The 50,180-nt window shown below is 71.6% G+C and carries 32 protein-coding genes, 1 tRNA gene and 3 CRISPR repeat arrays; of the genes, 9 read left to right on the top strand and 24 right to left on the bottom strand.

Translation table 11 applies throughout. The features are described 5' to 3' along the window. Positions 1-113 precede the first annotated feature (113 nt). The 4 genes from casB to KBX50_RS27505 all read right to left on the bottom strand — a co-directional run bounded on the left by casB (position 114) and on the right by KBX50_RS27505 (position 7,581). On the bottom strand, positions 114-788 hold the full coding sequence (casB, locus tag KBX50_RS27520) for a type I-E CRISPR-associated protein Cse2/CasB (protein ID WP_210940632.1): 675 nt from the start codon (positions 786-788) through the stop codon (positions 114-116). Beyond that, positions 785-2,446, bottom strand: a complete 1,662-nt coding sequence (gene casA, locus KBX50_RS27515; protein ID WP_210940630.1) for a type I-E CRISPR-associated protein Cse1/CasA — start codon at positions 2,444-2,446, stop codon at positions 785-787. The genes casB and casA overlap by 4 nt, the downstream gene beginning before the upstream one ends. Before the next feature lie 195 nt (positions 2,447-2,641). Next, entirely contained in the window at positions 2,642-5,485 is a 2,844-nt protein-coding gene (locus tag KBX50_RS27510; protein WP_210940627.1) for a CRISPR-associated endonuclease Cas3'', read from the bottom strand. Next, positions 5,482-7,581, bottom strand: coding sequence for a UvrD-helicase domain-containing protein (locus tag KBX50_RS27505; protein ID WP_210940625.1), 2,100 nt, complete (start codon positions 7,579-7,581; stop codon positions 5,482-5,484). The genes KBX50_RS27510 and KBX50_RS27505 overlap by 4 nt, the downstream gene beginning before the upstream one ends. Before the next feature lie 258 nt (positions 7,582-7,839). Between KBX50_RS27505 and KBX50_RS27500 the strand changes: the two genes are divergently transcribed. Beyond that, a complete protein-coding gene (locus KBX50_RS27500) occupies positions 7,840-9,135 on the top strand; it encodes a protein kinase (RefSeq protein ID WP_307871093.1) in 1,296 nt (431 codons plus the stop codon). On the opposite strand, the gene KBX50_RS27495 is transcribed toward KBX50_RS27500, so the two are convergent. After that, positions 9,071-9,769, bottom strand: coding sequence for a hypothetical protein (locus KBX50_RS27495; RefSeq protein ID WP_247674540.1), 699 nt, complete (start codon positions 9,767-9,769; stop codon positions 9,071-9,073). The genes KBX50_RS27500 and KBX50_RS27495 overlap by 65 nt on opposite strands. 56 nt (positions 9,770-9,825) lie before the next feature. After that, entirely contained in the window at positions 9,826-9,996 is a 171-nt protein-coding gene (locus KBX50_RS27490; RefSeq protein ID WP_210940623.1) for a hypothetical protein, read from the bottom strand. A 93-nt stretch (positions 9,997-10,089) separates the two neighbouring features. On the opposite strand from KBX50_RS27490, the gene KBX50_RS27485 reads away from it, so the two are divergent. Beyond that, on the top strand, positions 10,090-12,201 hold the full coding sequence (locus tag KBX50_RS27485) for an N-6 DNA methylase (RefSeq protein ID WP_210940621.1): 2,112 nt from the start codon (positions 10,090-10,092) through the stop codon (positions 12,199-12,201). Between the two features lie 224 nt (positions 12,202-12,425). Continuing rightward, a CRISPR array of direct repeats spans positions 12,426-13,736; the repeat unit is 28 nt; unit sequence CTGCTCCCCGCGCACGCGGGGGTGATCC. A 92-nt stretch (positions 13,737-13,828) separates the two neighbouring features. After that, positions 13,829-17,356: a hypothetical protein gene (locus KBX50_RS27480; protein ID WP_210940620.1), complete on the top strand. Its 3,528-nt coding sequence runs from the start codon at positions 13,829-13,831 to the stop codon at positions 17,354-17,356. Here KBX50_RS27480 and KBX50_RS27475 read toward each other — a convergent pair. The 15 genes from KBX50_RS27475 to KBX50_RS33445 form a co-directional block, all read right to left on the bottom strand. After that, entirely contained in the window at positions 17,353-17,649 is a 297-nt protein-coding gene (locus KBX50_RS27475) for an NIPSNAP family protein (RefSeq protein WP_210940618.1), read from the bottom strand. The genes KBX50_RS27480 and KBX50_RS27475 overlap by 4 nt on opposite strands. 230 nt (positions 17,650-17,879) lie before the next feature. After that, a CRISPR array of direct repeats spans positions 17,880-21,140; the repeat unit is 29 nt; unit sequence CTGCTCCCCGCGCACGCGGGGGTGATCCC. Between the two features lie 117 nt (positions 21,141-21,257). Continuing rightward, positions 21,258-22,436: a histidine decarboxylase gene (locus KBX50_RS27470; protein WP_210940616.1), complete on the bottom strand. Its 1,179-nt coding sequence runs from the start codon at positions 22,434-22,436 to the stop codon at positions 21,258-21,260. A gap of 191 nt (positions 22,437-22,627) precedes the next feature. Next, positions 22,628-23,167, bottom strand: a complete 540-nt coding sequence (locus KBX50_RS27465; RefSeq protein ID WP_210940614.1) for a MarR family winged helix-turn-helix transcriptional regulator — start codon at positions 23,165-23,167, stop codon at positions 22,628-22,630. Positions 23,168-23,359: 192 nt separating this feature from the next. Then, a complete protein-coding gene (locus KBX50_RS27460) occupies positions 23,360-24,439 on the bottom strand; it encodes a M23 family metallopeptidase (RefSeq protein ID WP_210940612.1) in 1,080 nt (359 codons plus the stop codon). Beyond that, positions 24,432-24,956, bottom strand: a complete 525-nt coding sequence (locus tag KBX50_RS27455) for a hypothetical protein (protein WP_210940610.1) — start codon at positions 24,954-24,956, stop codon at positions 24,432-24,434. Before KBX50_RS27455 ends, KBX50_RS27460 begins: the two co-directional genes overlap by 8 nt. Next, the gene (locus KBX50_RS27450; RefSeq protein WP_247674539.1) at positions 24,941-25,270 is read right to left on the bottom strand and encodes a hypothetical protein; all 330 of its coding nucleotides are present in this window, start codon (positions 25,268-25,270) and stop codon (positions 24,941-24,943) included. The genes KBX50_RS27455 and KBX50_RS27450 overlap by 16 nt, the downstream gene beginning before the upstream one ends. Then, positions 25,171-25,428 carry a hypothetical protein gene (locus KBX50_RS27445; protein ID WP_210940609.1) on the bottom strand — a complete coding sequence of 86 codons (258 nt, stop codon included), beginning with the start codon at positions 25,426-25,428 and terminating at the stop codon, positions 25,171-25,173. The genes KBX50_RS27450 and KBX50_RS27445 overlap by 100 nt, the downstream gene beginning before the upstream one ends. Continuing rightward, a complete protein-coding gene (locus tag KBX50_RS27440; protein WP_210940608.1) occupies positions 25,425-26,030 on the bottom strand; it encodes a hypothetical protein in 606 nt (201 codons plus the stop codon). The genes KBX50_RS27445 and KBX50_RS27440 overlap by 4 nt, the downstream gene beginning before the upstream one ends. Continuing rightward, entirely contained in the window at positions 26,030-27,880 is a 1,851-nt protein-coding gene (locus tag KBX50_RS27435) for a type IV secretory system conjugative DNA transfer family protein (RefSeq protein WP_247674538.1), read from the bottom strand. Before KBX50_RS27435 ends, KBX50_RS27440 begins: the two co-directional genes overlap by 1 nt. Next, a complete protein-coding gene (locus tag KBX50_RS27430; protein ID WP_307871092.1) occupies positions 27,880-29,433 on the bottom strand; it encodes a hypothetical protein in 1,554 nt (517 codons plus the stop codon). Before KBX50_RS27430 ends, KBX50_RS27435 begins: the two co-directional genes overlap by 1 nt. Then, a complete protein-coding gene (locus tag KBX50_RS27425) occupies positions 29,430-30,920 on the bottom strand; it encodes an SCO6880 family protein (RefSeq protein ID WP_210940607.1) in 1,491 nt (496 codons plus the stop codon). Before KBX50_RS27425 ends, KBX50_RS27430 begins: the two co-directional genes overlap by 4 nt. A 17-nt stretch (positions 30,921-30,937) precedes the next feature. After that, a complete protein-coding gene (locus KBX50_RS27420) occupies positions 30,938-32,692 on the bottom strand; it encodes a hypothetical protein (RefSeq protein ID WP_210940606.1) in 1,755 nt (584 codons plus the stop codon). Positions 32,693-32,841: 149 nt separating this feature from the next. Beyond that, positions 32,842-33,534, bottom strand: a complete 693-nt coding sequence (locus tag KBX50_RS27415; protein WP_210940605.1) for a hypothetical protein — start codon at positions 33,532-33,534, stop codon at positions 32,842-32,844. An 11-nt stretch (positions 33,535-33,545) separates the two neighbouring features. After that, positions 33,546-33,761, bottom strand: coding sequence for a hypothetical protein (locus KBX50_RS33050; protein WP_247674537.1), 216 nt, complete (start codon positions 33,759-33,761; stop codon positions 33,546-33,548). Positions 33,762-33,910: 149 nt separating this feature from the next. Continuing rightward, the gene (locus KBX50_RS33445) at positions 33,911-34,981 is read right to left on the bottom strand and encodes a hypothetical protein (protein WP_210940602.1); all 1,071 of its coding nucleotides are present in this window, start codon (positions 34,979-34,981) and stop codon (positions 33,911-33,913) included. A 328-nt stretch (positions 34,982-35,309) separates the two neighbouring features. Here KBX50_RS33445 and KBX50_RS27400 point away from each other — a divergent pair, with 328 nt between their 5' ends. Continuing rightward, positions 35,310-35,756: a hypothetical protein gene (locus tag KBX50_RS27400; protein WP_210940600.1), complete on the top strand. Its 447-nt coding sequence runs from the start codon at positions 35,310-35,312 to the stop codon at positions 35,754-35,756. A gap of 442 nt (positions 35,757-36,198) precedes the next feature. Continuing rightward, positions 36,199-37,629: direct repeats of the CRISPR family, unit length 29 nt; unit sequence CTGCTCCCCGCGCACGCGGGGGTGATCCC. 388 nt (positions 37,630-38,017) lie between these two features. Here KBX50_RS27400 and KBX50_RS27395 read toward each other — a convergent pair. The 3 genes from KBX50_RS27395 to KBX50_RS27385 all read right to left on the bottom strand — a co-directional run bounded on the left by KBX50_RS27395 (position 38,018) and on the right by KBX50_RS27385 (position 39,704). After that, complete coding sequence (locus KBX50_RS27395) at positions 38,018-39,031, bottom strand: tyrosine-type recombinase/integrase (RefSeq protein ID WP_307871091.1); 1,014 nt, start codon at positions 39,029-39,031, stop codon at positions 38,018-38,020. Then, positions 39,028-39,516 carry a hypothetical protein gene (locus KBX50_RS27390; protein ID WP_247674536.1) on the bottom strand — a complete coding sequence of 163 codons (489 nt, stop codon included), beginning with the start codon at positions 39,514-39,516 and terminating at the stop codon, positions 39,028-39,030. Before KBX50_RS27390 ends, KBX50_RS27395 begins: the two co-directional genes overlap by 4 nt. A gap of 104 nt (positions 39,517-39,620) precedes the next feature. Beyond that, a tRNA-Leu gene (locus KBX50_RS27385) sits at positions 39,621-39,704 on the bottom strand. Positions 39,705-39,919: 215 nt separating this feature from the next. Between KBX50_RS27385 and KBX50_RS33040 the strand changes: the two genes are divergently transcribed. From KBX50_RS33040 to KBX50_RS27355, 5 genes are all read left to right on the top strand, one after another. Next, positions 39,920-42,643 carry a tetratricopeptide repeat protein gene (locus KBX50_RS33040; protein WP_307871090.1) on the top strand — a complete coding sequence of 908 codons (2,724 nt, stop codon included), beginning with the start codon at positions 39,920-39,922 and terminating at the stop codon, positions 42,641-42,643. Between the two features lie 206 nt (positions 42,644-42,849). Continuing rightward, the gene (locus tag KBX50_RS27370; RefSeq protein WP_210940598.1) at positions 42,850-45,471 is read left to right on the top strand and encodes a fibronectin type III domain-containing protein; all 2,622 of its coding nucleotides are present in this window, start codon (positions 42,850-42,852) and stop codon (positions 45,469-45,471) included. Between the two features lie 25 nt (positions 45,472-45,496). Next, complete coding sequence (locus KBX50_RS27365; RefSeq protein WP_204002867.1) at positions 45,497-46,492, top strand: MoxR family ATPase; 996 nt, start codon at positions 45,497-45,499, stop codon at positions 46,490-46,492. Between the two features lie 15 nt (positions 46,493-46,507). Beyond that, positions 46,508-47,740: a DUF58 domain-containing protein gene (locus KBX50_RS27360; RefSeq protein ID WP_210940596.1), complete on the top strand. Its 1,233-nt coding sequence runs from the start codon at positions 46,508-46,510 to the stop codon at positions 47,738-47,740. Continuing rightward, complete coding sequence (locus KBX50_RS27355; RefSeq protein WP_307871089.1) at positions 47,734-50,055, top strand: transglutaminaseTgpA domain-containing protein; 2,322 nt, start codon at positions 47,734-47,736, stop codon at positions 50,053-50,055. Before KBX50_RS27360 ends, KBX50_RS27355 begins: the two co-directional genes overlap by 7 nt. Positions 50,056-50,180: the final 125 nt, after the last annotated feature.

The following is a 50,180-nucleotide window of genomic DNA, read 5'->3' as shown; positions in this document are numbered from 1 at the left end:
ACCCAGGCCCTCATCGCCCTGGCCCGCAGACTCGTCGACGTGCTCTGGGCACTGCTGCGCGACAACCGCGAATTCCACGACTCACCCCCGCTCACCGCGAGGGCTTGACACGATCATTGAGATTCCTCCTCGGAGTTGTCGGTGCTTGGAGCGTCAGCGTCGGTGCTGGGTCGGCTGCGGAAGAACTCCCGTCCCCAGATCGCCTGGATCTTCGGGCGGCGTTCGGGTTGCCGGAGGGTTTGGAGGTCGTCGGCGAGCAGGCCGTAGTCGAGTGGGATCTGGTGTTCCCGCAGCATCGTGATCAGGCTGCGCAGGTGGTAGATGCTCTCGGGGTAGGTGCTGGCGGTGCCGAGGGCGGCGAACCGCCGCCGTACCCCGTCCGGCCCGGCCGACCTGCGGACCAGGTCGGCCATGGCGTGGCCCAGCCCGCGTCCGTCGGCGTGCATGCGTTCCCGGCGGGACTGCTGGTGCAACGCGTACAGGGTCACCGCGTCGTGGGCGGCCTGTTCCGCGTCGGTCGGCTCGGTGTCGTCGGCCGGGCGGTGACCCAGCAGGTGCTCCGGCACCTGCACGTACCGCTCCAGGGTGAAGTCGAAGCCGGGGGTCCGGCCGATACCGCGCCGCAACCGCGCGAGTGCGCTGACCGCCTCGGGTTGCGGCACGGTGCTCAACGCCCGCGCCTGGAGGCGGCCGACGGTCCGGGCGACATGCTCGCCGAGGTCCCGGCGACGCCGGTACCGCACCTTGGGGGGTGGGCCCGCCGGATCGGCTTCCACTGCCGTGGTCATGCTGGCTGCTCCTGTCTCTGCTGCGGGGACTCGACCCCCATCGGCAACGCCTTGGCCAGACCGGTGCGGAACCACGCCTCGGCCTGCGAGCTGGAGTAGTGCACCTCTCGGCCGGCGCGGTCCTTACCGGTGCGGCCGACCCATGCCGTCGGGCCTGCCGCTTCCACCAGCCCGGCACCGAGCCGACTGATGGCCCGCCAGACCAGCCGCTGCCACTGGCCCCGCTCGGCTGCCGGGTCGCTGTCCGGACCCAGGCGCGCCAGCCAGTCGCGGAACTGCCGGTCCAGCAGGGCGTACGCGCGCTCAGCAGCGCGGTCGGCGGCGCCACCCTCGGTGTCCCGGCTCCCAGCGGCGCGGGCCAGGTTGTCGGCGAGGCGGCGCAGCACCGTCACCGCGGCCTCGGCGTCGCCGGCCGCGTCGACGGCTGTCGCGCGCAGCGCCGAGTCCGCCACCAGCAGCAGCACGTTCATCGTCAGCGCATCGCTGAACACCTCTTCGACAACCGACTGCTTGGCGCCGTAGGTGATGCTCACGGCACGGGTGCGGGTCTGGAAGTCGGTGCCGACGACGCCGGTGACGGTGAGCCGGGCCAGCCACTGCACCACCATCGGCGGGAGCCGCTGCGGCGGCTCACCACCCGGCGGTGGCGGCGCGGGAAGCAGGGTTTGCAGCCCGCGCCACAGGGCCCGGCCGTGGTCGTGCGGTCGGGGCAGGTAGATCGGGGTGCGTTTCTGGTCGCGTTCGCGGGGTGCACTGCGACCCCAGACGCTCATGGGTTCCAGCAGGTGCCGGTCCTGCCATTCGATCCGGTCACCGTTGGCGATCATGGCACCGGTGATACCGCCAGCATTACCGAACAACCGGATCCGGCGGGACTGCCAGGTGTAGAGGCTGAGCAACCCGTACGGGCCACGCGTTGTGGCGGACTCCTCGGCGGCGGTGTGCGGCTCGCGCTCCCACACCGGCACGTCCCGCTCGTCGGCCGACTGCCAACCGGGAGCGACCGGCACCAGGTTCAACAGCAGGGTCTCCCGCAGGTTCGCGCCCTCCAGGTGGACACCGCCCAGCCAGCCGAGGGACCCCGCGCCAATCGGATAGCCGCGTCCGCCCTGGACACGTGAGTCTCCGACCGCTCCGGTCTTGATGCCGGAGCTGTCGTACGCCTGGCAGTGCACCACCCAGCGGGCCGCCTCCGCCGGGCTGATCAACTCCATGCCCAGTCCTGCGCGGGTGGTCAGGAACGGCATCCCGTTCGGTACGTCCGCGATCAGCCGCTCCAGGCCGTACGTGTTCTCCTTCGCCGCCCGCAGGTCGGCCACCTGGTAGAACGGCTGCTGCGGATGCAGCAGGTCGAACCTGTCTCGGAAAGCGTCGAGATACTCGACGATGTCGGCGGTCGGTAGTTGACGGCCCCGCCACAGCGCGCGCCAGGCGGCCTCCCCCGGCGGACCGTCCGTGGCGCGATGCAGAACCGCCAGTGCGAGGCGCAGGATCGCGAAGCTCTGCGTGGGCAACTCGCAGGCGATCATGCGCAGGTCGCCTGCCTGCTCGAACAGGCCGCGCAGGGACACCTCGCGGCGGGTCCCGGCGACGTCCAGCACCGGAATCCACGCCTGGTCAACCAGCGAGAACCCCTGCCGCTCCAGCGAACTCGTCAACGTTGGCCACCTCCTTCGTCGCCTAATCTAACCAGGAACAGTGTGACGCTCAATATGGACGGGCTTGCTTTCCGCCCGAGCATCGCTATAGCCTTTCGCCACCGCCGTCCGGGACGGCGTTGCAGTCCCTCCGGTGGAGGGGTGATCCGCAGGATCAGTGGGACGCAGCATCGCTCCCCGCGTATGCGGGGCTTCCTATTCGTTCCGGAAGACACGGAGACCCTCGTGAGGCTCGTAGTAAAGATCGAAAGGGCCAATTCGCCCGTGACCCTCGCCGTCGATATCGAGGACGAGCTCGCCAGCGAGCCACGGGTTGTCCTGCCAGGCTCTGACGTCGACCCGACCCTCGATCTCGGCGATCACCCCATCGATGACGTCAGCGGACGTCATCGAACGGGGCAAGGGCAGGGTGCACCGAACTATGGAACGAGCCAGAGTCCAACCTGGGGAGGAGGCAATCGGCACCCGTACTCCGCCCCCGTGGATCCATGGGGGGAGTACTAGACCGTCCGGGGTGCGTACCAGGAGTAGGACTTCGAGGGTTTCGGCGTCGGTGTCGCGGACGTGGCCCTGCGCCACGCGTTCGTCGGCGTCGCCGACGCCGCCGGAAAGCCAGCCGATCAGGGGTACGCCCGGTTCGGCGACGGCGGCCAGGCGGAAGCTGTCGGCCTTCGACTCCTTGGTGGCGATCTCGTCGCGTTGTCTGGCCTCCGCGTCGACCATGGCGGGCTGCCAGGACTCGGGGCCGACCGGCGTGTCGCTGTAGGCGGTCTGGGTGATCGGTGAGATGTCGCGCGGCAGCCGTACCGGTTCGCCGTCCAGGTAGGGCAGGAGCACGGCGGCGCTGCGCAGCAGGGTGGCCGGCTGGTAGACGCGTCGTGATCCGCTGACCGGCTGGGGTGGTTCGACACTCCAGTCGGCGCCGGTGATCCAGCAGGTCGCCTCGGTGAGCCGGGCGGGTCGGTCGGCGCGGGGGTGGCGGTGCAGCCTGCCGACGCGTTGCAGCACCAGGTCGACCGGGGCGAGGTCGGTGACGAGCAGGTCGAAGTCGATGTCGAGGGACTGCTCGGCGACCTGGCTGGCCACCACGACGTGCCGGTGGGGGCGGTTGCCGGTGCTGCCCGGTGGGCCGAAGGTGTCGCGCAGCCAGCGGTCCTTGGCGGCCCGGTCGACGGCCATGAAGCGGGAGTGCGCCACCGACACGGGTGTGTCCGGCCCGAGGGCCGTCCGGAGCGCGGCAGCGGTCTCCTGGACCCGGGCCACGGTGTTGCGGACGACGAGGGCACAGCCGCCGTCGGTGAGCCGGTCGCGGAGCAGGTCCACAAGTGCGGGCAGATCGTCGGGTAGCCGCCGCAGCGTCACGTCGATGCCCCGTCCGGAGTCGCCGCAGCTGATGGCGGTGGCGCCGCGCTTGTCGGTGGAGACGGTCACCAGGGGGTACCGCAGATCGGTACGCAGCGGCGCGTACGGGTCGATGCGTGGTGCGCCCCGGTCGCGCCAGGTCAGCCGCGGCGGTGGGCCAAGGCGGCCGTCGTCGTACGCCTTCATCAGTTCGGTCCGCCGGTGTGCCGGCAGCGTCGCCGAGAGGACCACCACGGGCACGCCGTACGCGCCGAGCCATTCCAACGCCCGGTCGAGGAACCGGCCCATGTAGACGTCGTAGGCGTGCGCCTCGTCGATGACGACGACCTTGCCGGCGAGGCCGAGGTGGCGCAGCACGAGGTGCTTGCTGCGCAGCGCGGCGAACAGCAGTTGGTCGACGGTGCCGACGACGAAGCTGGACAGCATCGTCCGCTTAGCTCCGGCCAGCCAGCGGTGCACACCGATGTCGGCGCCTCCGGCGTCCTCGCCGATGCTGCTGGGCAGCGACGTCGTCCGCAGGTCGTCGTAGTCGGGGTTGAGGGCGGCTTTGCCGTGGGCCAGTCGTACGTCACGGTCGCCCCGGCCGACCTGTGTGTCGGGCAGCCGGCGCAGCCAGGACAGCATCCGGCCGAACATGGCGTCGCTGGTGGCTCGGGTGGGCAGGGCCAGGTAGCAGCCGGATGCCCCGGTGCGGCGGGCCAGGATCTCCACCGCCGCCAGCGCCGCTTCGGTCTTGCCCTCCCCCATCGCCGCTTCGACGATCATCATGCCCGGTGTGGGCATGGTCTCGGCCAGGTCGGCGGCGGTGCGCTGCACCGGGCGTGGGGTCGCCCCCGCCGGCAGCGCGAACCGTGCCGTGAACAGCTCGTCCACGCTGGCCGGTGCGGTGGCGGGTCGCCAGGGCACCGGCAGGTCCACCAGCTCCCACCCGGTCCGTAGCCGATCGGCGTCGCTGCCGGTGAGCAGGTAGGGAAAGTAGTCCTCGTTGCTGGCGATCCAGTCGGCCACGATGACTAGGCCGGTGAGCAGGGCCTGCACGGGTTGGGAGAGGGCGACGCCGCGCCAGTCGGTGAGGCGGTCGCCGGCGCCGGACCGGTGCGTCATCCAGGTCAGCAGTTCGTGCTGGACGGGTCGCCACGCGTCGCCGCCGAGCAGGTGGGGGCGTACCCGCACGTCGCGCAGGCCCATGTCGGTCGGCGGTACGCCGTGGTGTCCGCCGACGACCACGGCGTACGGGTGCGGGTCGGCCCAGTCCTGCTCGTGCAGCCAGTCGGCCAGCAGCACATGCCCGGCGGTGGCGTGCGGTGCGTACCTGCGGTCGGCGCTGATCAGATCCCGCTGGTAGCCGAGTCCGTGGTCACGCATCCGCTCCGCGAGGTTGTACGCCTGGTGGGCGAAGGCGGGGGTGGCCTTGCCGATGTCGTGGATGCCGGCGAGCCAGACGATCAGGGTGCGGGCGTCCGCGTCACCGGCGGGCAGTTCGTCGGCGATGCGGTGCCGGGCGGCGCGGCCCAGCCAGTGGTCCCACAGTTGTCCGGCCACGTCGGCGGTGTCCGCCAGGTGTCGCCACAGCGGCAGCCATCCCACCGGGGAGGTGCCCCGGCGGTCGGTTTTGCCCCAGACCGTGCGTGCCGCCGCGCTCAGCGGTGGGGCGTCGGTGCTGACCCGGGCGTTCATCGGGCCACCGGCAGCAACGGGCTCGGCGTGCCGCTGTGGGACAGGTAGAGCACGTCCCGGGCCCGGGTCAGCGCGACGAACAGCAGGCAGCGTTCCCGCTGGAGGTCCTGCCGGTGGGCGTGGGGATCCTCGGTGGCGGAGGTGAGTGCGTGTGGTGCCGGGAGCACGCCCGCGTCGAGCCCGACGACCGCGAGGCACTGGAACTCCAGCCCTTTCATCCGGTGCATGGTGGCCACCCGCACCCCGTCGGTGCCGCGTTTGTCGTCGGCGACGGGAATGTGGGCGTCACTCAGGATCCGGCCGACGGTCTTGACCAGTTGCCCGGTGCGCACGGCCACGCCGACCGCGTGCGGTTCGACGCCCTGGTCGAGCCAGGTGCCGACCCGCTCGATCAGCGCCTCGCACTCGCCGTCGCGGCTGACGTGCGCGGCCAGCTCGGGTTTCCCGCCACGGGTGACCGAGCGGTAGCCGCGCAGCGTGTCGTCCTGATCGTCGAGCCCGACGGTGGCGTCGCCGCCGAGGACCTTGACCGACAGGTCGAGGATCTCGTGGGTGGTCCGGTAGTTGACGCTGAGCCGGCGGGTGCGGCCCCGGACCTCGATGCCGAGGTGGGCCAGGGACACGTGGCTGTCGTAGATGCGCTGGTACGGGTCGGCGAGCAGGAACATGTCGTTGGGGCCGGGTGCCACCAGCGCCCGCAGCAGCCGCCACTGGGCCGGATGCAGATCTTGCCCTTCGTCGACGACGACGTGCCGATACGGAGCCCGTGCGTGGCGGGCGATGGCGGCGCCGTCGTCGGCGAGCTGGGTGTGGGTGCGCAGCCGCCGTTTGGCCAGCTCACCGGTCACCGTCTCGATGACGGTCCACACCTGGTCGCGCTGCGCGGCGCGCAGGCCGGCGCCGCGTCCCCGGCGGGTCGCCTCGCGGTACGCCTCCCGGCAGGTGACCTGCTGGGCCAGCACCACCTGCTCCCACTCGTGGCGCAGGAAGGCGGGGCTGAACGTGGTGACCTGGCCGGCACGGTTGAGGTAGGTCGGGCCGGCCTTCGCCGCGGCCTCCCACAGCTGGTCGACAACCTCGGCGTCGGCGACGGTCACCCGACCGCGGCCTCGGGTGACGATCTCGTAGGCGAGCTTGTCGACGCTGATCACGTCGATGCGGGCGCGTACCGCCGGGTCGTCGGTGAGCCGGTAGAGCTGTCGGGCGAGGGCGTCGGCGAGGGCACGGGTGAACGTGGTCAGCAGGACCTTCTGTCCGTCTGGCAGCCGCTGGGCGAGGAACACCGCCCGGTGCAGGCCGGTCACGGTCTTGCCGGTGCCGGCGCTGCCGGTGACCAGCGCGGGCCCGCTGTAGGTGTCGCGGTAGGCCACGTCCCGCTGGGTCGGGTGCAGGAAGGTGCGCCACACGTCGAACGGATGGGCGAGGATGGCCGCGAGTTCCACCGGCCCCGAAACGAACGCGATCCGCTCGGGGGTGCGTCGCGCCGCGGTCAGCAGGTCGTCGGTGTCCACCCCGGACACGGTCCGGTCGGCCAGTTCCGCCCAGACCTCCTCGACGGACAGCCCACTGGCCAGGCCCAGCAGCACGTCGAGTTGGCTCTCCGGCAGGCGTCCAGCCAGGCTCTCGAGCTGCTTGTCGGTGGTGATGACCCGCAGCAGCGGCAGCAGGTCCTCGTCCACACCGAGCCGGGTGAGGTCGGCGATCGAGACGTGGGCGAACAGTCCGGCGCTCGCCGGTGACGGCTCGGCGCGGGTGAACTCCTCGATGCCGACCTGGTCCCGCATCTCCAGCACGCCCAGGGTCTGGTTGACGGTGAACCGGCGGCTCACCGCGAAGGCGATGGCGTCGTCGTGGGGCAGGACGTCGAGCAGCGCGTACCTGTCCTCGCCGAGCGCGAGCACCACCCCCCGGTAGAACTGGTCGATCCGGATGGTGCGGATGTTCGGGTCGCGCGCGCCGGTCAGCTTCTCCAGGTGCAGGCCCGCGTGAGTGTGCTCGGCGAACTTGCCGATGGCGGCGTCGACGGCGCGCTGCACCCGCCGTTGCAGCCGGGCGTAGGCGGGCAGAAAGCCCCGGCCGATGGCCAACTCAGCCATACATCCCCCGATGACGGGCACCCTGGGCGCGGCCAGGAGCAAGGTGGACGAACTGTCGCGCGCCGGACACGACCGGCGGCCTGGTTCACGCAACATGGACGGCGGCACCGAGCGCTCACCGCCACGCATCGAGCCCATGATGCACCTTGTGAACTATGCTTGCAAGGGTACTTCTGTGGGCAATGTTCACCAGAGTGGATGCGGCGTGCCGAACGGATGTGTCCGACGGTGACCGCTTCGGTCGTTATGCTGAGCCCCGTGGTGCCTAGCACGAGCCTCAAGGACCGCTATCGGCTGGCCCGATACCCGTTGGCCCACAAGGGAATGAGCGAGGTCTGGCCGGCCCACGACGCGCTGCTCGACCGGCCGGTGATCGTCAAGTTCGTCGCTGCCACGGACCTGGATCTGGTCCGCCGCTTCCGCCGCGAGGCACTGCTCACCGCCCGCCTCGACCACCCCGGCGTACCCGCCGTCTACGACCTCGGCGAACACGCCGGCCACCCCTACGCGGTCCTTCAAAAGATCAACGGCGTCGCCCTGTCGGACCTGGTCGCCGAACACGGTCCACTCCCGATCGGCTGGGTGGCCGCCATCGGCGCCCAGATCAGCAGCGTCCTGCTCGCCGCCCAACGACTCGGACTCGTGCACCGCGACATCAAGCCCAGCAACGCCATGCTGGAACCAAGCGGCGCGGTGAAGGTACTCGACTTCGGCCTGGCCGCGATCCCCAACGACGACCGCTACTCCCGGATCACCCAGAGCGGGCAGGCGCTCGGCACGATCGGCTACATGGCACCGGAGCAGATCCTCGGCCAGCCGACCGACCACCGCGCCGACCTGTACGGCCTCGGAGCCACCCTGTTCGACCTGCTCACCGGCAGCGCACCCTTCGACGACCTGACCACCATGACCACCGTGCGGCGGCAGGTGGCCGCCGCCCCGCCCCGACCCGCCACGCTACGACCCGACACCCCGGCGGCGCTCGACGACCTGGTACACGCGCTGCTGACACCCACCCCCGACGACCGCCCGGACAGCGCCGCCGACGTCTACCGCGTGCTGGCCCCGTTGGCTGCGGATCTGCCGCCGATTCCGGGTGTGCTGGACGAGTCCGTCACCGCGGTCCAGGCGTACGCGGCGATCGTCGGGCGCACCCCGCCCCACCGCGGGGCCGCCGCCGCACCTGCCGGCGAGCCGTCCGATGTGGAACTGGACAAGGCCATCCGGCAGGCTGAGCAGATGCAGGCCGCGGGCGAGTTCCGCGCTGCCGCCCGGCAGTGGCGACGGCTCGCCGAGCACCGGGCCCGCCAGCACGGCGACGACGATCCCCTGGTGTTCGATCTTCGTCTGCGTGCCGCGCGTACCCATCTGGCGCTCGGCGAACGCGACCGGGCGGTGCGACAGCTTACGACCCTGCTGGAGAGCCGGGAGCGGGTGGACGGGCCGGATCACCCGGCCGTGCGGGAGCTACGCGAGGAGATTGCCCAGCTCAGCGCGGAACGAGCCGACTCGCTTCCGCTGCCACAGCAGCACGCACCAGACGCGGATCGCTGAACAGCCGGGGCAGCAGCGCCGCCTTCTGCTCGGCGAACCGGCGACCCCCGTAACGGAAGATCTGAGCGCAGTTCTGCCCCCGTGTCTCGGTCGTCATCGCCCGTACCGCCAGCGGCGAATACATCGTGCTGTGCTTCAACCAGGCGGCCTCCTCGCCGTGCCGGTCAAATCCCCGGCCGCTCGCCGCGTGCCCGAACACGTCGTGGACCGCGCGGAACATGTCGTTCTCCCCGTCGCTGAGATACGGATGGGGATTTCCGCTGGCCGCGCTGGCAAAGACCTTCAACCGACGCTGCCGCACGTCGTCGATCATCGACGCGACGTCGGGGTACGGATCCTCGTCGACGATGCGCACCGTCACGCCCAGCCCACCGAACTCCGTCCGCCCCACCAGGAGGTGGTACTGCCGCACGGTCTCCCGGCAGAACGCCGCGTAGGCGGCATAGGCCCGCTCGTCGCGCTGCGGGGCCGCCACGTACGCGTCGGCGATGGCCGCGCCGACGACGGGGTCAAGGCGCACTCGCGCGTACGCCTGGGACGGGGTGCCGGGCGCGTAGCGCCGCGCGCCGCGACAGACGTACGCGACCGGTGGGAAGCACGGGGACGCAACGGGTGACGGCGTCGGTTCGCGCAAGGGTGTTCATGGTCCTCCTCAGGTCGACGGGATTCGGTCGGTGCGGATAAGCGGGGTCAGCGCGGTGTCGCGCTGACCCGCGCCGGCTGCGGGCAGGCGCCGTCGCGCGTCTCGGTGTGCTGCTCGCGACGGAGCAGCTCGCCGAGCATTCGGATCTCGGAGGCGCGACGGGCCTGGCAGAGCTGGGCGATCTTTCCGACGGTGGTGCTGCGCCCACGACGTGGCATGGGAAACCTCCCCGAGGTTGTGAACTGATCGACCGGAACTGTAGCGCCTGTAAACCGGGTACACAATATCGATCATTATGCTAACGTTCACGAGTGACAACAGAGCCGACCCTGGCCCCGAGCGAGACCACCCTGACCGCCAGCGGCATCGCCCGACTGGCCAACGTCGGCCGGGCCGCGGTGAGCAACTGGCGACGGCGCTACGCCGACTTCCCGACACCCGTCGGCGGCACCCCGGCGAGCCCGTCCTTCGACGCCCGCGAGGTGGAGCACTGGCTACGCCGACACGGCCGGCTGCACCAGGCCGGCACCGACGAGTGGGCCTGGCGACACATCGAGAGCTACCAGCCCGCAGCCCAGATCAGTCACGCGCTCGGCATCGCCGGCGCGCTCCTGCTCGTCCGCGCCGACCAGGCCCCCACCCCCCACGCCGGCCTGCCCACACCCCGGCAACTCATCACCCGGCTGCGCGCCCTCGACCCGGCGGTGGCCACAATGGTCGACCCACTAGTGCCGAAACAGTGGACCGCACAGCTCAGCACCATGCTCGGCGCCGTCGACCAACTCGGTGCGGAACAGGGCCCGGAAGCGGCCTTTGAACACCTGCACCACCGCTACGTCTCCTCGGCCCACTCCCTTTCCGGCCTGGCCGGAACACCGGACATCGTCGCCGAGGTGATGCTGGCCCTCGCCGGGCGAGGCGACGTCACCTTCGACTTCACCAGCGGCACCGGGTCGATCCTGCGGCTGGCCGCCGACCTAGCCCTGACACGGGGCACGGCAACCCGGTGCTACGCCCAGGAAATCAACCCGCAGTACGCCCTGATCACCCTGCTGCGGCTGTGGCTGCTGCACCTACGCGTCCGACGCAGCGTGCCCGACGCCGCGCCACCCGTCGTCCACGTCGGCGACAGCCTGCTCGCCGACGCACTGCCCGACCTGCGGGCCGACGTCATCGTGGCGAACTTCCCCTTCGGCGTCCACGAATGGGGCCACGACAAGCTCGCCTACGACCCCCGCTGGACCTACGGCCTGCCCCCACGCACCGAACCCGAACTCGCCTGGGTACAGCACGCCCTCGCCCACCTGACACCCGGCGGCACCGCCGTGGTGCTCATGCCCCCGGCCGCCGCGTCACGCCCCGCCGGCCGCCGCGTCCGCGCCGAACTGATCCGCCGTGGCGCGCTACGCGCCGTCGTCGCCCTACCCGCCGGACTGATGCCACCCACCGGCATCGGACTGCACGTCTGGGTGCTCACCCAACCCGACCCACACCAGCCACCGGCCGGCGACCTGCTCGTGGTCGACACCACCGCCGCACCCGACCGGCCGCTCACCGACACCGTGGCCACCGCATGGAGCGCCTACCGCTCGACCGCGTACGCCGAACTGCCCGGCGTACACCGCACCGTGCCCGCCATCGACGTCCTCGACGACCAGGTCGACCTCACCCCACAACGCCACCTCCCACACACCAGCGACCTCACTGCCGACCCAACCCAGGTCATCGCCCACATCAGCGATTTTGACCAGCTCCTCGACCAGCTACGGCGCGGTCTGCCGGCAGTACGACAGGCACCGGCAGTACGACAGGCACCGGACATACCCCTACGCGACGCCCCACAGGCCGACGTCGCCGACCTCGTCCGCTCCGGCAGCATCTCCGTGCACCGCGCCGCCGCACGCAGCCGATCGACGGGCGCCACCGCCACCGCTGTCGTGCTGACCGCCGCCGACATCCTCTCCGGCAGCCCCGCCACCGGCACGACGACCCGCACCGCCGACGACGAACCAGGACCGGAGATACGCCCCGGCGACATCCTCGTCCCCGTCATCGGGCGCAGAATCACCGCCCGAGTAGCCACCCCAGAACAGGTCGGGGCTGAACTCGGGCCCGGCACCCAACTGATCCGCGTCGACACCACCCGCTTCGACCCGTGGTTCATCGCCGGCGTCATCTCCCGCACCGACAACCTGCGCATCGCCGGCCGCGCCGCCAGCACCGGCAACGGGGCCATGCGCATCGACGTCCGACGACTGTCCATCCCGGTCGTGGCACTCGAACAACAGCACGCGTACGGCCAAGCCTTCCGCCAACTCGTCGAGTTCCGCGCCACCCTGGAGCGAGCATCAGCAGCCGGAGCCACACTCGCCCGCGAGATCAGCGACGCCCTGACATCGGGCACCCTCGGCCTCACATCCTGATTCAACTGACCATGATGGAGCTGGGCGGTCGGCAAACCAATAGCGGCGACCAAAACTGGTCACCCCTGAGCAGCCGTCTGAACCGGCCGCGCCCGGTACGCTGCTCTCACCGCACCTCAGCACTGGGGCGTCGCCCTTGCAACACAGTCCGCAAAGAGGCGATCTTGCGAAGCAAAGTGAATGAAAGCGGAGTAGTTGATCTATAGCGCCGCAGGTCAAGAAGTCTGCTCCCCGCGCACGCGGGGGTGATCCCGTACACCACCACACACGACCTCGGATCAGTCACTGCTCCCCGCGCACGCGGGGGTGATCCTCGTTCCCGGCGGCATTCGTTTTCCCGTCGCGTCTGCTCCCCGCGCACGCGGGGGTGATCCCGGTACTCGGGAGCATTCTCGGGTACCGTTCTCCTGCTCCCCGCGCACGCGGGGGTGATCCCAGATACGCAACACACGAAAGACGCAAACCGTGCTGCTCCCCGCGCACGCGGGGGTGATCCCGTACCGTCAAGCGGCGAACCGGTGACCCCACTCTGCTCCCCGCGCACGCGGGGGTGATCCCCTTGGGGAAGACTTGTCCGATGCTTTCCTCGCCTGCTCCCCGCGCACGCGGGGGTGATCCCACTCCGGCGCGGTTGGGTCGCTCGACGTCGCTCTGCTCCCCGCGCACGCGGGGGTGATCCCTGGGGTTCAACCACGTCAGCGGCCCGATCAAGCTGCTCCCCGCGCACGCGGGGGTGATCCCTGGGGTTCAACCACGTCAGCGGCCCGATCAAGCTGCTCCCCGCGCACGCGGGGGTGATCCCCGTCATCGACAAGGAAACGCTTCCGCGTGACGCTGCTCCCCGCGCACGCGGGGGTGATCCCGCCGTCGGCTGCGCGTGCGGTGCCACGTTCGCCTGCTCCCCGCGCACGCGGGGGTGATCCCGCCTCGTAGAACGTGTCCACGTTGACGCCGATCTGCTCCCCGCGCACGCGGGGGTGATCCCCTGGCCGGTGCTCGCCTGAGCGGTGCCAACCTCTGCTCCCCGCGCACGCGGGGGTGATCCCGGCCTGCTGGATGTCCTCCGGGGTGCTGGCCCCTGCTCCCCGCGCACGCGGGGGTGATCCGGTCATCATGTCCCCGTCCTCGGGGACATCCCTCTGCTCCCCGCGCACGCGGGGGTGATCCGGTGAGGATCTCGGCGGCCAACTCGGAAAGCAGCTGCTCCCCGCGCACGCGGGGGTGATCCCTGGCGGACCAGGTTGTAGATGGCCTTGTTGGCCTGCTCCCCGCGCACGCGGGGGTGATCCCGCGAGGAGAGTCGCATGAACACCGAGCCAATGCTGCTCCCCGCGCACGCGGGGGTGATCCCCCGAACGCCGTCGCCTACTTCCGGCGGCACGGCTGCTCCCCGCGCACGCCGGGGGTAATCCACCCTAGACGGCGGAGTCCGGCGCGCGAACGCGCTGCTCCCCGCGCACGCGGGCGTGATCCGGAGACGGTGAAGACGCGTGGCTGGGCCGGCAACTGCTCCCTGCGCCTAGGGATCCCGCGTCGAGTACCGAGCCGCCGGCCTGTCACGGTCGGCACTCGGTCGACTACCGTGAACGCTGGCGCGACACGTTCGTCCGTCCATGGGGGAGGAAGCTTGCGGCACGGTCGGCGTTCGTCACTGACGCTGCAGTTGTCGGTGCTTCTGCTCGCGGTGCTGCTTGAGGTAACGACGAGCCTGGCCACGGACGCGGCTGCTGGTTCTGGGTTGTTCGCCTGGGTCGAGGTGATCGCCGGGCCGGCGCTGATCGTGCTCCTGCTCGTGCTGGTCGGCGGCAACGCGCTGATTCTGTGGTGGGAGAATCCTCGTACGCCGAAGCCGACCTGGGAGGGTGACCGTTCGCCCTATCCGGGACTGTCGGCGTTCACCGAGCAGGATGCGGCGGTGTTCTTCGGCCGCGACGAGCTGGCTGCGGATCTGGTCCGTCGTATGCATCGGCTCACCGCAGACACTGAGGCGCGTTTCGTCTGTGTCACCGGGGCTTCCGGGAGCGGGAAGTCGTCGCTGGTGCATGCCGGTGTGGTGCCTCGGCTGCGGGGGCAGCGGTGGCAGCTGCTCGGTTCGCTGGCCCCGGCAGGCGAGCCTGTTGCCCGGCTCGCGGGGCTGGCAGCGACGTTGTCCGGTGGGCAGCGTCCGGTCGCGCTGCGCGAGATGTGGTCGGACGCGGACGCTTTCGCCACGGCGGTACGGGCGTGGCGGGCGAAGGTCGGCAACCGGCACGGGCGGGTGCTGCTGATCCTCGACCAGTTGGAGGAACTGGTCACCCTGTCTGGCCCGGCGGAGCGGACTCTGTTCCTCGACCAGGTGGCCACGGCGCTGGACGCGGACCGCCGGCTGTGGGTGGTCGCGACGCTGCGCATCGAGTTCCTGGCCGAGCTGCTCGCCGGTGAACACGCGCGACTGTTCGCCGCACCCGCGGCGGTAGGCGCCGTGCGGCGCAGCGAGCTGGTGAGCGTCGTCGAAAAGCCGGCCCGGCTAGCGGGGATGAGCTTTGAGCCGGGGCTGGTCGACCGGATCGTCGAGGAGACCGGCACTCCGGACGCGTTGCCTCTGCTGGCGTACCTGTTGCAGGAGCTGTACCTGGCCGTTGGTGCCGGCAACGTGGTCACTGGGCAGCGTTACCAGGAGTCGGGTGGGGTGGCAGGGGCGCTGGCGCGGCAGGCGGACACTGTCTTGGCCGAGCTGCGTACGAGGTACGACGTCGAGCTGATCCTGTCCACCCTGTTGCGTCTGGTGTCGATGGACGGTGGTGAACCGACCCGACGTCGGGTGCCGCTGGCCGAGCTGTCGGCACCGCAGCGCCGGATCGTGGACGTGTTCACCGACGCTCGGCTGCTGACCTCAGCCGCTGACGGCGACCCCTACGTGCAGGTGGCGCACGAGGCGTTGTTCCGGCAGTGGGCGCCGCTGCGTCAGGAGGTCGAGACGCGGGCTGAGCAACTGAAACGGCGTACCGAGTTGGAGCGGTGGGCAGCGGACTGGCAGCGCTCCGGCCGTAGTCCTGACTACCTGCTGACCGGCGATCGGCTGACGCTGGCCGGGCAGTGGCTGGAGGCGATGCGCTCGGCCGGGCAGGACAGCCCCACCGCGTACGCCTTGGTCGACGCGTCGCGTCGCCGCGATACCGCTTTCCTACGTCGCGTGTCGGAGTCGATCGGCCGCTACGCGCTGGCCAACGTCGACCGCTACCCGGAACTGGCCGTCCTGTTGACCACGGCCGCGTTGACGGAGTGCCCCACCACTCCCGCCGCCGCGCAGGCGCTGATGTCCGCGTTGGCGTTCAGCCACGTCGAGGCAGTGCTGCCCGGACACACCGACGCGGTCCGGGGCGTGGCCTGGTCACCCGACGCAAGCCTGGTCGCCACCGCGTCCCGCGACGGCACGGCACGGCTGTGGGACGCCACCACCGGCACCGTCGCCGCCGTGCTGCGCGGCCACACCGACATGGTCGAGGCCGTCGCCTTCTCCCCCGACTCCGCCCACGTCGCCACCGCGTCGCGAGATGCCACGGTACGGATCTGGGAGGTGGCCAGCGGCACCCTGGTCACGGTCCTGGCGTGCGGCGACTGCGTACGCGGGGTCGCCTTTTCTCCCGACGGCACCCGACTGGCCGCCACCAGCCGCGACGGTCTCGTCCGCCTGTGGGACACCGCCACCTGGACCGACCACGACACGCTGACCGGGCACACCGGCGACGTGTGGGGCGTCCACTGGGCACCCGATTCGGCACGCCTGGTCACCGCCTCGCACGACCGTACGCTGATCGTCTGGGACGCCGCCACCGGCGGCCCGGCGGCGACGCTGCGCGGCCATCTCGAACTCGTCGAGGCCGTCGCCTACTCCCCGGACGGGCGGTGGATCGCCAGCGGATCCGCCGACCACACGGTACGGATCTGGGACGCGGCCACGGGCACGCAGCACAGCGTCATCGGTGGACAGCGCGACACCGTCTGGTCGGTGGCCTGGACGCCGGACAGCCAGCAGGTCGCCTTCGCGACCGGCGACGGCACCATCCGGGTATGGGACACCGATCGGCTGCGGGAGGTCGCCGAGCTGCGCGGGCACGAGCACACGGCCTGGTGCGTCGCCGTCAGCCCCGACGGTGCCCGAGTGCTCAGCGGTTCGGCCGACGCCACCGCCCGCATCTGGGCACTGCGTCCACGCGGCGCCGAGCAGGTCCTCCTCTGCGGGCACCGCGCCGCCCTCACCGGGATGGCCATCGACGATCAGGGCCTCATCGTCACTGGGTCGGCGGACGGCACGGTCCGCCGCTGGCACCGGAACGGACGCCGGCAGGGCACCATCCACCCGGTTGCAGCAGGGGTAACCGCGGTGGCCAGCCACGGAAGCCGGTTAGCCGTGGCGGCGCAGGACGGCTCGCTGCGCCTGCTCGACAGTGGCGGCGAGACCGTCTTACGCAACGACGGCGTCGAGATCGAGTCCCTGGCCTTCTCACCCGACGGATCACGGCTCGCCGCAGGGGCGAAGGACAACACCATCCACCTCATCGACGTACACGCCGGCGCGGTCGTCGGCTTCCTGCACGGCCACACCGACTGGATCGGCGCACTCGCCTGGTCACCCAGCGGTCGCTACCTCGCCTCCGGCTCCGACGACCGCACCATCCGCGTCTGGGACATCGAGAATCCCGCCGCGAGCCGGCTACTCGCCGGTCATCAGAACTACGTCGACGGACTCGCATGGGCACCCGACGAACGCCACCTCGCCAGCTGCTCCGCCGACTGGACCATCCGCATCTGGTCACCCACCGAGCCGGACGCGCCGGCCCGCGTACTCACCGGCCACGACCGACGGGTACGCGCCATCGCCTACTCCCCCGACGGCCGCTATCTCGCCTCCGGCGGCGACGACCGCACCGTACGCCGCTGGGACACCCAAACCGACGACGGTCAGGTGATCGGCGTCCACCGCGACCCGGTCACCTGCCTCGCCTGGCTCGCAGACGGGTGGCACGTCGTCACCGGCTCGGTTGACGCCACCACCCGCATCTGGACCATCGACGTCGACCTACCGACGCTGACCAACGCCGCACGGGCCCGGGTGTTCCGCTCCCTCACCACGGACGAACGCCGCTCCCACCTGCTGCCCGTGACCGAAAGCTAGAGCACCTGCTCCACCGTGCGAACCTCCTCGTCAATGAGGAACTCCGCCGGATCCACACCGAGCTGCTCGCGCTGCGGCGACGCCCAGTAGGCCGCGTTCGCGTCCTCGAACGACTGGTCACCGTCGTAAGAGATAACCCAGATATGGGCATCGCGCTCGCGGTCCACCCACGACCCGTGCACCTCGAAACCGAACTCACGCCGCAACGGCACGACCAAGGTTTGCCATGCCCGCACCCACTCGTCTAGCCGCCCCTGACGCACGCTGTAGGTGCGGATCTGCACAGTCCTCACAGCAACTCCATCGTGTCCGGCAGCACATCCTGACGCCCAGCACCGCCCGCGGAGCCAGCTAGGCCATTCGCGCAGCGGTAATCCTCACGATGACACCCGCTACGCTGAACCCCAAACTTCCTCCGCACCACTCACCCGACCCGCTACCAACGGAAAGAAGCTAGACGATCTTGCGAGGCAAAGTGAACGAAAACAGAGTACTTGATCTCTAGCGCCGCAGGTCAGCAAGCCTGCTCCCCGCGCACGCGGGGGTGATCCCGATTACTGGCCGATCATCAAGGCCATCAAGGACTGCTCCCCGCGCACGCGGGGGTGATCCCGAACAGCAACACCTCCTGGTAACCGTGCTCACCTGCTCCCCGCGCACGCGGGGGTGATCCCCGAAGCGCGGACGGCAGTCCCGGACTCGCACGCTGCTCCCCGCGCACGCGGGGGTGATCCCAAAATTCTCGCTGGCACTCCCGGTGGCGCGCGCTGCTCCCCGCGCACGCGGGGGTGATCCCGTGCCGGTATGCACTCCTGCTGAGTACGCGATCTGCTCCCCGCGCACGCGGGGGTGATCCCGCGGCGACCAGCACTGTGCCTGATCCGACGGTCTGCTCCCCGCGCACGCGGGGGTGATCCCTCGCTCTGCGACACGTAGCCGCGGCAGGAGAACTGCTCCCCGCGCACGCGGGGGTGATCCCTATCTCGAACACGCCGGCGCGGTTGGGTCGTTCTGCTCCCCGCGCACGCGGGGGTGATCCCTCCACCAGGAAACCGAAGGCTTCCGTCAACCCCTGCTCCCCGCGCACGCGGGGGTGATCCCGCCGACACGCTGACCGCCTGGTTGGCCATCACCTGCTCCCCGCGCACGCGGGGGTGATCCCAATCGTTACCTCGTCGCGGTCATCGTCGGCTTCTGCTCCCCGCGCACGCGGGGGTGATCCCCGCGCATCGCCGCCAGCGTCACCGGGCCGGCCCTGCTCCCCGCGCACGCGGGGGGGATCCCAACATCCCCAGGACCGTCTACACGCGGCTGATCTGCTCCCCGCGCACGCGGGGGTGATCCCGTCGCGCCGTCCATGTCGCCCTGGAGCGCCGGCTGCTCCCCGCGCACGCGGGGGTGATCCCGCGGTAGCCCCGCCGCCGGAAGTAAGCCAGCGCTGCTCCCCGCGCACGCGGGGGTGATCCCGCGGCGACCTGGCCGAAGTCGTACTCGCAGTGCTGCTCCCCGCGCACGCGGGGGTGATCCCTGCCCGGCGGTGATCTGAGCCTGCCGGAGCGGCTGCTCCCCGCGCACGCGGGGGTGATCCCCTCCGCACCTGGCACTCGACGCTCGACGACAACTGCTCCCCGCGCACGCGGGGGTGATCCGTAACTCCAGACCTACCGGGGGGCCGGCACGGGCTGCTCCCCGCGCACGCGGGGGTGATCCTTTGCCCGGTTGGGAGCCGTCCGGCGGGGCCGCCTGCTCCCCGCACGCGGGGGTGATCCGGAGCGCCATGGCCTCTCCTTCGCGGTCCAGCCCTGCTCCCCGCGCACGCGGGGGTGATCCCAGGGAGCGGTAGCCGTCGGCCGGTTCGAGGTGCTGCTCCCCGCGCACGCGGGGGTGATCCCCTTTCTGCGGAGGTGCCCGTAATGGGCGATGCCTGCTCCCCGCGCACGCCGGGGGTGATCCCACCAGCGAGTCCGCGTAGTGGGCCACGGAGAGCTGCTCCCCGCGCACGCGGGGGTGATCCGCCGAGAAACAGCCAGCGGATCCCGGCAGCGGCCTGCTCCCCGCGCACGCGGGGGTGATCCCGTGCCGTTCGGCCGCGGCTCGTACTTGACGCGCTGCTCCCCGCGCACGCGGGGGTGATCCCCACGCCCAGACATGTTCGCTGAGCGTGTCACCCTGCTCCCCGCGCACGCGGGGGTGATCCCGTCGCCAGCTCTACACCGGCCGCCCCGTGTGCCTGCTCCCCGCGCACGCGGGGGTGATCCCTCCGACGACATGCCGACACCGCCCAGCAGGGCCTGCTCCCCGCGCACGCGGGGGTGATCCCCCGACATCGACACCACCGACAGGGTTCGGCCCCTGCTCCCCGCGCACGCGGGGGTGATCCCCCGCCGTACTGGGCGCGGTGGGGTCCGTGGGGCTGCTCCCCGCGCACGCGGGGGTGATCCCGTGGCGCACATCGTCGCCACGCTCCCCGAGGTCTGCTCCCCGCGCACGCGGGGGGTGATCCCACCGACGACTCGCGGCCCAACACCGGGAAGCCCTGCTCCCCGCGCACGCGGGGGTGATCCCCGGCCCCGGCTGATCGGAGGATGGGTCAGATCCTGCTCCCCGCGCACGCGGGGGTGATCCCGGGGGCCGATGACCACGTCCCCGTCGTCCGGCCTGCTCCCCGCGCACGGGGGGTGATCCCAGCCAACAGGCTGGCGGGTGCACGCGTCACGGCTGCTCCCCGCGCACGCGGGGGTGATCCCGTGATCGTGCCGGGCCCGTCGCGGGTCCACTGCTGCTCCCCGCGCACGCGGGGGTGATCCCGGCACGTTCACGATCGCGTTCGATCAGGTGGACCTGCTCCCCGCGCACGCGGGGGTGATCCCCACCCAGCTACCACCCGCCCCACCACGGCGGCCTGCTCCCCGCGCACGCGGGGATGATCCCTGGCACCGCCGCGACGGCCTCCACGGCGTCACCTGCTCCCCGCGCACGCGGGGGTGATCTCCCACATCGTGGCGTACACGGCCGGCGGCACGGCTGCTCCCCGCGCACGCGGGGGTGATCCCGGGGTCACCGCCGGCTACCTCGACTGGACGGCCTGCTCCCCGCGCACGCGGGGGTGATCCATACACGCTGGTGGAGGACTACTCGGATGGGCGCTGCTCCCCGCGCACGCGGGGGTGATCCCGACGCATCCGCGCCGCCGTCCTACTCCGCGACCTGCTCCCCGCGCACGCGGGGGTGATCCCGTGGCGAGCTCGCCGGCGAACCCGGCGCGGAGCTGCTCCCCGCGCACGCGGGGGTGATCCCTCGTCGTCGATCTCGACGCTGATGTTCGTGGTCTGCTCCCCGCGCACGCGGGGGTGATCCCGAGGCCGACCGTCAGAACCTCCTCACCGCCGCCTGCTCCCCGCGCACGCGGGGGTGATCCACAGCGCGAGCCGGCCACAGTGCCCGGTGTGCCACTGCTCCCCGCGCACGCGGGGGTGATCCGGCGCGCGGCGACCTGCCGATCTTCGTCATCATCTGCTCCCCGCGCAGGCGGGGGTGATCCCAGCCAGGCCGGCAGCGGAGCCACCAGCTCGGTCTGCTCCCCGCGCACGCGGGGTGATCCGAACCCTGCCTGGCCGGGCGGCGTACATGCCGGTCTGCTCCCCGCGGATGCGGAAGTGGTCCGCGGACCGCGTCGCCAGCGTGGCTGAAGCCACCTGCCCCCGCGCATGCAGGGTGGTCCGGGGCCGCAGGCCGCTATCCCGGCATGCACCCCCTCCTCCCCCGCGCATGCGGGGGGTGGTGGTCCCATGTCGACGTACAGGATGAGTTGGGCATCTTGCTGCTTCCAGCGCACGCAGAGGATGTCAATACCGGCTAGCGCCTCAGACGGAGTGACCAGACCGGGAGACGCCCTTCCAAGTCACGTCATCGGCGCTCCCACGGCTGGCTGCTTGACACAGGCCGGGGTAGCCGCCCCGAGGGTCATCGCTGCCAGGGTCGCCGTGAGCTGATCAACCTGGCCGCGGGTTACACCCGGCATGCAGATGAAGTGGCTGAGTCCGGCCAGCGTCGGCATCGGCCATCGCGCCAGAATTGCCGGAGGCGGCCTACGCAGGACAACGGTCAGCGCCTGGGGATTGCGCCAGCTCGGCCAGCCAATGTCCAGCAGGCGTTGGTGGGCGTACTGCGCCACGTCGCGCCCGGACTCCGCGCGTATGCGCAGACCCGTACGACCAAGTTGTTGAAGGACCACCCACAGCATCAGAACGGCTAGTCCGTTGCGTGAGCCGGTGATGGTCGTGTCAGGGCTACCGGTATAGGCGACGACTTTGCCGCATTTGTCGTTGTCGTGGTGACGGGCGATGACGACGCTGCACGGCACAGGTGTCCCGAAGAACTTGTGGCCGCTGACGCAGATGCTGTCGGCTCCGTCGGTCAGGTCGAAGCCCGGCGGGTCCTCGCTGAGGGCCAGCGGTACGCCGGACAGGGCCGCGTCACTGTGGATGTGCCGGTCACGCACGCCGACGTCGGCCAGGAGGTCTTGGATGTAGGCGACGTCATCGACGGCTTCGGTCATGGTGGTGCCGATGGTGGCGACGACGATGATCGGTCGGCGGCGGTGTAGTTCGGCGTAGCAGGCAAGCTCGTCGTAGTCGATCTCCCCGTTCCGCTGGCTGCTGACGACGACGGTGGGCATGCCGAGCAGGTGCGCGGCTTTGGAGACGCTGTAGTGAGCCGCGGCGGAGTGAAAGACGACGCCATCGGGGTAGCGGCTGCGGGCACGGTACAACGCCCACAGGTTGCTTTCGCTGCCGCCGCTGCTCACGTATCCCGTCCACGGTTGAGGGGCGCGGAACAGGTCGGCGAAGAAGGCCAGCACCTCGCGTTCGAACGGTTTGCTGTGGTGGGGATGAGTGGGGTCGAAGCCGGGGTCACCGACGTTGTTGAGTAGGTGCCCGAGAAAGGGGCTGAGCGTGCGGTAGTCGAGGTCCACAGCGGCCGGGAAGCCGAGGTAGGTGTTGGCGCTGCCGCCGAGGTGGCGCAGCAGGGCACTGAGACGAGGGTCGTCATCGGGTCCGTTGAGCACGGTGCGAGCCATGCTGTCTCTCCTTCTCGGGGTGGAAGCTCCGTCCGGGGCGGCCAGCGAGTCGTCCGTTTGGGCGGTCGCGCGGCGAGCAGTGCTGCCGGCGATCGCCGCCGGTTGTCACGGCGGTACCGAGGTGCGACGGGCGACAAGAAGGACCGCGTCGACGTACAGCGCGTACCCGCGGGCCATGCCGATCCGGCCGCTCATCGGCCTGCTCCCGGCTGTTTGGTGAGCGCCTTGTGGGCTCTGGATGTCGTGGCGAGTTGCCGCAGTGCCCGCGCGAGGCCGTCGCCGGAGGAGATGCCGGCGGTGGCGAGCAGGCGGGTCTGTTCGGCGTCGACGCGGCCCTGGATGCGGCGGGCTAGGTCGACCCCTTCTGGGGTGGGGCGGAGCACGACTCGGCGGCGATCGTGTTCGTGGAGGTTGCGGCGGACCAGGCCGCGGTCGACGAGGAGTCCGACGGTGTTGGTGAGGGTGGCTTTGGCGATGCCGATCTCGACGGCGGTGGTGCGGGTATCGATCACTCGGCGGGCGCAGATGAGCACCAGGACGTCGTAGGTGGTCCAGGTCATGCCCTCGTCGCGCAGGACGGTGTGTTCGAGGTGTGCGCGGATGGTGTTGGCGGTGCGGAACAGCTGCGCCAGCGGCCCGGGTCGCGGCGGTGGCGGCGGTGGTCGGTTGGTGACCGGTGGGCGGTAGATGCCGGCGATCTGCCGTGGCCGCCGCTGCATGGCGGCGTTCATCGGACCCACCGTGGCCTGCGGACGGTGCGGCGGTTGCGGCGTTGCCGCAACCGTCCAACATTGGTCCGAGGCTGTGGTGCCGGCTCGGTGCGGTGCCGTCCGTGTCGGCGTGGCGTGTTCGTGTCGTGCGTGTTCACGTCTCTCCCCCCGTGAGAGTGATGCTGGTTATGCGCTGGGTGTGCTGCGGTGACATCACCTGCCTTCCAGGGGCGCGCCTCGGGCGCTCATGAATGGCTGCGGGTCGACGGAGTTGGCGTTGTTCAGGTCGCACCGCGACCCGGTGCAAACGCCCTCGTGGGTCTGGAAGTGCAGGTGCGGGCCGGACGACCGGCCGCTGCTGCCGACCTCACCGATCGGTTGGCCCGCCTGCACCGTGTCCCCGTCGGCGACGGCGGGACGTCGGATGAGGTGGCAGTATCGGGTTCCGAATTCGCCCGGGTGCACGAGGTCGACGTACCAGCCGCATCCGCGTGTGCGAGGGCTGCCGTCGATGTTGCAGTTGCCGGTGCTCGGGTCGCAGCCGGCCCACACGACGGTGCCGGCCGAGGCGGCACGAATGACCGTGTTGCGGGGTGCGGCCATGTCCACGCCCGCGTGCAGCCGTCCGCTCCGCGGCCCGTAGCCGCTGCCGACCGCAGCCTGTAACGGCACCGTCCACCCGGACGCGGCAACCCGAGCGGACTCCGGACAGCTGGTCAGGCTCGCCCCGGGCAGGTCACCGATCGTGGCGACGCCAGCGACCGCGGTGACGACCTGCTCGGCGTCGTGTTCGAACTCCCCATACCGGTCAGGGAAGGCAGACACCTGGACCCGCTGAGCGGCGACAGTCAACGGCAGCTGCTGCCAACCGTCGATCCGCTCTAACTTGTCGTAGAACCTTGTGGACGCGTACACCGGGTCGAGGATTTGAGCGGGAGTTCCCCAGCCCTGGCTGGGCCGCTGCTGAAACAATCCGAGGCTGTCGCGGTCGCCGCCGGGCAGGTTCCGAAGGCTCGATTCGACCATCGCGGTGGCCACGGCGATAACCCAGCCGCGCGGCAGCATCTGCCGGTCGTGGCCCACCTCGACGATGATGGCGGCGTTGCCCACCTGCTCGGCGTTCCACCGCCCCACCGACCCGGATGTAACGCCGGTCGAGGTTGCGGTGGGCGGGCCGGGCGGGTGGCATGCGCCGTCGGCCGGGGCGGAGGTCACCACGACCGCGACCGGCAGTCCGCATAGCAGCAGCGCGGCGGCGACCGCCAGGCCGAGCCCCACCCGGCTGCTACCCACGACCGGTCTCCCCGGGTGCGGGGGCGATCGTGGCGACCAGCCACCGGGTTCCTTCCCGCACCACGGCTACCCGCAGCGGCCCGGCGTTGGTGGGCACATCGACGTCCGCCCGGCCGTCGATCGCCGTGGCGACGCGGGCGGCACCGGTGACGCGGCGGGCCGGGACGTTGGCTGGGTCGACCGTGGCGAGCAGGTCCGCGTACGCGGCGACGGCGAGGGGCCGCAGGTCCGCCAGCCACCGCTCGGCCGGCAGGTGCGGTCGTGCCCAGGCCCGCACGAACCGCGTCGCGGCGTGCACCGCCGCCGGATCCGGACGCGCTGTCGCAGTGGATCCGACCCCGTCCGGGTCGGCCGGCAGCCCCGACGCTTGCGCCGTTGGCCCGCTGCTGGTGGTGGCCGCAGGCGGGGTGTGGGTGGGCGGCCCTGCCGGTGACGGGGCCGGGGTGGGTGTGCCGCAGGCGGCCAGGAGCAGACTGGCCGCCGCAGTGGTCGCCCGTGCGCTTATCCGCTGGTCCATGGCAGTTCCCGCGATAACGCCGGTGGCGTGGTGGCGGCCAGGGCGGTGTTGAGGTGCTGGCCCAGCAGCCGGAGTTGGTGGTGCACGTCGACCAGCTCGCCTCGGGCGTCGGTGCCGGGCCGGCGTGCGGCGGTGTCGATGAGGGCGTCGATGTCGTGACGGAGTTGCTCCAGGTTGTCGACGACCCGGTGGGAGACGTCGAGCGGGCGGGCGGTCAGTCGTCGACGGCGCGGTGGTACCGGCCGTCGAGGTGCCCGTCGCTGGCCCAGTCGAGTTCGGTCTCCCGCCGCGCCATCTCGTCGATGTCCGTCCATTGCTGTCTCTCCCTTGTCTCGTCGCGCCAGTCGTTGCGGGTGTCATGGATGCCGGCGATGAAGGCGTCGAGTCGGGTAATCCCGTCGCGCAGCCCGGTGATCGCCGTTTCGAATCGCTGCCAGTCCCACACGTTGGTGATCTCTGCCGGGTGGCTCATCGGCTGCCCCCTGTGGCCGGGGCCGGCCCGCTGGTGGCCGGCCGTGCGGTGATGTCGTCGCTGACCGCCCGGTCGGCGGCCTCGTCGGGGAAGGAGTCCGCCCAGACGGTGTCCGGGTTGGTCGGGGTGTGCTGGCCGTGGCGGCAGCGGGTGTGGTCCCACTGCTGCCACCGCTGCTGGGCGCGGTGCAGCGCCTCGTGCCACCGCAGCGGAGCGTCCGGGTCGGCTTTGCGGGAGTAGGCGTGGTGCCAGGCCACGCAGAGCGCGGTCAGCTCCTCCACCAGCGCCGGGTGGGCCGGCCAGCACGGGCCGAGGTCCTGGGCCAGGCCGTATCGGTCGACCAGCCACCGCGTCCAGTCGGTCAGCCACGCCCACAACTCGGTGGCGGCGTCGCGGTCAAGCTCCCGCCAGCAGTGCTGTGCCGGTATCCAGCCAGCCGGGTTGTCGAGGGTGTCGACGCGGTCGACCAGCGCGACGTGCGCTTGGGCGAGGTGCTCCACCGATCCGCGCAGGGAGTCGATGAGTTCGGCCAGCTCGACGGTGGCCCGCTGCTGCGCGGACGCGTCTTCGGGCAGGTCGAAGGTGAATGTTCGCTGCGACATCAGCAAGCCCTTTCCAGGCGGGCGGTGAACGCGGCCTGCGCGGTATGGAAGCGGTCGGCGTCCGGGCGCTGCCACCAGGCCGGCTGCACGACCTCGACCGGCGGCATGTTGCCCAGCAGCACCAGCGCGTGCCCGGTGGGCAGCGTGCGCAGTTCGGCCAGGTCGATCAGGTTCTCGCGCCGGGTGTTCTCCTGCACGCTGGCCCGGCCCCCGCCCCAGCTCGCCGCCGAGGTCAGCTCCTGCACCTGCCCCAGCAGCGACTGAGCGTCCTTGAGGGCGTTGACGTCGTGGGTGCCGCCCATGACGAACCGGGCGTTAGCGCCGTCGCGTAGCGCCTGGCCACCGTCGCGTCCCCACTGCTGTTCCAACTGGTGGGTGTTCTGGCAGGCGATCGACACCGCGATTCCGGAGCCGCCGCCTTCGGATGCCAGCGCGGGGAGCGACGGCAGTGGCGCGATGTTGGTGATCTCGTCACCGATCAGGTACAGGCACGGTTCGACCCGGCCGCCGGGCGCGGTGAACGACGCTTGCAGGGTGCGGTAGATGATGTCCTCGGCGATGGCCGCGAACAGCGGCGCGATCAGCGACTGCCCGCTGCGGGTGCCGACGAGGTAGAGGGTGCCGGACTCGGTCAGCCACTGCTCCGGCTGGAACTGCTGCCCGCGCGGTGGGGAACAGGCGTGCAGGATCCGCGGATTGCTGAACGGATCCAGCGCGCCGAACACCACCGACTGAATGGCGTCGCGGCTACGGCCGGTGGATTCGCGGTGAAAGGCCAGCCGGTCGGCCCACACGGTCTGCCCGTGGTGGCGCAGGATCCGCTCCGCACGCGGGTCGACCGGGTTGGCCGCCCAGCTCGCGACGTCGATCATCGTCGCCCGCTCGTCCAGGGCGGCGGCGTGCAGCAGCCCGCGGATGATCGACGCCGCCTGATCCTGGAAATACTGCCCGTTCTCGACGTTGCCCTTCAGGCCGGCGCCGGCGGCGAAACCCTTGGCCCGCAAGGCGGCGACGTCCTGGTCGTCGGCACCTTCGATCGGCGACCACCGCAGCCGTGGCACCCCGCGCACCTGCCCCTGCGGCTCGAAGATCCACGTCGGGCCGATCTGCGCGCGCAGGTCGTAGGTGACGGCGGCGACATCCAGCCGGGTCGAGGTGGAGATCACCGCCCCACGGGCGTCAGCGACACGCGGGATGATGTAGCGGGAGGTCTTGTTGGCGAACCGGGCCGCCCCGGCGAGCAGTTCGGTGTACTCGTTGGCCAGGTACAGCGGCTCGTCGGTGAGCGCGTGCTTGCCGAGGAACCGGCCCACCTCCAGCGGATCCGTCCGGCGCCGCTGCTTGTCGGCCACGACGGCGGGGCTGTCGGCCTCCCGGACGGTCAGGCCCGGCCGCAGCACATCGACCCGCCGCAGCACCGCCGCAGCGGTCACCACCCGCTCCAGATCCTTACGGCCGGCGAACCCCCGCCGACGGACCCGACGCCGCGCGAATCGCAGCGCCGGCACGCCGACGCCGGCGACGACGCCGCACAGCAGGATCAGCCACAGCCCGTACAGCACCGACGTCGGCGGCAGGACGTCGCGGGCGGCTGGCGGCCACGCCGCCGCCGGGTCGCCCAAGGTGGTGACCAGGCGCAGGGCGATGCGCGGGACGTCGGAGGGGCTGCTGTCGGGCCATCGCCGGTGGGTGATCAGCCCACCGAGCTGCCCGGCCAGCCACAGCGTGCCCGAGCACAGCAGCATCAGCAGGCCAGTCAGGCCCAGCAGGGTCAGCCGGGCGGTGATGTCGGCGCGTGCTATCCCGCGGCGGGGCAGTCGATGCCCCGGGGACATGATCGACCGGGCCATCACCGCACCTCCCCTGTGGCGGCCGGCTCGACGGCCGACGCTGTCTGGTCCGCAGGCGTGGGTGGCTGGCGCATCCGGCTGTCGGTGTCCACCAACTCCCGCTCTACCGCCGAGATCTGGTGTTTGACCACGTAGGACCGCAGTCCGATTTTCCACAGCCCGATACCGCGTCGAAGGTGCGCCAGCAGATCGGTCTCGACATCGGTGGTGCCCAGGAACTCGCGGGCCGCCTCCAGCGAGCCGACGGCCTGCCGGTACGACACCCGCACGCCGGTGTCCTCGATAAGCCCTCGGGCGATGCGGACCTGCTCGGAGTCGGCGCTGCCGCTGGCGGCAAGGTCACTGAACCGGTGGAACGCCAGGATGTTCGCGGTGCCGAGGGCGCGGGCGAGTTTCAGCTGCTCCCGCATCCGGCGGATCAGGCCCAGATGCCGGGCGATCAACGCGAACTCGTCGTACAGGCACACCCGCGGCGGGGCGTCTGGGCGGGTCAGCTCCGCCTCCAGCCACGACTGGGCGCAGGTCATCGCCATCGCCGTCATCGCGTCCGACGCCCGGACCGCCCGCAGGTCGAGGATCGCGCCCGGCTGGTCGAAGTCCACCGACAGACCCGCAGCGTCCGGCGCGTCGAAGATCCCACCGAGCACCCCGGTGATCAGCCGTTCCCACGCCAGCCGCACCCGCCGGCTGTCCACCACGAACTGCGCCACCGGGTAATGCACCCCGACCAAACGGTGCGCCCACCGATCCGGGTCGCCCATCGCGCCCAGGACCCGCGACAGGTTCGGCACCGCCATCCGCTCGGGGCTGGTGCCGTCGTCGCTGCGGGTCACCGCGTCGAGGGCGTATTCGACCAGCGAGCGTTCCGCCTCGCTCAGCGGCCCACCGAGCTGGATCTCCAGCAGTCCCTCCACCAGCAACAACCGGCGGGCCCGCTGCACCTGCAACCACTGCGCCTCACTCTGCCCAGGCAGGCGACGGATCCCGGCCAGCGGATTCATCACCACCCCGCCGCCGGGACCGACCCGCACCGGACGGATGCCGGTGGCGGCGGCCAGGCCGTCGTACTCGCCCTTGACGTCGGTGATGTAGTAGCGGGTGCCGAACACGACACCCCGGAACGCGATGGTCTTCAGAAGCGACGACTTTCCGCTGCCGATCTCCCCGGTGACCACGGCGTTGGGGGCGCTGAGCACCCCCGCCCGGTACAGCTCATGGATCGAGAAGACGAACCCGGACCGCGAGTACACCTCCTGCCCGATCAGCGGCCCATCGACACCCAACCCCGGGTCGGCGACGAACGGGTACACCGAGCACAACTGCGCGCTCGTGGTCACCAGCGGCGGCAACGCCTGCCGCCAGTACACCCGCCCCGCCGCCTGGCCGAACGCGCCCCGCCGATCAGCCGCGGGCGGGCCGAGCAGCCGATCCGACAACCGCGCCACTTGCCGCTGCTCATGTCCCAGCGCGGCCTGCGCCGCCGCGACATCTCGCCGCGCGGATGCGTCGGCCAGGCGCTGCGACCACGCCCCTTCCCTGCGCACCCGGCTCACGCGAGCCACCCCCGCAACGGTTTGAGTCCGCGCGCCAGCGGCAACGCACCCGCCACGAAGCCCTGGTCCTGCTCGCCGTAGAGCACGACCGCCTGGCAGCCGGTACGGGCCAGCACCCGCCGGATCGTCCGCACGTCGTGCCGCAACTGCTCCTCACTCGGGGCGGTGACGGTCACGAGGATCGCGTACCGGTAGCGGACATGCCCGGCGGCCTGCTCCCGGTCGATCTGCTCGACCGCGCGGGCCTCCTCGTCCTCACGGGCGGTGCGCACCAGCCGCATCCGCTGCTTGGTCAGCGCGTCACCGGCACGGGCGACCTTGTCCCGACGCGTCGCCAGCGCGGCGAGCTGCGCCGGCACCGGCTCCGTCACCAGGCTCACGGTGCGGCGTCCGACCGTGCGGGTGAACAGCGCCGTCAGCCACGTCGCCGGCACCGGCTGGCGGGGCATGTCATACACCCACAGCGTCTGCGAGACCCCGGAGTCGTGCCGGTAGGTCGACCAGCCCACCGTCTCGGCGGCCACCGGACCGGCCGTGTACGGGGCGATCACGGGCTCCGGCCCGGCCCGCATGTCGATGAACGGCTGATCCTGCGGATCGAACTGGGTCCGCAGCACCGACGTGTACACCCTCGGGCTCAACCAGCCGGCGGTGTCGATGCCGACCTCCCGCACCGCCGCCTCGATCCCGACAAGCTTGTCCAACACCACCGTGGCGACAGCGGCGTCGCTGCCCCCGGCGTCGCTGATCTCCGCCGACAGTTTCCGCAGGTCGAACACGGCCACGAGGTAGACCTCGTGCCGCTGAGTGGACGGCGCCGCCGCGGCGGTCAACTCCGCCAACGACCGGTAGGCGGCCGTGTCGGTGGGCACCGCCCGCTGGGCGAGATACCGCTGCGCCGACGTGGCGGTGTCCGGCACCGCCCGCGCCATCAGCGACCAGCGGACCAGCCCGGCGTCGGCGTACTCGGTGCCGAGCAGGTTGAGCACATCAGCCCACCCGGTGAGCCGCTGCTGCTGCACCGATGTGTCCGCCAACACCAGGTTGCTGCCCGCGCACGACAGGGCCGCCGTCACGGTGCGTTCGCGCCGGTGGTGCAGCAACCCGATCTCAGTCAACCCGTCGGCGGCGACCGCGGGCAGCCACCGGTAGCCGGCCGCCGGACCCGGCAGGTGCAGATGTGGCACCGGCCCGTCAGCGAACGGGCCACCCCGGAAGCGGTCCTGCCGGGCAGTCCGCTGCACCGCCGCGCCGACGACGATCGGCACCCACTCGGTGACCCGCCTCCCCCGCAACCGCAACAGCCCCACCGTGACCAGCAGGATCGCCGCCAGCAGCATCCCGACAGCGGGCCCCGGGCGGCCGGCGGCGTACAGGTTCGCCGCGACGACGAGACTGATCACCCCGGCGACGACCGTGCCGATCTGCCCCCAGCTGAACCCGAGCACCGAGCCGCGCGTCGAGCGCGGCGGAAACTGAAATTGCATCCCCCGTGTCCTCTCGCCTACAGCGGCACGATCGGAATCTCCGCCGCCGCCCCACCAGCGGCGGCTGCTCCACCCGCTGCCCCGCCCGCAGCAGGACCGGCAGGCGCCGGACCCTCGGTCGGCGTCGGCCCGGGCCTGCCCGGACTGTCACATGTAGACGAGCCGTCCTGCGGTAGGCCGCCGCCCGGCGATCCGGACTGCCCGCCGCCGACGCCGGGCACGACGGGCAGCGCCCCCTGCTGACCAGTCGGATCGCCAGGCACGGTGAGCTGCCCCCGCGACACGTCGCCCTGCGCAGTACGGGAATCACGTTCGACGCCGTCAGCCTCCTGCGCGTTCTCCCCGCCCTGGCCACCGTCCGGCCCGTCGGACTCGCGGCCCGGCTCGCCGACCTGGCCGGCGTCCTGCCCGTCCAGCGGCTGCAACGCCTCCGACCGGGCCGCGCCATGTCCGATCGACTGGATGCCCGGCGTGGTGGGGATGGCATCGGCGTTACCGCGCATCACCGCCGCCGCGTCATCCCCACCACCGGCCGGATTCGTCAGCCGCTGCGCGGCGGCGTCGAGCCCCACCGCGCTGACGGCCGACATCGCGAACCCCCGGGCGTCGATGTCGGCGAGATAGCCGTCCCACATGCTCATCAGCCGCAGCAGAATCCACGGCGCGATCACCATCAGCACGATGATGAACAGCCCCCGCAGCACATTGATCACATGATCGGACTCGTAGCTGCTACGCGTGCCGTAGATCCAGAACGCGGCGATGAAGAACTTCGACGAGGCGAGGGCGTTGCAGGTCCAGAACCACTTCCGCCCCCACCCCCGGGTTTCCTGCATCACCTGACCGGTCATCGCCATCGCCCCCACCACCGCCGCGCCGGCAGCCAGCAGCGACCGGAACAGCAGCATCAGGAACACCAACACCAGCCCGAACACCCCGACGACCGCCACCAGGAAGGCGAACAGCACCGTGCCCGTGTCCGCGGTCAGCGCGTTGAGCGCCTCCACCCACATGCTCGGCTGCCAGTCCCGCTGCTGGTTGCGGCGAATCAACGCCACCGTGGCCTCATCCCACGCCGCCATCAGCAGAAACGCGATCCCACCGGCGAACGCGATGCCGAACATCGCCCGCACCAGACCACCCAACGACGACAACGGCCCCGGTCCGTGCAGCCGCAACCCGTTGATCGCCGTCGAGACGACGAAGAACAGCAACACCACGATGATCAACACGCCGGAGATGTCGTTGTAGACGCCGTAGAACGGCTCGTCGGCCACCACGGAGGTCTCGGCGAACACCAGCGTCGCGAGTTTGCCCAACGCCCACGCGAAACCCGCCACCGCGATGTCCGCCAAACCCTCAAAGCCGGACCGTGCGACACCCCTGACCTGCTCACCCACCTGGCAGGCGACATCGACGGCACCGCACGCACTCGCCCGCAGCGACGAGAAGCCGGCGATCACGTCGCGCAGCGCCTCGCAGCGGGACTGCTTCGCCGACCAGCGGCCGGCGTTCGCCGGATCCTCACCCGCCCCGTCACCGAACCGTTCGCACCGCACCGGCACAGCACCGGGCGGAGGCAGCCGGTCGTCGAGCACCGAGACCACACCGTCGGGCGGCGGGGACTGCACCGTCAACGACACCGCGTCGCAGTGCTCCTGATCCACCGCGCTGGCCGCCTTACCGCAGTCGGTCAGCCAGCCGGTCCCGGCCCGCCACCGCACCCACGGCAGACACCAGTTCACCTGCGGATTCACGTCTTCCCCGGTCACCGGCCGCTCCACCGACGGGATAGGGCACGACTCCGAGAGCGGCGACGGCGCAGGCGTGGGCGCCGCAACGGCGCCGCCCGGCGCGACCACGACGGCCAGGAACCCCAAGACAACGGCCAGGACCAGCCGAACGGTGGCGCGCATGACCGTCACACCGTCCCCGGCACCCACGACTGGACGCTCAGCACATCGACCAACGGCCGCATGTCACGAGGTCCGCCGTCGCGCTGTGTCCCGCGCAGATCCGGCGGCGGCACCGGCAACGGCCGCCGGGCGGCGACGATCCGCCACCGGCCCTCCGCCCACCGCATCCGCACCGCTTGGACGTACCAGCCGCCTGCCAAACCCCCCTCCGGGTCGACGCCACCGCCACCGATCGCGGCGCCGCTGAGCGCGCACACCAGCAGCTGCGCCTCGACCTCAACCCTCTCGGGCAGGACCGCGTCAGGATCCTCATTCGGCACCCACACCCGGGCCACCACCGTCTGCACGATCGTGGCGCCGTTGCCCGGCGTCTGTACCTCCCCGACCACCTCGGCCGTCGACGCACCCTCGGCCACCACCTCCGCGACCACCGCCTGCCGCTCCACGGAAGACCGGGTAGCAGCAACCGACAGGCTCACCACGTACGCCGCGGCGGCGTCACCACCGCCCCGGGCGGTACCGGCAAAGCCGACCGGCACCCCACCGACGACCCGCACACCAGGCGGAGCTGGTTGCACCGCCGGTGCGGGTGCGCTGAGCCGTCCCACAGCGAACGCCACGACGACCACCGCCACGACCGGCACCACCAGCCGCGACCGCGAGTGGCCAGCAGTGGACTTGAACTTCGTCCCGCGCATACCCGGCCTCCTCAGATCTCCAGGAGGAGGAAGCTGATGATGGTCGTCACCGAGCCGATCACGATCGCGACGAGCCCGGCCTTCCACATCATTGACTTGCCGCGATCGGAAATGATGTGCGCGCCGAAGATCGGACCCACCCCGAACGCGATCGCGCCCGCCGCCAGCCCCGCCACCGCAGCCACCACCCCGAGGAACAGCGACGCGTTGACCAGGCTGTAGAACAAGTCAGCTCGCGGAACAGCCCCAGGGTCAGGGCTGATCCGACCGAAGTCGAACCCCCCACCGCTCGGCGTCGGTGTCGGCTCCGGTGCCGCCAACACCCCGACCGCTGTCGGCGCCTGCACTGCGAGCGCCGCTGCCATCCATCGCAGCATCACGATTCCCTCCCCCCGTCGGTCGCCGCCTCATCAGCGGCATCTGGCGGATCAAGCTCCGCCGGACAGCGATCCACGATCGCCGCGGCGACCTCGACCAACGCCGAACGCGCGGCCTTGCTCACGGACCTCGGATCGAGCGCCTGCGGACGGGCCAACGCCGGGTCATACGGCACCCGCACCAGATGCGCTGCCGCCTGTCCCGCCAGCTGCTGCACCGCCCGCACCTCACGAGCCACCGACGGCGCGGCAGCCATGACCACCACCACCGCCCGGTCCACCGTCTCGTGCAGACCCACCGCTTTCATGTGCGCCAGCAGCCGCATCGTGTGCTGCAACGAATCCACCGTCGCCCTGCTCACCAGAACCGGCACGGTCGCCCACGCCAACGCACGCCACACCGGCGCGACCGCCGCCGGAGAAAGATCAAGCAGGGCCAGGGTGTAGACCGACCGCAGGTGCCCGACAACCCCGAACAACTCCGGCCACGACGGCGGACGCCGCTGACTGGTCATCACGCTCTCGCCCACCAGAACACGCAGGCCCGTGGGACCAAGCTGCGTGAACCGCTCCACCACCGGCGGCCTGGTCAGCGCGTCCCCGGCACACACGGCATCCCACACCGTCGCCGCGCTACGCCGCGGCACCCGATGCTCCAGACCGCCCCACGCCCGCAAGTTCGCGTCGACCGCGACCACCGGCCCCGGCACCGCCAACGCCAGCACACCCCCCACGGCGGCGGTCAATGTCGACCGGCCAACCCCACCATCGGCCGAAGACACACTGACCAACCGGCAGCCCGGCTGTAATCCCGCAGCGCGCAGCCACAACGACTCCACACGGGAGCCAGATCCGAATTCACGCGGAATCTCCGGCGCCTCCGACCGCTGCGCCCTCCACCACGGACTTTCAGATTGCAAAAACACCGGCGGTTCCTCGGTGACCGACGGAGCCGGCAACAGGGCACGACTCGCCCTTTCTGGCTGTCCCGCCTCGCGGACCCGGGACGCCGTAATCGGCATTCCGGGATCCGCGAGGCAGTCGGGCCCGCGGTTCGATGCGATCAGCATTACGCCTCCTTCGAAGCGCGTCGCGGCAGCACTGACCAGCGCCGACGTCACGTCGACGCGGGTCGGTCCCCCGTCACTGTCACGACCTGAACGCCGAGCATCGCGAGCAGGCCCTTGCGGCAGCGGCACCCGCACGCCGGCCACCGCTGCCGCAGCGGACCAGAACCCATCTGGCTAGCGATAGCCCGATCCGCTACTCTCCAACCAACCGCAGTTCCGTTAGACCACAACCGCAGTTGCCGAAGCACTGAGAGCTAAGCACGACCCGCCGAGAGGCGTCAACTACAGATTGGAATAGAGACAACTGTAGTTGCAGTTGGGGGACGCCATGACACCATCGAACGACACCCCGCCCACCGAGGCAGCCGGGCAGAACCTGCTTCAATCCAGACTGCGCGAGCTCTTCCAGAACGCGCCCCCAGGACGAGGCCCCTACACCGAAGCCGAAGTCGCCCGAGCCCTCACCGCAGCAGGCGACCGCATCACTGCCGAAGGCATCAGAAGCCTCCTACGCTCACCCAACCCCAACCCGAAGGCCAGAACCCTTCAAGCCCTGGCCAGGTTCTTCGGCGTACCCGCCGGATACCTGCTCGGCGACCAAGAAACCCTCGAAGGACAAAGCCGCGACGTACGCGTCATGGCCCGCTCCATCACCAAACTCTCCCCCGCCTCACAAGCAGGACTAGCCGAAATCATCGACAACCTCCTACGCGTCGAGGAAGCAGCACGCACCGGCGAGAGCCAGCATCGTCCTCCAGCCAGCGATCAACCGTGAGACCACTCCGGCCCACCATGCTCGTGGACAGGTCGCTCATCCAGGGGCCTTTCCGCTCCCCACCCAGTTAAGGAGGCCCATCTCGTCGACCCCAGCCATCGGCACCACAAACCCAAAAACTCGCGCCACAAGCGGCGACGAGTGGTCCACTGCCAGTGACCGAACGGCTCGGCAAGCTGCCGGGAGCATCGCGTCACATCCTGATTGGAACCGATGGAGCAGGACGGGGCGACGGCCAGGAGCGGCGACCGAAACGTGATCGTCTTCAAGCGAGTGTGAAGCGCCGCCTCCCTTCGTCCCCATGATCGCCCGGTATGCTGCTTTCCAGCTGCACGTCAACGGCTACCCGCTCCCTTGCAACGCCAGTATGGAAGGGGCGATCTTGCGAACCAAAGCGAATGAAATCGAAGCAGTTGATCTATAGCGATGCAGGTCAAGAAGTCTGCTCCCCGCGCACGCGGGGGTGATCCCGATCAGAAAACACACTCGACTAATGCGATCGGCTGCTCCCCGCGCACGCGGGGGTGATCCTACTCGTTCGATGACTACCGAGGACTCCCCAACCTGCTCCCCGCGCACGCGGGGGTGATCCCGCGAGGTACCCTCACGATGGCGAAGTCCACTCCTGCTCCCCGCGCACGCGGGGGTGATCCCGTGAACGTACACGAGTATGTGATTTATTATCCCTGCTCCCCGCGCACGCGGGGGTGATCCCAGGGCGGCCACCAGCAGCACCTTGCCGACTCCCTGCTCCCCGCGCACGCGGGGGTGATCCCGCGGCGTCGGCTTCCGGGTCCACCTCGACGGCCTGCTCCCCGCGCACGCGGGGGTGATCCCGTGGGCGGCCGTCTTGTCCCGGTAGTCGCCGTCTGCTCCCCGCGCACGCGGGGGTGATCCCCGCTGGGGCTCGGCTACACCGCCTCCAACACCCTGCTCCCCGCGCACGCGGGGGTGATCCCTCCGCCTGCTGCTTGCGCATGGCCTTGCTGATCTGCTCCCCGCGCACGCGGGGGTGATCCTGTCCGTCCAGCCGTACCCGAACAGGGCGAGGACTGCTCCCCGCGCACGCGGGGGTGATCCCGACGGACGTCGCCGCGATCCGGCCCTGCGTCCCTGCTCCCCGCGCACGCGGGGGTGATCCCCGGTCGCGAACACGATCCGGGGCGGCCCGGGGCTGCTCCCCGCGCACGCGGGGGTGATCCCAGCAGGGCCGTATTGCCGCGCTGGTGGCCGGCCTGCTCCCCGCGCACGCGGGGGTGATCCCTGGCGGACTCAGAAGCGGGGACCTCGGTCGTCCTGCTCCCCGCGCACGCGGGGGTGATCCCCGGATGGGTCCTCGGGCCCGGTTGCAGGTGCTCTGCTCCCCGCGCACGCGGGGGTGATCCCCGCTCGGCCACGTCATCGGGCGTGTAGCCGTCCTACTCCCCGCGCACGCGGGGGTGATCCTGCGCAGCTCGCGCGCGGCTTCGGCCTCACGGACTGCTCCCCGCGCACGCGGGGGTGATCCCTCCCGCGCCACCGCGTTGAAGACCGCCGGTGGCTGCTCCCCGCGCACGCGGGGGTGATCCCGGGACGACAGGCTGCGGGCCTCGCCTTCCCCCTGCTCCCCGCGCACGCGGGGGTGATCCCTCGGCCACCTGCTGCCGGTCCCGGTCGTACGCCTGCTCCCCGCGCACGCGGGGCTGGTCCGGAGCAGCTCATCCCCTCCAACCCGGCCACCGACTCCTCCCCGCGCACGCGGGGGTGATCCCGCCGACGGGCCCGTCATCGCGTACATGGTCGACTGCTCCCCGCGCACGCGGGGGTGTTCCGAGGTGCATCATCGCGCCCTGATGTCCGCCGGCCTGCTTCCCGCATACGCGGGGTGATCCCAGCGATGGCGCTGTTCAGAGAGTCTCGGCGACTGCTCCCCGCGCACGCCCGCAAACGGAACACCGCAATGGGTGTCTGTTGTGGTCGCGCTCGGGATGGTCCCGCAACGGAGTCGACGATCATGCCTATGAGCAGGATGAGAGCCTGCCGACGCCGCACCGGCGCGAGCGTCCCGGCGCCCGGGCCGTAGCGATGACCAGACTGCAGAGCATCTCAGCGCAATGGAGGGCGCAGCCTGCACAAACGACCGCCGGCCTCACCGCCTCGATGCGCCGACCCACACAAACCCGCGCCGTCGCCGAACACGCCGAAGGTTCGCATCGACCAGACGCGTCGCGGCGGTTGGTCCGAACCCGTGCGTCCAGACCAACCGCCGTCCGTGTGATCCGTCAGGCGAGTGGATGTGGCTCGTTGGTCATTGCCGCCAAGGCGCGTGCGACCTCCTGCAGCGTGGCGCGGACATACGTGGCGGTGGTGCCGGCGCTGCTGCCGCTGTCCGAATGCCCGGCGTACTCGCGGGCCACCGCGTAGCCGAAGTTCCGCTCCACCCACGTCAACGTGGTGTGCCGCAACCAGTGCGTACTGATCTGCTGCACATATACCCACGGCAGATGCTCCCCGACACGCACCCACAGATGGTCATAGCGCCGCCGGGTGATCGGCCGCCCATCGCGATACCGCAACAACTGTCCCGCAGGCGGAGCATGCCGATTCTCGGCGTGCCGTTGCAGGTGCCGCATCAGCGTCGGCGACACCGGCTGCCACCGCGCCGTGTCGCCTTTCTCCCGCAGCAGGATCAGGCACTGCTCCGGATCCAGATCCACCGGCCGCAACGCCAACGCCCCACCCCGTCGGCACGCCGTCTCCGTATGCAGCCGAAGCAGCAGACCGTCCAACACCGGATCATCCCCGGTACGGGCCGCAACCTCATTGATCTCCGCAAGCCGGCTGTCCGCCACAGCCCGCCGGGTACTTGGCAGGCGACGCGGCTTGGCCACCTTCGCCGCCGGATCATCCGCCGCCGCGATGAACCCGTCCGCCACCGCCCGCTTGTACAGGCACCGCAACGCCGCGATCAGATGCTCCACCGCGCTACGCCCACCCCGCGCGTTGCGTCGGGCCACCACATGGGCCTTTACATACTCGCCGAGCTGCTCGATCTCCGACGGCGTCGGCTCATCAAGCCGACGCCGCCCCCACTGCTCGACCACCCGCTTCCAGTACGAACCGTACGCCCGCCGCGTGCCGGCGCTGACCGCCGCCGACACCAGCGGCACATACTCCGCGAACGTCGGCGCCAGCGGACGACTCGTCGGTGCTTCGACAAGATCCGCCGCCGAGATGCCCATCCGCGCCAACAACATTCGCGCCGCGTCCAGTTCCGCCTGGCTCGCACCACTCACGACACACCACCACCCAGCACAGTGGCGTGGGCCTGGCCGACGATCGCGTCCAACGCCGCCACCGGACACACCACCAGCAGCCCCACCGCCGGATCCGCCACCAGTAGGAGACGATCACCCGCAGCGATTCCGCACCAGTGCCGCACCGCCGCAGGAAGCCGCACATACCCCTGACCGGTCAGCCCGAAGCAACCCTGGCCGTCAGCCCGCACCACGATGAACCCGGCGCACTCCCGAATATCCAACCGGGTAGCCGGCCCCCACCCGAGAGCACGGACCACCGCCCGATCCCGCAACCGACCGCTGCCCTCCAACACGGCCATCCCGTACACCCGGGTACACCGACGAGGCTCCGGCAACGACGACAACGGCAACGGGCCACGACGCAACCCGCCACCCGACGACCGCTCGACCGACCGGCCGGAGTCGGACAGGATCACCGGCGGGACCACCAGACCCAACGAGGCGTCAACCACGGCCGCCACCACCCGGAACCACACAGGCAGGGACCGTCAACGAGAAGAGATTCGCGTGGTCAAGCATGCTTGACCACCAACACGTAAAGCTGGGCGCAAACGCCGCGTTTTTGTGTCCGAGGGGGGACTTGAACCCCCACGCCCTATACGGGCACTAGCACCTCAAGCTAGCGCGTCTGCCATTCCGCCACCCGGACCTGCCTGCCCAGCCTACCGCGTCAGCCTCGGTGATCCCATCAACCGTAGGCCGCCCGGTGGGCTGCACGGGGAGTTACTGTACACGGCACAGGTGGATCATGCACATCGGCATCGGGCCACGTCCGGCACTGGTCGCGAGGTCCGGTAGCGGCCCCCTCGGCAGGTGTGTGCGCCGGGTAGCGTCGAGGTGCCCGTACCCGGCAGCATGGGCCTCGTGCCCCATGCCTCTCCCCTGGCCGTCGCTCAGCAACGGGCCCTCGCGCTGCGTGGTGCGGGTAACCTCGCCGCCGCCCGTGACCTGCTGGCCGATGCGGTCGAGTCCACTCGGCCGCCGTTCAGCAAAGATCATCCGGACGTGCTCAGCACCGCTCATCTGCTGGCCAGGTTGCATCGGGAGGCGGACGATCCGAGCGCGGCCCGGCGGGTGCTGGAGGAGGCGTTCGCCGCCGGGGAGCGCCGTTGGCCGCATGCCGATCCGCTGATGCTGGCGTTGGCCTTCGAGCTGGCGTCCGTCGCGGACGAGTTGGGCAATCGCCACGAGGCGCGCCGCAACTACACCCGCGTGGCCGCCGCCGGCCCCGCCGTGCTCGGTGCCGACCATCCGGCGGTACGCATGGCACGGGAGTACCTCGGCGACGCCGCTCCCGCCCCTCAGCCCGCTGTCCCGACCGCATCTCAGCCTGGTCCGGCGAGTCCGCCGAGCCGGGGAGCGTTGGACGAACCGACGGTCTCCCTGGCCGTGCTCTCCACGCTGTGGAAGCCGCACGAGGCGTCGACGGCAGCACCGGCGCGTCCCGCCTCCCCTTCGGCGTCACCACCTGCCGGCGACCATCCCACTTCCGGCGGCCCTGGAGCGGCGACCGTCCCTCCCGTGTCCGTTGCACCACTCGGGGCCGCCGTACCGGCGCCACCGGTCATTCCCGCCGCACCGCAGATCTCGGCCGAGCCGGGGCGGCCCGCCCCGCCACCGATCCCGCCGTTGTCCACCGTGCCCCCCACCGCGGCGCCGCAGATCCCACCACCCCCCACAGCGGCTCCGCAGGGTCCGCCGCCGCCGACCGCCGCGCCGCAGATCCCGCCAACCCCCACCGCCGCGCCGCAGATCCCGCCACCCCCCACAGCGGCTCCGCAGGGTCCGCCGCCGCCGACCGTCGCGCCGCAGATTCCGCCGCCTCCGACCGTCGCGCCGCCAACCGTGGTGCCGCATGTTCCGCGGCCCACTTCACCAACATCCGTTGCGCCGCCTGGCCCACCGCGCGTACCGCCGTCGGTGGTGCCACCGTCAGTCACGGCACCGGCTGCCTCGCCGCAGGTTCCCACGCCGCCCGGCGTTTCTGCGCCGCCGGTGGTACCGCAGGCCCGGACGGCTTTTCATGATCAGTCAGCCCGCCCGGTCGCGACTCCGGTCGACCGGGCCCGATCGGCTGAGGTGTCACCCGCCCCGGTGGTTTCGCCTGCCGCCGTGACCGGGCCGGCAAGCGGGGTGCCGGCCCCGTCGTCGCCGGCTCCGTCACACACCGCACCGTCGGTCCCGCCGTCCAGCCCGTCTCCGACCGGCCCGGCTCCGCGCCAGCTGATCGAGGACGAGGAACCGACCGGCGTACTGCGGCGCTCCCCCGCCGCCGGCGACGCGGCATCGGCGGGCGTCGGCCCTGCCTCGACCGGGCATCCCGAGTGGGCCCGGCCCACCATCCGGGTGCAGCAGATCGGGCCCCTGCTGGAGGAGGAAGCGGCCCGGGCCGGCCGTACGCCTGAGCCTCCGGTACCGGCTGATGGTATGCCCGCTCCGGTGAGCGCGTCCCCGGCCTGGTCATCGGCGGTCTTCGAACCGCCACCCGAGGGGCAGCCGGTCAGCGCCCCACCGGCCTCGGCCTGGTCGGTCAGCGCGCCGCCGGCGCCGGAGCAGCCCGCTGCGGCGGCCTGGAGCCAGGCCCAACCGATCAGCGCGCCACCCGTCAGCGCGCCACCGATCAGCGCGCCACCCGTGAGCGCGCCACCGGGTCCTCCCCCCGTGCCTCCGCAGGGCACCCCACTGGTCAGCGCGACGGCCGGCCCGCACGACCTGACCGCACCGTTACCGCAACCCGGCCCGAACAGCGCACCACCCGGCTGGGCAGCGCCGACCAGCGGACCACCCGGCTACCCACCGCCGACCGGTGGACCGTCTGGGTACGCACCGCCGATCAGCGGAGCGCCCATCAGCGGGCCGGGCGGCTACCCGGCGACCGGCGGAGCCGCCCACCCCGTACCTCCGCCGTACGGGCTGGTGAGCGGTGGCGGCTCGGCCGAGGGCCCGGGTGGCGGAGCCAACCCGTACGGACCCGGGGTCGGTGTGCAGCAGCACGACCCCCGGCTGGCGGGCCCGGGTGGTGGAGCCCAGCCGCCCGGCTCACCGGGTGCGCCGCCGCCCTATCCGGGGCCCGCTGCGCCGCCGGCCTGGGGTCCGTCCGGTGCTCAGGTTCCAGGGATCGCCGCGCCGTACCAGGGGCCGTTGGCGATGCCGACGGCGGAGCCGACGCCGGGTCGTAACCGGGTGGCGATCGGCGTGGCGGTGGCGGCGGTCCTGGTGGCCCTGGCCGCAGTGGTCGGGGTGGGTCTGTTGGTCCTGGATCGATGGGCCGCGCCTCCGTCGAGTCCTGAGTCGGCACCGACGTCGCCGCCGGGTTCGGTCGGCCCGCCTCCGGGGAATCTGACGATGCGCGACGACACCACGACGATCACGTTGACCTGGACCGACCCGTCGGACGGGCTGGTGCCGTTCATGGTCGCCGGTGGGCGGACCGGGCAGTCGCTGGGCATGATGGCCACGGTGGACCCGGGTCGGACCAGCTACACGGTCAACGGGTTGAGCACCCGGGTGAACTACTGCTTCGCGGTGCTCGCCGTCTACGACACCGACCAGTTCGCCACGTCCGACCAGGTGTGCACCTCGCGGTAGGCCGACCCGTCGGGCTGAAGGGCCCGACCGGTCCGGGACGGACAGTCGTGGCGGGACACGCCGACGACACGCCACGCTGGGTGTCCACAGCCGGACGGTGCGGGTTCCCGGGGTCCGCAGGGTGACCATATGATGGCTCCCGGCTCAGGGGAGGGGTCGCCGTACGGGGGCGCCACCTGCCGAGACGACACGGGAGGCTGCCGGCTGTGGCGAGCATCGACGAGGCCGTTCCGACCCGCACCCCACGATCCCGGTCCCGGGTACGCGGTGGTCTCGTCACCGTGGGTACGGTGGTGGCGCTGCTGGCGGCGATGGGGCTGACCGTGCTCGGTCTGGGTTCGGCGGACAACGCGGTGGCCAACTACGACGCGAGTTCATGGTTGTGGAGCGCGGCGCGCAGCGAGTTGGCGCGGGTCAACGGGGTGACCGCCCGGGTGGACACCCGCATGGAGGTGCCGGCGGCGCGGCGGCATCCCATGCAGGTGACGCAGACGGACCGGCTGCTGGTGCTGCGGGATCTGAACACGGGTCAGATCAGCGCGCTGGACCTGGCGACGTTGCAGATCACCGCGACCACGCCGACCATGCCCGGGCTCGGCGTGAGTGTGGCGTTGCACGAGGACGCCGCGTTCGTGGTGGACGCGGTCCAGGGTGTGGTGCGGCAGTTGGATCCGCGGTCGCTGGCCCCGGTGGGCGAGCCGGTGCGCTATCCGCCGGGGATCACCGGCGGCGCGTTCGACGGCGAGGGCCGTCTGTGGGTCGCGGTGCCGGCGGAGGGCACGGTCTCGGCGATCACCCCGGCGGTGCTGCCGTCGGAGGCGGCGGACTCGCCGGTGGGTTCGCCGCAGGTGGAGACGTACGACGTGGCGGAGGCCAGCCACGAGTTGGTGGTCTCCACGTTGGACGACGGTGTGGCGGTGCTGGACCGTACGGCCGGGACGCTGGTGACCGTCGTGGACGGTACGACCCGCCGCACGGCGTTGGCGTCGACGCTGACCGGGCCCGGCATCCTGCCGGTGCGTACCAGCGGGCCGGTGGTGCCGGTGACGGTGCCCGGGCAGCGGCAGGTGCACGCGATCGGCGACGGTGGCGAGGTGCGGTCGTTCACGGTGCCGGGCGACGGTGACCGGCTCGGCCCGGCGGTGGCCTGGGCCGGGCGGTTCTACTGCGCGGACGAGGCGGCGGGCACGGTGTACGCGTTCGACGCGACCGGCCAGCTGACCGACACGATCCGGGGCCGCTGGGGTGGCCCGCTGGAGTTGGAGGTGCGGGAGAACTACCTGTTCATCAACGCGCCGGACGCGGCGACCGCGCGGGTGGTCGACGACTCGCACCAGGTGCGGGAGGTCGACAAGTACGCCAACGACGTGCTCGGTGGTGATCCGCCGCCGGAGCCTCCGCCGCCACCTCCACCGCCGCCGAAGAAGCCTCAGGTGAGCAAGCCGGGTGCGCCGCGCAATGTGAGCGCGGCGGCCGGCGACGCACAGGCCAGGGTGAGTTGGCGGCCGGCGGCGGCCAACGGAGCCGAGATCATCCGGTACGTGGTGGAGGGTGCCGGGCAGCGGTTGGAGGTCGGCGCGAACCAGCGGTCGGTGGAGGTCACCGAGCTGACCAACGGTGAGACGTACCGCTTTTCGGTGCACGCGGTGAACGCGAAGGGCGCGGGGCCGGCTCGGAACAGCAACCCGGTGACGCCGACCGCGGACGTACCGGACGCGCCGACCGAGGTGACCGCCGAGGCACGGGCGGACGGCACGGTGGTGGTGAGCTGGCCGGAGGCGAACGGTCAGGGCAACACCATCGCCCGGTACGCGGTGTCGGCGACCTCTGCGGGCACGAACGCCCCGGTCGGTGAGGCGACCGGTACCGAGTTGGTGGTGAAGGCCGGCGAGTTGGAGTACGGCACGCAGTACGCGTTCACGGTGGTCTCGGTGAACGACAAGGGCGCGGCGTCGGAGGCGTCGCCGGTGAGCAACACGGTGGTGCCGTTCACGGTTCCCGGCGAGCCGCTGGATCTGCGGGCGAGCACGGTGGGCGACCAGCCGGGGACGGTGGCGGTGCAGTGGGCACCGGCGGTGGCCAATGGCCGGCCGGTGACCGGCTACGTGGTCGAGGTGGGTGACAAGCGCAGCGAGGTCACCGACACCCGGGCTACCGTGGGCGGGCTCGGCGACGGGCAGAACGTGACGGTGCGGGTCCGGGCTGTCAACGAGGCCGGCGAGGGCGCGCAGGCCACGACGACGGCGCGTACGGTGGCGGCACCCCGGGTGACGGTGACCGGTTCGTCGGCGACCGCGACGGCGGCGACGGTGACGTTCACCGTGGACGCTGGCGGCGGTCAGGCCAGTTGTACGCTGTCCCGGTCGGGTCAGCCGGCGAAGAGTGGCCCGTGTTCGAGCATCACGATGAGCGGGTTGGCCCCCGGCACCAGCTACACGTTCACGGTGACGGCGACCAACGCCGCCGGCAGCGGCACCGCCACCAGAGCGCAGCAGACCGACGCCCTGTTCGGCGTCGCCACCTGCGAGAACGGTCCCGACGGCGACCAGCGCACCTACTGTGACCGGGACCGCGACGGCCGCAACGGCAACGAGATCTTCTCGGTGCCCCGGCAGGACAACGACCGCCAGGTCGGCTGGGCGAAGCCCGGCACCCGGCTGAAGGCGTACTGCAAGGTGCGGGGCACGGACATCGACTCCTGGATCTACAACGACAACAAGCAGAGCACCTGGTGGGTGCAGGTCGAGTACGGCGGACGGAACTACATCCCGTGGGCCTGGCTCAACCTGGAGGGCGGGGACGACATCAACGTCCTGCCCACCTGCTGATCCACCCCAGGCGAGGAGCACCACCGTGAACAGCCAGGAACCGCTCACCCAGCAGGAGGTGCAGGGCTTCGCCGCCCTGGCCGCCCGGCTGGCCGAGAACGTGAACACGGTGGTGCTCGGCAAACCGCAGGTGGTGCGGCTGGCGTTGACCGCGTTGTTCGCCCAGGGGCACGTGTTGCTGGAGGACGTGCCCGGGGTGGGCAAGACGACCCTGGCCCGGGCCATCGCGGCGACGGTGAAGGGGCAGTGGCGGCGGATCCAGTTCACGCCGGACCTGCTGCCCTCCGACGTGTCCGGGGTGACCATCTTCAACCAGGCCACCCGGGGCTTCGAGTTCCACCCCGGCCCGGTCTTCGCCAACATCGTCATCGCCGACGAGATCAACCGGGCGTCGCCGAAGACGCAGTCGGCGCTGCTGGAGGTGATGGAGGAGCGGACGGTCACCGTGGACGGGGTGCGGCATCCGGTGCCGCAGCCGTTCCTGGTGGTGGCCACCCAGAACCCGGTGGAGATGGACGGCACGTACCGGCTGCCCGAGGCCCAGCTGGACCGGTTCCTGGTGAAGTTGTCGGTGGGATATCCGGACGAGTCGGTGGAGGTGGAGGTGCTGCGCGGGGCGACGGTCCGCTCTCCCGAGGCGCTCGCGGCGGTGACCGACACCGCCACCGTCGGCGAGATGGTCCGGATGGCCCGGCGGGTGCACATCGCCGAGCCGCTGTACGCGTACGCGGTGCGGCTGGCGGCGGCCACGCGCACCCATCCGCAGGTCCGGGTCGGGGTCAGTCCCCGTGGGGTGATCGCGTTGACCCGGGCGGCGTGCGCGTACGCGTTGATCGACGGCCGGGGCTGGATCATGCCGGAGGATCTGAAGACGCTCACCGAGCCGGTCTTCGCGCACCGGCTGCTGCTCACTCCCGACGCCCAGGTGCGCGGGGTGACCGCCGCCGACGTGCTGCGGCAGGCGGTCGCCTCGGTGCCGGTGCCGCTGCCGTCGGGCCAGCCGGCGCCGGCGCACCACTGACCGGCGAGGTCTGGCGTGGGGATCACCGCCCGGGGCATCGGTCTGCTTGTCGCGGCCGTGCTGCTGCTGGGAGCGGGTTTCCGGTTCGGGTACCCGGAGTTGACGTTGCTCGGCGCGGCGGCCGGCACCGCGCTGGCGGTCGCCCTGGTCGCCGCGGCCCGGCGGCCCCGGCTGCGGGTGTCCCGGCAGGCCGACCCGGATCGGGTGGCCCGGGGCGAGCCGGCCACGATGACGTTGACCGTAGGCAATGCGGGACGGGTGGGGGCGGCGAGCATGCTGGCCACCGACCGCTGCGGTGACCGGATGGTGCCGGTGCCGGTGCTGCGGCTGCGACCCGGCGCGGACACCACGGTCAGCTACCCGGTGCCGACGAGCCGACGCGGGGTGGTGCCGGTCGGGCCGTTGCGGGTGACCCGCCGCGACCCGCTCGGCCTGGTGGTGCTGGCCCGTTCCTACGGCGATGTGGTGCCGGTGTGGGTGTACCCGAGGATCCATCCGCTGCGGGCGGTGCCCACCGGCGCGGGACGCAGTCTCGACGGGCGCATCGACGCGGTGCCGCACGGTTCGATCACCTTCGACTCGTTGCGGGAGTACGTCGTCGGCGACGAGTTGCGTCGAGTCCACTGGCGCACCAGCGCCCGGGTGGGTGAGCTGATGGTGCGGGAGAACGTGGACACCAGCCTGCCTCGGATCGTGGTACTGCTCGACAACCGGTCCACCGCGCATCCGGAGCGGGTCGGCGGGGTGGCGGAGTCGTTCGAGTCGGCCTGTGAGGCAGCGGCGTCGGTGGTCACCGCGGCGGTCCGCGAGGACCTGCCGGTGGTACTGCTGTTCGTCGCCGCCGAGGAAACCTCCGCCGGATCGGGCGGTGCCGGGCCGGGCGACGGAGCCGGCCGGGGCGGGAACGCGGCGGGTGGGGCTGTCGGTGGCGACGGGTCGGGGACCGGTCCGAGTGGACCGCTGGATCGACTGGCGGCGGTGACGCTCACCGGCGAGGGCACGCTGGAGGCCGCGGCGGCACGGCTGCGTCGCGACCGGCTCGGCGACACCCTGGTCGTCCTCACCGGACCGGGAGCGACCGAGGATCTGGGGCAGGTCGGGGCGCTGCGCGGCGCGTACCCGTCGGTGGTGGTCGGGATCTTCGGGGCGGCGGAGCCGACGCCGCCGGGCGCGGCCGGCCTGGTCGTCGTCGACGCGGCCGACGGGGCGGCCTTCGCCGCCGAGTGGGACGGGGTACGCCGGTGGTGAGGCTGCTGCGGGCGGCGGCGGTGCCGGCGACGCTCGTCGTGCTGGTCACGCTGGCCGGGGTGGTGCTCGGCCGGGTGTACGCGGGATCGCTGCTGACGATGCTGGTGGCTGGCGCGGCGGTCGGGTCGGTGCTGGTCAGCGTGCTGACCCGGCGGCTGCCGTCCTGGCAGGTGGCACCGGTGTCGGTGCTGGCCATGCTCGGGTGGACGGCGGTCTGCCTGCGGGTGGCGGCCGCCGACGCGCAGGTGCCGGGCGGGTTCGTCGAGGTGGCCGGCGACGCCGCCGGCAACGCCATTCCCCGGCTGCTGACCGCGATGATTCCGGTGGAGGCGACGCCGGACACGATCCTGCTGCCGGTGGTCGCCGCCTGGCTGGCCGGGTTGGCCGGCGCGGAGGTGGCCCTGCGAGCCGGGCGGGTGCTGCTGGGCTACCTGCCGCCGGTGCTGCTGCACGCCGGCGCGGTATACGTGGTCGGACCGAACGCGGAGCCGGCGATCGGCGCGACCGTGGCGGTGGCGGCGGTGGCGGCGCTCGGGCTGGCGGTATCGTCCCGACCTGCGGACGGTGACCCCGCCGACGGGCTCGCCCCGGCGGTGCGGTCCGGGGTGCGGGCCCGGCTGGCGGTGGCCTCGGCCGCCGGTACGGCGGTGGTGGTGGCGCTGGCGGCGCTGCTCGGCCCGGCGGTGGCCGCCCTGGTGGAGACCCGGCCGGTGGATCCGCGGCGTTATGTGCAGCCGCCGCAGGTGGAGACGCTTGACGAGAACCCGCTGATCCGGATCTCCGGTTGGGCGTTGAATCCGGAGCAGGAACTGTTCCAGGTGGCGACCGACTCCCCCGGCGACCCCGGCCTGACAGAACCGACCGAGGGTGCGGCGACGGGCAGTGCCAGGGTCCGGATCCGGCTGGCCGTGCTCAGCGACTACGACGGGGTCACCTGGCGGGTGGGCGCGACCTACCGCAACGCCGGCCGAATTCTGCCGGCCGTCGAACCGGCGCCGTACGCCACCGTCGACACCGTCCGCCAGGAGATCACCGTCGGCGACCTCAGTGGACGGCTGCTGCCCGCGGTACCCACTCCACGTGAGGTCAGCGGCGCCCGGGTCGCCTACGACCCGGGTACCGGCACGTTGATCCGCCCCGACGGACTCACCCCTGGCCTGCGCTACACGGTGACCTCGGCCCGGGAGAGCCCCGACGCCAATCTGCTGGCCACCGCGAACACTCCGGCCGGGGACGCGGTGGCCCGGGTGCTGCACGTGCCCGACGGGGCACCGGAGCAGCTGCGGCGGCTCGCCGCCCAGCTGGCCGAGGAGAACGGCGCGCCGTACGCGCGGGCGGCGGCGATCGAGCAGTGGCTGGCCGAGCACTACCGGCTGGTCGCCGACGCGCCGAGTGGCCACGCCTACCCGAACCTGGCGTTCTTCCTGTTCGGGCCGCGCAATGGCGGTGGACAGCGCGGCACGTCCGAACAGTTCGCGGCGTCGTTCGCGGTGCTGGGCCGGCTCGCCGGGCTACCGACCCGGGTGGTGGTCGGGTTCGCCGCTCCCGGGTCGGGTCCGGTGCGGGCCGCCGACGCGTACGCCTGGCCGGAGGTGCTCTTCGACGGCCTGGGCTGGGTGGCGTTCGATCCGCTGCCCCGACCGGACGAGGAGCCCCGACCGGTGGAGGAGGACTTCCGTCCCCAGCCGGAGGACCCGCCCCCGTCGGAGCAGCCGGAGCCCACCCTGGAGCCGACCGCCTCGCCACCGGCGCAGGCCGCTCCCGGCGGGCCTGCGGACAGCGGGGGCGTACCGGTGCCGGTGCTGGTCGGCGGCACCGGCGGCGGTCTGCTGCTCGTCGTCGTGGCGCTGCTGGTCACCCTCGCCGGTCTGCGCCGGGCACAGACCCGGGCCCGGCTGCACCGGGGCGACCCCGGCCACCGCATCGCCGGCGCCTGGCGGGAGCTGACCGACACGCTGCGGTTGGCCGGCCGGCCGATCGCGCCCGACCTGTCCGCCACCGAGGTCGCCACCGTGGCACGGGAGGCACTGACCGAGGCGACCCGTCACGACGCCACTGCCACGGCCACTGCCACTGCCACTGCCACTGCCACCGAAGGTGACCGTCCGACGTCGACGGTGGCGCACCGTGCGGTGGACGACCTGGCCATGCTGATCAACCAGGTCGGCTTCGCACCCGGCATGGCCACCGCCGAGCAGGCCGGAGTCGCCGCCGACGCGGCCATCACATACCGCGCCACGTTGCGCGCCGCCCGCCCCCGCTGGCGTCGGCTCCTCTGGTCGGTGCACCCCGGCCCCCTACGCTGGCCCCGCTGACTCCGCCACCCCGCCGCCCCCTGCCGTGCCGATCATGCAGTTGTGGCACCTGACAAGGCGGACAATACGCACTTTTCCGGTGCCACAACTGCATGATCGACGTTGCGGGGGTGGGTGGGGGGTTG

The organism is Micromonospora sp. C51, from assembly GCF_018070435.1.
Lineage (GTDB): Bacteria > Actinomycetota > Actinomycetes > Mycobacteriales > Micromonosporaceae > Micromonospora > Micromonospora sediminimaris.
Note: the sequence above shows the minus strand (reverse complement) of the source record. Positions and strands in the feature narration are given on the sequence as shown.

Bases quoted from the DNA above. Each gene is read 5' to 3' on its own strand.
- casB (WP_210940632.1), bottom strand. From the start codon at position 788: ATGACCACGGCAGTGGAAGCCGATCCGGCGGGCCCACCCCCCAAGGTG.
- KBX50_RS27510 (WP_210940627.1), bottom strand. From the start codon at position 5,485: ATGAACGCCCGGGTCAGCACCGACGCCCCACCGCTGAGCGCGGCGGCA.
- KBX50_RS27505 (WP_210940625.1), bottom strand. From the start codon at position 7,581: ATGGCTGAGTTGGCCATCGGCCGGGGCTTTCTGCCCGCCTACGCCCGG.
- KBX50_RS27490 (WP_210940623.1), bottom strand. From the start codon at position 9,996: ATGCCACGTCGTGGGCGCAGCACCACCGTCGGAAAGATCGCCCAGCTC.
- KBX50_RS27470 (WP_210940616.1), bottom strand. From the start codon at position 22,436: ATGGCTCGCACCGTGCTCAACGGACCCGATGACGACCCTCGTCTCAGT.
- KBX50_RS27465 (WP_210940614.1), bottom strand. From the start codon at position 23,167: ATGAACGCCGCCATGCAGCGGCGGCCACGGCAGATCGCCGGCATCTAC.
- KBX50_RS27455 (WP_210940610.1), bottom strand. From the start codon at position 24,956: ATGGACCAGCGGATAAGCGCACGGGCGACCACTGCGGCGGCCAGTCTG.
- KBX50_RS27450 (WP_247674539.1), bottom strand. From the start codon at position 25,270: ATGGACGGACATCGACGAGATGGCGCGGCGGGAGACCGAACTCGACTG.
- KBX50_RS27445 (WP_210940609.1), bottom strand. From the start codon at position 25,428: ATGAGCCACCCGGCAGAGATCACCAACGTGTGGGACTGGCAGCGATTC.
- KBX50_RS27440 (WP_210940608.1), bottom strand. From the start codon at position 26,030: ATGTCGCAGCGAACATTCACCTTCGACCTGCCCGAAGACGCGTCCGCG.
- KBX50_RS27435 (WP_247674538.1), bottom strand. From the start codon at position 27,880: ATGGCCCGGTCGATCATGTCCCCGGGGCATCGACTGCCCCGCCGCGGG.
- KBX50_RS27425 (WP_210940607.1), bottom strand. From the start codon at position 30,920: ATGCAATTTCAGTTTCCGCCGCGCTCGACGCGCGGCTCGGTGCTCGGG.
- KBX50_RS27415 (WP_210940605.1), bottom strand. From the start codon at position 33,534: ATGCGCGGGACGAAGTTCAAGTCCACTGCTGGCCACTCGCGGTCGCGG.
- KBX50_RS33445 (WP_210940602.1), bottom strand. From the start codon at position 34,981: ATGCTGATCGCATCGAACCGCGGGCCCGACTGCCTCGCGGATCCCGGA.
- KBX50_RS27400 (WP_210940600.1), top strand. From the start codon at position 35,310: ATGACACCATCGAACGACACCCCGCCCACCGAGGCAGCCGGGCAGAAC.